Origin of the sequence: Variovorax sp. EL159, from assembly GCF_900100965.1 — a bacterium.
GTDB lineage: Bacteria > Pseudomonadota > Gammaproteobacteria > Burkholderiales > Burkholderiaceae_C > Variovorax.
The window spans coordinates 110,272-165,769 of record NZ_FMUJ01000001.1 but is presented as its reverse complement, the minus strand read 5'-3'; the positions used below and the strand labels follow the sequence as shown (position 1 = coordinate 165,769).

Here is a 55,498-nt window from a genome sequence, read left to right as displayed (position 1 = left end):
ATGGCAAAAAAGCTCATCCGTCGATGATAGCGAGAGCGCCTGAAGATTCAGGCCAAATTCAAGCCGGACTCAGGCGGCCAGGAAGCGATAGAGATTGCGCAGCATGCCGGCCGTCGCGCCCCAGACGAAACGCTCGTCAGGTCCGTCCTGGTAAGGCATCGAATACCACTCGCGCTTGCGGCCATCGACGGCGCTCACGGTATGCCGGCGGTGGTTGGCGGGGTCCATCAACCAGGCCAGCGGCACCTCGAAGGCTTGCGCCACTTCGTAAGGGTTGATGGTGAGTTCGAAGTCGGGCTGCACCAGTGCGACCACCGGCGTCACGATGAACGAAGTCACCGTCGTGTAGGTGGGAAGGCTCCCCAGCACTTCGATGAACTGGGCTGAGAGCCCCACCTCTTCCCAGGCCTCGCGCAATGCGGCGGCTGCGATGTTGGCGTCTTCGGGATCGACACGCCCCCCAGGGAACGCAACCTGCCCCGAATGGTTCGACAGGTGCGTGGTGCGCTCGGTCAGCAGCACGGTCGCGCCTTGCGGGCGCTGCACGATCGGCACCAGCACGGCGGCCTGCGCGGGTGCGCGGTCGACCATCCGCGGTTCGCGGCGCAACTCGGGCGTCCACGCGGGAGGGGCGCTGAAACGCGCCCGCAACGCCTGCGCCGTCAACTGCGCGGGCGACACCGCCGGCAAACCATCGCTGCCATCCACGAAGGGCGCCTCGCGCGGATCGAACTGCAGCAGCGTGGGCGGGACCACGGCATTGACGGGTTCGAGGGGCACGGGTTGCATGGGAACGGAAGTGGTGGTCAAGAGATGCGTTGGCCGGTAGCGGGGTAGGTGAAGTAGAGCGTAAAAAGGTGACGCTGTCTTTTTGTGCGGAGCACCAACGCAAAAAGCCGCCAGAGCGGCGGCTTTTTGCACGACAGGAAGCAGCTTACTTGGCAGCAGCCGTCGACTTGCTCGGCAGCTTTTCCTTGATGCGTGCCGAACGGCCGCTGCGATCGCGCAGGTAGTACAACTTGGCGCGGCGCACATCGCCGCGACGCTTGACTTCGATACCGGCGATCAGCGGGCTGTAGGTCTGGAACGTACGCTCCACGCCTTCGCCGCTGGAGATCTTGCGCACGGTGAAGCCGCTGTTGAGGCCACGGTTGCGCTTGGCGATCACGACGCCTTCGTAGGCCTGCACGCGCTTGCGGGTGCCTTCGACGACGTTCACGCTGACGATGACCGTGTCACCAGGCATGAAATCGGGGATGGTCTTGCCGAGACGGGCGATTTCTTCCTGCTCGAGGGTTTCAATGAGGTTCATGATTTCCTGATATTCGATCGTGTCGGGCTACACAAAAGGCGCCATTGGCTTCCATCAGATGACCGGTGAAAAGGCCTGGCGCGGCCGGGCAGAGGATCGGGGAGCCCGGGATTATAGCTTTTTTTTGAGCGCCGCCTCATCGGCCTTGCCCAGGCGGCCGGCAGCGCGGGCCGCATCGATCAGATCGGGGCGCCGCGCGGCCGTCATGGCCAGGCGCTGGTCACGCCGCCAACGTTCGATCTGCGCGTGATGCCCCGAGAGAAGCGGCGCCGGAACGCCCTGCCCGTTCCATTGCTCGGGCCGCGTGTAGTGCGGGCAATCGAGCAGGCCGTCGAGGGCGGGGTTGAAGCTGTCCTGCACATGGCTGGCCTCGTCGCCCAGCACGCCGGGCTGCAAGCGCGCGACGGCATCGAGCAATGCCATGGCCGCGATCTCGCCGCCTGAAAGAACGAAGTCGCCGAGGCTGATCTGATGGGTGACGCGCGCGTCGATGAAGCGCTGGTCGATGCCCTCGTAGCGGCCGCAGACCAGCACCGCGCCCTCGCTGGCCGACCAGCGTTCGACCGCTTCGTGCCGCAGCGCCTCGCCGATGGGCGAGAACAGCACGACCGGCGCCTCCGCCCCGCGTGCGGCCAGCGCCGCATCGAGGCTGGCGGCGAGCGGCTCGGCCATCATCACCATGCCAGGGCCGCCGCCAAAGGGACGATCGTCCACCCGCTTGTAGTTGCCTTGCGCGAAATCGCGCGGATTCCAGAACACGACCTCGACCTGCTTCGATTCGTAGGCACGGCGCGTCACGCCGCTGGCCATGAAAGGCGCGAACAGTTCGGGAAAGAGCGTGAGGACGTCGAAGCGCATGCGCGCGAGCCCTCGATCAGAAATCGGGTTGCCAGTCGACCGTGATGAGCCGGCCGGGCAGGTCGACCTTGTCGACGAAGACCGAGACGAAAGGCACCATGCGCTCAATGGCCTTGCCGTCTTCTTCGGCCGTCAGCACCAGCGTGGTCTGGGGGCCGGTGGCGAGCAGTTCACGCACCGTACCGAGCGTCACGCCTTCGCGGTTGACGACCGACAGGCCGATCAGGTCGACCCAGTAGTACTCATCGTCGCTTGCCGTCGGGAAACTCGAGCGCGGCACGAAGATGCGCGCGCCGCGCAGGGCCTCGGCCGCGTTGCGGTCGGGCACGTCCTCGGACGAGGCGACGATGCAGTCGGAATGTTCTTTAGCTTCGCGGATCGCGAGCCGGAAAGCGGTGTTTGCAGAGGCTCCGGGAGCCTGCAGAAACCAGCGCTTGGAAGAAAAAAGCGCCTCGGGCTGGGCGCTGTGGGGCAGGACCTTGAACCAGCCCTTGATACCCCATGCATCGGCAATGCGGCCCACCTCGATCGCATCCGCCGGCAATTCGGCGGCTTCGAGTGCAGGCAACATCACCGTGCCGGCGGCTTAGGCTGCCGCCTTGGGTGCTGCGGCTGCAGCTTGCTTGATCAGGCGCAGGACCGTGGGCGAGGCTTGGGCGCCAACGCTCTTCCAGTAGGTCAGGCGGTCCTGGGCAATGCGGATGCTTTCTTCGTTTTCCTTGGCGGTCGGGTTGTAGAAGCCCAGGCGCTCGATGAAACGGCCATCGCGGCGAACGCGCTTGTCCGACACGACGATGTTGAAGAACGGACGGCCTTTGGAGCCGCCGCGGGAGAGTCGAATGACGACCATGATTTATCCTTGGGTGGTCAGCGAGCCAGTTGGATGAGAAAGAGGCCCGCTCACAATGTTCTTCCAGCGTCGAGACACGCGACATGGCCACCCGGCCAGCGACACGCTGAAAAGCCTGCGATTATAGCCCGCTCCGCGTTTTCTCCGAATTTTCGGCTCCGCGCCGTCTCTTTTCCACCGCATGACCCTCACCATCCGCCCCAGCCGTGACGACGACGTCGCGGCCATCACGGCCATTTACGCCCACCATGTGCTGCACGGCACGGGCACCTTCGAGACCGAGCCGCCCTCCGCCGCCGACATGGCCGCGCGCCGTGCCGACGTGCTCGGCAAGAACCTGCCCTACCTGGTCGCGGAAGAAAATGGCGAAGTGCTGGGGTTTGCCTACTGCAACTGGTTCAAGCCGCGCCCGGCCTATCGTTTTTCGGCCGAAGACTCGATCTACATGTCGGAGTCAGCACGCGGCAAGGGTCTGGGTGCCAAGCTGCTGGCATCGCTCTCGCAGGCGGCCGAAGCCGTCGGCGTTCGCAAGCTGATCGCGGTGATCGGCGATTCCGCCAACGCCGGCTCCGTCGGCGTTCACCGCAGCCAGGGCTTCACCCATGTGGGCGTGCTCAAGGACTGCGGCTGGAAGTTCGGCGAATGGCGCGATGTGGTCCTGATGGAAAAGGTGCTCGGCGAAGGCAGCACGACAAAACCCGAATGAAAAGCAAAACTACCGCCGCGTGGCTCTCTTTCCTCGGCGGCCCGCTGGGGCTGCACCGCTTCTACCTGCGCGGCATGGGCGACTGGCTCGGCTGGCTGCTGCCCATTCCCACGGCGCTGGGCATCTACGGCATCGAGCGCGTGCACATGTACGGCGTGGACGACGGCCTGAGCTGGGCGCTGATCCCCATGCTGGGTTTCACCATCGCGGGCTGCGCGCTGATGGCCATCATCTATGGCCTCATGACGCCCGAGAAATGGAATGCCCGCTTCAACCCCAGCGCATCGACCGACGCCGAACCCGGCCGCACGAACTGGTTCACGATCGGCGCCGTGGTGCTTGCACTGTTCTTCGGCAGCACGATCCTGATGGCCAGCATCGTGTTCAGCTTCCAGCGCTACTTCGAGCACCAGATCGAAGAGGGTCGGAAAATTTCCCAGTAGTCCGAGGCCGGCCTACACAAGGCCGTGGTCGAGCAGGAACCGCCGGCGCCCCTGCACGAACAGCGGCCGCCCCCGGTTCACCATCTCGCGCACGATCTTCGAGCGCATCTCGCTTTCGACGTCCTGCAGGATCATTTCGCAATCGTGCTCGAAGTAGATGTCGCGCGCGATCAGGTCCTTCTTGACGATCGGGCAGCGCATCAGCGTGCGGAAGAGCCCGAATCCGAGGTGGATCTGGCTGCCCTGCGTCACCTCCATCATGATCCGGTCGACCAGCGCGCGACGCGCCAGCGCCTCCGCCACCTTGAACGCCTGGTCGTCGGCGGGAGCTGGAGGAGAAGGAGGAGGCGTCTGCGCCTGCTGGGCCAGTTGCGCCCGCCTCGCCCGATAGCTCGCCAGCGTCGGCGTGCCCGAGGCCGTGACGACGGGCGCGGCAGGCTCGGCCGATGCAGCAACCACGGCCGCCCTGGCCTGACTGGAAACCGACAAAGGCTCGACCAACCGCAGCGCAGCCATCGACTGCGCCATCAACCCGTCCAGCGGTTGCAGCCGGAACGCCGGCCGCATGACCTGGGTCACGGCAATCAGCCCCCGGAGATCGAGTGCATTCAGCTGGTGCACGAGCTTCTCGGCGCCGTATATGACATCGATGCTGTAGCCGCGCTGCTTGATGCAGGCGGACCAGCCCACCTCGCCGCGCAGGATCGCATGGGGACGCAGGTCGTAGGGCCGATACCGCTGCCAGAACCGCACGACATCGGGGTCCGAGAAGACCGCGCCCGACACCGCCAGCGCATAAGAGCCGACATGGTGGGACTTCTCATGGTTCTCGAAGGTGCCGGTCACGTCGAAACGCCTCTGGCACAGCGCGCTGACCATGTCGTCAAGTTCCTTGCCCTTGAGGAAGAAGAGGCTGTCGTTCAGGTAGAGCATCCGCCCCGGCTTCAGCCCCTGCTTGCCGAGGTACAAGGTGGCCGCCCTGTACGCCCCCATGTCCCGCCCCACATTCCTGCGGACCAGCACCCGGTGCGCGCTGCGCAGCAACAACGCGCGCGAGTCCGCGTCGAGCCGGCCGTTGCAAACCACGATGGCATTGACCGCGCCAGCCTCCAGTGACTGCAACAGATCGAGGAAATCAGGCGTCAGGCCGAACTTGGCGTACTTGACGACGATGGCATAGGCATCGCCCTGCGCCGGACGGTGCGATTCGTCCGAAATAAAGACCGGCCGACGCTCGCGGAGGACCAGGGGCCATTGCCGGATCTTGGCTGTCACGCAGTAGAGGTGATAGACGAGGCGGGTCGCCATCGCGCGGAGCATCCTGAGCAGTCCTCTCACAGAGCTCCCCCTTCGGTCATCGTCGGTTAACATTTGTTTCACATTTTATCGCCCTGTCGCCAGCGCGCCGGCCGCTGCCTCCCATCCGGCGCCCTCTTCCAGACCCGCCACCCCATGGATTTCCGCAGCCACATCCGTCAGACCACGTCCAAGACGGACAAGGGCATCGAGATCGGCGCCTCCTATTCGCCGATCCTTCCCAAATCGGAGGGCTACGACGTGTTCGTGATCGATCACGCCGACCAGGACCAGCTGCGCGCCAAGTACGAAGCCATCGGCGTCGACACCCGCAAGATCGAAGCTGTCGACGCCATCGACGACGGAGGGGAGTTCACGCAGCTGCTCGAGGAAGGCGATTCCTTCGACTTCATCCTCGCCAGCCACGTGTTCGAGCACTTGCCCGACCCGATCCACTTCCTGCAGCGCTGCGAACGCGCGCTTGGCGAGACAGGCAGGCTGGTCCTGCTGATTCCCGATCGACGGTTCACCTTCGACTACCTGCGCCCGGTCAGCACGACCGGGCAGCTGCTGCGCGCCTACCTGAGCGAACAGCGCCGCCACGACGCCGGGGCGCTGTACGACCACTACGCATCCAATGCAGCGCGCGACGGCGTGCAGGTCTGGGGCGACGACGGCGGCGGCCACATCGCCTTCGCCAGCACACCGCTCGATGGCTACGCGAACGCCGTGAAAAAGGACGCCGACTACATCGACTGCCACGCCTGGGTGTTCACGCCCGCGAGCATGCGATTGATCCTTGCCGACCTGCGCACCATGGGCTTGATCTCGATGGGCGAGGCCTTCTTCCACGAGAGCGTGGGCTGCGAATTCATGATCGCGCTGTCGCGCAGCGGCACCGGGCCGGTCCCCGAGCGGAGTGCGCTTGCGCGCGAAGCCCTCCTCGAAGCAGCGCGCGGCGGCGTGCATGCGGCAGTGCCCGCCGTCGCAGCTTCCACGCCCCTCGACGTGGGGCTCGGCTATGTTGAGGAGATGCCTCACCCGCAGCATGCCGTCGACCTGTTCAAGGGAAGATGGGTTTCGGCTTTTCCAGCCGATTCGAGGCTGCAGGCCGGCAGCGCGGTCTTGCACGACGACATCCGCCTGAAATGGCTGGTGGAGATGACGGCCGGCGTGGAGGGCCTCGACGTGCTCGAGCTCGGGCCGCTCGAGGCAGGCCATACCAGGTTCCTGCTCGACGCGGGCGCCCGATCGGTGCTGGCGATCGAGGCCAACAAGGAGGCCTACCTGCGCTGCCTGGTCGCCAAGGAAGTCATGGGGCTGCGCGACGCGCGCTTCCTGCTCGGCGATTTCTGCGCCTTTCTCGAGTCCGACGCGCGCCGGTGGCCGCTGATCGTGGCAAGCGGCGTGCTGTATCACATGGCCGATCCGTTGCGGCTGCTCGAACTGCTGGCCGCCCGAACCGACACGCTGTTCCTGTGGACACACGTCGTCGACGCCGAGGCCATGCCGGCAGACGACCCGCGCCGCGCCGCGATCACCGGCACGCTCGAGAAACACTGGCGCGACGAGACGGTGCGGCTGCACAGGCGCCCCTACGGCCCTGTCACGGACGTCCACTTCTGCGGTAGCGCCGCCGCCGAACCGCTGTGGATGGAGCGTGCAGACCTGCTTCTCGTGCTCGGCATGCTGGGCTTCGATCGCATCGACATCCAGCACGAGGAACCCGGCCACGCGGCGGGGCCTGCGCTGTCGATCCTGGCGCGTCGGACGGCGGTTCAGAAGGGGTAGACGTCCTCGGCGATGTCGTCCATCTCGACCAGCCAGTCGAGCCTGATCTCGTCGATCTTGCGAAAGGGCACGCAGGACATCAGCGCCACGCTCGCCACGTCGTCCTGGTCTCCCAGCGCATGGCCGGCGAGGTGCACGGCCTCATGGAAGAACGAATAGCGCTCCACACCACGCACGCGACACCGTCGCTGCCGCAAGGGCCGGCTCAGAACAGCTGCATGCTGATCCAGTAAGCAATCGCGGCCACGAAGGCCGAGGCGGGAATCGTGAAGATCCACGCCCAGACGATGTTGCCCGCCACGCCCCAACGCACTGCGCTGGCGCGCTGCACGGAACCCACGCCGACGATGGCGCCCGTGATGGTGTGCGTGGTCGACACCGGAATGCCCAGCGCCGTCGCCAGGAACAGCGTCAGCGCGCCGCCCGTTTCCGCGCAGAAGCCGCCCACGGGCTTCAGCTTGGTGATCTTCTGCCCCATCGTCTTCACGATGCGCCAGCCACCGAACATGGTGCCCAGTGCAATCGCGGTGTAGCAGCTCACGATCACCCAGTTCGGCGGCGTCGCATCGCTCGCAGACGCATAGCCCGTGGCGATCAGCAGCATCCAGATGATGCCGATGGTCTTCTGTGCGTCGTTGCCGCCGTGGCCCAGGCTGTAGGCGCCGGCCGAAACCAGCTGCAGCCGCCGGAACCACCGGTCGACGCGCGAAGGCGTGGCACGGCGGAAGCCCCAGGCCACCAGGACCATCATCATCGAGCCCAGCAGGAAGCCCAGCAGCGGCGACACGAAGATGAAGGCCACCGTCTTCCAGATGCCCGAGGCCACCAGGCCGCCGGTGCCAGTCTTGGCGATGACCGCCCCCACGATGCCGCCGATCAGCGCATGCGAAGAGCTGCTCGGAATGCCGTAGTACCAGGTCACGAGGTTCCAGCTGATCGCGCCGATGAGCGCGCCGAACACCACGTGCACATCGACCACACCGGGCTGAGCGATGCCCTTGCCCACCGTGGCGGCCACGCTCAGATGGAAGATGAAGATCGCGATCAGGTTGAAGAATGCCGCGAACACCACGGCCTGCCCGGGCTTGAGAACGCCGGTGGACACCACCGTCGCGATCGAATTGGCGGCGTCGTGGAACCCGTTCATGAAGTCGAACAGGATCGCGAGCACGACCAGCACTATCACCACCCAGAGGGCGACCTGAACCGTTGCCATCGGTTGCTACCCGCTCAGGAGTTCTCGAGGACGATGCCCTCGATCACATTGGCCACGTCTTCGCACTTGTCGGTGATCGTTTCGAGCAATTCGTAGATTGCCTTGAGCTTGATCACCTCGCGCACATCGGGCTCCTCGCGGAACAGCTTGCTCATGGCGCTTCGCATCACGCGGTCGGCATCCGATTCGAGGCGGTCGATTTCCTCGCAGGTCTTGAGGGTGGCTTCGGCCACCGCCGGGTCGGCGATCTTGCCCAGGAACTTGACGGCGTCCTTCAGGCGATCGCAGCACTTCACGCTCAGGGCCGTGAGGCGCACGATCTCGTCGGTCATGTGGCGCACGTCGTACAGCGCCATGGTCTCGGCCGAGTCCTGGATCAGGTCGGCCACGTCGTCCATCGTGTTGATGAGCTTGTGGATCTGCTCGCGGTCGATGGGCGTGATGAAGGTCTTGTGGATCAGCCGGTTGACGTCGTGCGTGACACGATCGGCCGCGCGCTCGGCGTTGTCGACGTCGCGGTTGTACTGCTCGCGCAGGTGCACGTCGCTGTAGTTGGCGACCAGTTGCTCGAACGCCCTGGCCGCCTCCACGATGCGCTCGGCGTGCTGGTTGAACATCTCGAAGAAATTGCCCTCGCGGGGCAGCAGCTTGCCGAACATGGAAACTCCTGGGGGTGCGCCAATCACAATTTCATGACGCCTTCATGAAAAAACCGGCGAAGTTTAACGGGCGCGCGGGCCCAACCCCGCCCGACCGGCTTTTCGGAACCACCAGAGCGCCCGAAATTCAGGCGGGCAAGCGCAACACCGGCAGATGCCAGCCAGCGCAAATCCCGCCCATGCGAAGCGTCACGATCAGCAGCACGACCGCATGAAGGTCCAGGATGTGCGGCACGCCGACGGCCGCCTGCAGCGCTAGACGATGCGCTTGACCACCTGGCCAGTGACGCGCGCCAACGCCGCGCGCGGCACCTTGTCGGGTGCGATTTCAGCGAGCGGCTTCAGCACGAAGGCGCGCTCGCGCATGCGGGGGTGCGGCAGGGTCAACGTGGGGGTGTCGATCACCGAATTGCCGTGCATCAGCAGGTCGAGGTCGAGCGTGCGCGGCGCATTGGGGAAAGGCCGCTCGCGGCCCGCCAGCGTTTCGAGGCGCTGCAATGCCACGAGAAACTGCTCGGCATCCAGGCCGGTGCGCACGGCCACCACGGCATTGATGAAATCGGGGCCTTCGGCATCCACCGGTTCGCTGCGATAGAGCGACGAACGGGCCGTCACCTGCGTGCGCTGCAGCGCGCCGATGGCTGCCATGGCGGCCTTCACGGACGCCTCGGCATCGCCCAGGTTGGCGCCAATGGCCACGAAGGCCTGCACGGTCGGGTAGTCCTCACGAGGGCCGCGCGGACGACGCACCGGGGCGCTGGCAGGCGCACGGCGCGCGGGGGGACCGCTTCTGGCACCGGCCGACGGTGGCTTGGCGCCGCTCGTGCGCGACGGTGCGGGCTTGGCCTTGCCGGCTCCGACGGTCTTGGCCGCAGGGCTCTTCTTGTTGCCGCTCTTCGGCTGGTCGGACGCGCTCATTCGCCCGCGGCGCTGCCGCCGCCCTCACCGCCACCACCTGCGGAACGCGGTTTGCGACGGCGACGGCGCTTGCGCGGCGCGGCAGCTTCGCCATCGGGCGGCACGGCAACGGCTTCGACTTCGTCGTCCGACTCGGCCTCTTCGTTGCGGCGCGCGGCCGGCTCACTGCTGCGGGGCTTCGGCGCCGGGGTCTCGCGCACCCGCACGCGCTGGCGCACCTTCTGCTCTTCGCGCACCTGCTCCAGCAGGTCCTGGCGGCGCAGGTCGTCGGCGGTGCTGAACTCCTGCCACCACTCGGCAATCGCCTCGCTGACCTCACCCACGTCTGCGCGCAGGCGCATGAAGTCGAAGGCCGCACGAAAACGCGCCTGTTCGACCAGGCTGTAGGGCGTGGAGCCGGTGCGCTTGTCGAAGCGCGGCTGCATCATCCAGATCTCGCGCATGTCGGCGGCGAGCTTGCCGCGGCCCGACACGTCGCCGATGCGGGCATTGAACACGTCGTCGATGGCGTCCTGCAGCGCCGGGAACGGCGCCTGCGGGCGCTGGCCGCGCTGGCCTTCCTGACGCTGGGCCCAGCCGTCGCGCACGTCGGCCCACAGCACGCAGGCCAACAGGAAGCTGGGCGCCACCGGCTTGCCTTCGCCGACGCGGCGGTCGGTGTCCTGCAGGGCGGCCTTCACGAAGGGCTGGTCGGCACGCTCGACCACCACGTCGAGCAGCGGGTAGATGCCCTTGGCCAGCCCGAGCTTGTTCAGTTGCTCGACCGTGGCAATCGCATGGCCGGTCTGCAGCAGCTTGAGCATTTCGTCGAACAGGCGGCTTTGCGGCACGTCGGCCAGCAGCTTGCTCGACTCGACCAGCGGCGCCGCCGTCTTGGCTTCCATCTTGAAGCCGAGGGCCGCGAGCTTGGCCGAGAAGCGGATGGCGCGAATGACGCGCACCGGGTCTTCGCGGTAGCGCGTGGCCGGGTCGCCGATCATGCGCAGGGTGAGTTTCTGCGCGTCCTTGATGCCGTTGTGATAGTCGACCACGACCTGGTTGGCCGGGTCGTAGTACATGGCGTTGACGGTGAAGTCGCGGCGCGCCGCGTCTTCTTCCTGCGGGCCCCAGACGTTGTCGCGCAGCACGCGGCCGCTGGCGTCCACGGCGTGCTTCATGCTGGCCAGCTCGCCCTTGCTGGTGCGCTCGTTGCCCGCCACCTGCTCGGCGGCGGCGTTGTCCATGTAGGCGCGGAAGGTCGAGACCTCGATCACCTCATGCTCGCGCCCCCGGCCGTACACCACGTGCACGATACGAAAACGGCGCCCGATGATGAAGGCGCGGCGAAACAGCGACTTGACCTGCTCGGGCGTGGCATTGGTGGCCACGTCGAAATCCTTGGGGCGCAACCCCAGCAGCAGGTCGCGCACCGCGCCGCCGACCACGTAGGCCTCGTAGCCCGCCTGCTGCAGCGTGGTCACCACGTTCTTCGCACGTTCGTCGACCAGGGCCGGATCGATCTTGTGAACCTCTGCCGGCACCTCCTGGCGCTTGCCGAAGCGGCTCTTGCCCTGTGCGCTGCCGGCGGTCTTGCCGAGCAGCTTGTCGATGAATTTCTTGATCATTGTTGGTTGAAAGCCTTGTTCGCTCTTTTTATTCGTTCTCGAGCATGGAGCGGATCAGCGGAATGGTGATCGCGCGTTGCGTCTGCAGGGCATAGCCGTCGAGCTGCGTGAGCAGCTCCATCAGGCTGCCCAGGTCGCGGCTGAAGCGGTGCAGCATGTAGTCGAGCACGTCGTCGGACAGCATCACGCCGCGCGCATCGGCGGCCTGGCGCAACACCGCGCGGCGTTCGCTTTCGCTCAGCACCTGCAGATGGAAGACGTGCCCCCAGCCGAGCCGGGTGCGCAGGTCTTCGCGCAGCGGCAGGTCGGCCGGCGGCAGCGCGCCCGCGCCGACCACGCCGCGCTGCAGCGTCTGGGCGTTGACGAACCAGTTGAAGGCCGCGTGCTGCTGCACGGCAGTGTAGAGGTGGACGTCGTCGAGCAGGACGGCGCCCCAGCGCTCGTCGAACTCGGGCGGCTCCAGCAGGCCGGCGTGGAGCCAGCCCACGCTGGCGCCCTGCTCGCGCAGTGCGACACGCACCGATTCGAGCAGATGGGTCTTGCCACTGCCGCTTTCGCCCCAAAGATAGGTTGGCACCGGCGAGTGCAGCACAGGGCTGCCGGCGCTGCCCGCCCACAGTTGCAGGTGGCTCAGCGCGGCCTCGTTGGGGCCGGCAAAAAAGGCGTCGAAGCTGGGGCCCGTCGCAATGCCGATATCGAGCGCGAGCTGTTTCATCCCGGGAAGGTTCATGGAGGGGGCCGCGAGGGCCCTTAAAATCGTGAGGAATTCTATCGGCCCGGCCGCCTCGGTTACCGGCGCCTCCCCTTCGCCCTCTGTTCGCCCCCTTCTCGACCTCGACCGCCCATGACTTCCTCCACGCCCACCCCGCTCAGCTACAAGGATGCAGGTGTCGACATCGATGCTGGCGACGCCCTGATCGACCGCATCAAGCCCCTTGCAAAGAAGACCCTGCGCGAAGGCGTGCTGGCCGGCATCGGCGGTTTCGGCGCCCTGTTCGAAGTGCCCAAGCGCTACAAGGAGCCGGTGCTGGTGAGCGGCACCGACGGCGTGGGCACCAAGCTCAAGCTGGCTTTCGAATGGAACATGCACGACACCGTCGGCATCGACCTGGTGGCCATGAGCGTCAACGACGTGCTGGTGCAAGGTGCCGAGCCCCTCTTCTTCCTCGACTACTTCGCCTGCGGCAAGCTGGACGTGGACACCGCCGCGGCGGTCATTGGCGGCATCGCCCGCGGCTGCGAGCTTTCGGGCTGCGCGCTGATCGGCGGTGAAACCGCTGAAATGCCCGGCATGTACCCGGCCGGCGAATACGACCTGGCGGGCTTTGCGGTCGGCGCGGTCGAAAAATCGAAGATCCTCACGGGCCAGAGCGTCAAGCCCGGCGACGTGGTGCTGGGCCTGGCCTCGGCCGGCGTGCATTCCAACGGCTTCAGCCTGGTGCGCAAGGTGATCGAGCGCGCAGGCGCCGACCTGCCCGCCACGCTCGACGGCAAGCCCTTCCGCGAAGCCGTGATGGAGCCCACCCACCTGTACGTCAAGCCCGTGCTCGAAGCGCTGGCCAAGCACCCGATCAAGGCACTGGCCCACATCACCGGCGGCGGCCTGCTCGAAAACATCCCGCGCGTGCTGCCCGAAGGCACCGCCGCCCACCTCAAGAAGGGCAGCTGGCCGCAGACCGAGCTGTTCGCCTGGCTGCAGAAGGTGGCTGGCATCGACGACGTCGAGATGAACCGCACCTTCAACAACGGCATCGGCATGGTCGTGGTCATTGACGCGGCCGAAGCCGCCGCCTGCGCCGCCACCCTGCGCGCCGCCGGTGAAACGGTGCACGAAATCGGCGTGATCGCCGCGCGCGGCGAAGGCGCCGCGGTGGTCGTCGGCTGACCGCCGGCTGCTCCGTCCATTTTCCTGAGCAGAGCACCCGCACCCCGGATGGCCAAGAAGCCGCAACAACCCTCCACGACGGCCGTTTCCGCGGCTTCCACGGCCCCCATCCCCCGCGTGACAGCCTCGCGCGGCGTGATGATCGCAAGCTACCTGCTGATGCTGGGGACGCTGCTGCTGGTGATGTGGGAACACCTGCTGCCGGGCCTGCTGTGCGTCTGCATCGGCTTCCTGGCCACCCGCTGGTTCGCGCGCGTGCTGACCAGCGGCCTCAAGCGCGTTCCGCCGCTCGCCAAGCACGCCGAGGGCTGGGCCGGCGTGCTGGCCGTCATCCTCGTGCTGCTCGGCCCGATCGCGCTGGTCACGCTGCTGCTGTCGCAGGCCCGCGAATACATCGTCGATGCGCCCGACCAGTACCGCGAACTGCTCGACTACACGGCCCGCACCATCCTCGAATTGCGCTCCAAGCTGCCGGGCGAGATCGCGGCGTACCTGCCCGAGGGCGCGGCCGAGATCCAGCGCGTGATCGCCAACTACCTGCGCGCGCAGGCCGGTTCGCTGGCCATGGCCGGGCGGGCCTGGCTGCACGGGCTGCTCTTTTCCTATGTGGGCCTGATCGTCGGCAGCCTTGCCGCCGTCGCGCAAGCCCCGCTGCGCCGCAAGCCGTTGGCCGAACAACTGCACCAGCGCGTGGAAACCTTCGGCGAGGCCTTCGGCCAGATCGTGGCAGCCCAGTTCTGGATCGCGGCCTTCAACACGCTGCTCACGGCCATCTTTCTGCTCTTCATCATGCCGATGTGGGGCGCGCACCTGCCGTACACGCCGGCGCTCATCACGCTGACCTTCCTGGCCGGGCTGGTGCCGATCGTGGGCAACCTGGTGTGTAACTCGGTCATCACGCTGGTGGGCCTGTCGGTGTCGCCGGTCACGGCGCTGGCCTGCCTGATCTTCCTGATCGTGATCCACAAGGCCGAGTACGTGATCAACGCCAAGGTGGTGGGCGCGCGCACGCAGATGAGCGTGTGGGAGCTGCTGGCCGTGATGTTCGTGGCCGAGGCGGTGTTCGGCCCGGCCGGGCTGGTGGCGGCGCCGCTGTACTACGCGTACCTGAAGAAAGAGCTGCAGGCGGCGGCGCTGGTCTGAAAGGGCCACGGCCGTCAGGGCTTCGTCCCGATGGCTTGATGGCCCGATGTCCTGATCTGATCGATTCTGGTCCGCTCCCGAACGGACCCTCGGGCTGGCAACGCACAAGAATAGGCGCCATCATCCATTCCGCCCTTGCGAGCCACCGCCATGAAAACCTGTCTGATTGTGATTGACGCCCAGGCGTCGTTTCGCCAGCGCCCCTATTGGGACGAACGCCAGGCCGCCCCCTACCTCGCCGCGCAGAACGCGCTCATCACAGGCTGCGTCGCCGCCGGCACGCCGATCGTGCGGATCTTCCATGTCGACGAACCAGCCGACGCGAGCAATCCCTTCGCGGTCGAATCGGGCCACATCCGGCCCATCGAGGGCCTGGCCGATTTCGAGGCCACGGCCACCTTCACCAAGCACCGGCACAGCGCGCTGGTCAACAGCGGGCTCGACATCTGGCTCACGCAGAACGGCATCGGCCGGCTGATCGTGAGCGGCATCCGCACCGAGCAGTGCTGTGAAACCACCACGCGCCATGCCTCGGACCTGGGTTGGGAGGTCGACTACGTGACCGACGCCACCCTCACCTTCGACATGACCCAGCCCGATGGCCAGCCGCTGGCCGCCGCCGACATCAAGGCGCGCACCGCCGCCGTGCTGCATGGCCGGTTCGCGACGGTCTGCAGCGTGGCGCAGGCGCTGGAACGCGCCGGCGCGAGGGCCAGCGCATGAGCCTGCGCGTGCTGATCCTGGCCTACGACGGCGTCGAGGCGCTCGACTTTGCCGGTCCCTTCGAGGTGTTCACCACCGCCAGCCGCGTCAGCCAGCGGATGCAACCCGGCACGGCCGCACCGTTCGAGGTGGCCTCGGTCGCACAGGCATCGCCCGTGCAGGCGCGCGCCGGCCTTCGCCTGCTGGCCGACCACACACTCGAAGACAGCCCGAAAGCCGACGTGCTGATCGTTCCCGGTGGCGTGGTCGACGTGCCGATGGCCTGCCCCGACACCTTGCGCTGGATCGCGAAGAGCGCAGCCGGCGCACAGCTCGTGGCATCGGTCTGCACCGGCGCCTTCCTGCTCGCGAAAAGCGGCGTGGTCACCCGCGAAGCGGTCACCACGCACTGGGAAGACATCGCCGACCTGCGCGCGCAGTTTCCACGGCTCGACGTGCGCGAAGGCGTGCGCTGGGTCGACAGCGGCCGCGTCGTCAGCTCGGCCGGCATCAGCGCGGGCATCGACATGAGCCTGCACCTGGTCGAACGCCTTGCCGGGCGCGAACTGGCCGAGCGCACCGCACGCCAGATGGACTACGCATGGACCCGCAACAACAACAGCAACAACAGCCCATCCGCGTAGTCTTCGCGCTCCTACCCGGCAGCCTGGTGCTCGACTGGGCCGGGCCAGCCGAGGCGCTGCGCATCGCCAACCAGCGGCTGCGCGCCGTGGGCCAGCCCGAGCGCTTCGCGATCGAGTTTGCGAGCCCCCGGCCCGATTCACTCAGCTCGGTCGGCGTCGCGCTCGCCGGGCTGGCGTCGCTGCCCACGCAGTGGGACGGCCCCGCCTGGGTGGTGCTGGTCGGCCTGCCCGGGAACAGCATCGCCATCGACAACCCCGAAGCACAAGACCTGTTGCACTGGCTGCGCGGCCTGCGCTTCGAACGCCATCGGCTGGAGCTGGTGACGATCTGCGCCGGTGCCGTGCTCGCGGCCCATGCCGGCGCGCTTGCGGGCCGGCGCGCCACCACGCACCACCATCACCTGGACGAACTGCGCACGGTGGAGCCGCGCTGCGACGTGGTGGCCAACCGCGTCTTCGTGATCGACCCGCCGCTCTACAGCAGCGCGGGCGTCACGACCGGCATCGACCTCGTGCTGCACCGCATCGGCGAGATTTGCGGCGAAGCCCTCGCGGCCCAGGTGGCGCAGACCATGGTGGTGGCGTTGCGGCGCGGCCCGCAAGACCCGGAGCTGTCGCCCTTTCTCGCCTACCGCAACCACTTGCATGCCGCGCTGCACCGGGTGCAGGACGCGGTCAGCGAACAGCCCCAGGCCGAGTGGAGCGTGCCGCGCATGGCGGAGGTGGCGCACACCTCGGCGCGGCATCTCACGCGCCTGTTCGTCGAGCATGCGGGCGTGGCGCCGCTGGCATACCTGCGTCGGCTGCGGCTGGCGGCCGCGCAACTGGCGCTGGCCTCGGGCGCGAACGTCACGCGGGCGGCGGAGCTGTCGGGCTTCGGCTCCGACACACAGTTGCGTCGCGCGTGGCACCAGTTCGGCTTGCCGGGGTCGCCGTCCGAGGCGAATTCGCCGCTGAAAACCTGACGGGTGTCAGGGACGCGCCCAGGGCGCTCAGTGCCAGACGCCCGCGGGCGCGGGACCGGGTACGCGCAGCAGCTTGTCGTCGCCGATCTCCAGCAGGCGGTTGGCCGCATAGCTGTTCTGCGAATCGGGCTCCAGCGCGGCGCTGATCAATGGGGACAGCGGCTGCGCCAGCGACACATAGAAACTGCCCGGCGGCATCACGGCCCGGCCCATTCTTGGCCGCACGCGGAAGGCGCGGATCGCCTCGCCATCCTCGATGGCGCCGCGCGCGTCCTGCCGCTGGCCGTCGCTCTGCGACAGGATCTCGTAGCGCTCGATCTGCCAAGGCGCGGCGCTGTCGATGCGCTCGACACGCACGCCCAGCAACTGCAGCCGCTGCACGGCCACCGTTTCACTGGCCGCCAACAGGTAGCCGCACGGGCGCGGGCGCGCATTGGCGATCTTCAGCGGCTCGGCAGCGCGCCACTCGACATCGACCGCCTTTTCTTCCCCGCTCTTCGCATCGAGGAAGTCCAGCCGCTGGCGCGTCGTCGTCTGCCAGGCCTCGACCACGAGGTCTCCGTGGCAGGCGTCGGCCTTGGCGCGCTGGCCGGCCTGCGCGGTGAGCTGCATCAGCGTCGGCCCCTGGCGCGCCGCCGTCTCGATGACGGTGGTGGCGGCCAGCACCTGCGTGTACACGCGACGGGCGAAATGCGCGCGGCCCAACCCCACGCCCCGCACCTCCAGCAGCAGGCTCACGGCCTGGTGCAGGCCGCTCACATTGCGGCCGGTGTCGGGCTGCACGCCGCCCATCGAGACAGTGCGGTCGGCGCTCTTGCCGCCCGACGTGGTGTGGTACTTGAAGCCCTGCAGCCCCGCCTGTGTGAAGGCGGCCTGGATGGCGTCGATGTAGTCGCGCTGCGCGCTCGCGGCAATGGCGGCATCGAGGTTGCCCACGGTGGCGGGCTGCAGCAGGCCGTCGTACTTCATGACCGCGCCGAACTTGTCGATCCAGCGGCCGCCGACGGTGAACTCGTGCAGGTCGAGCACCACCTGCGGCCGAAAGCGCAGCGTGGCCGCCGCGATCAGGCGGGCTTCGGGCGTGCGAAGCAGCAGGTGGTCGCGGTTCACATCGATGCCGTTGGCGGTGACGCGGGTGAAATGCTCCGCGCCGTCAGGGTTGCCGCGCGGCAGCAGCACGAGGTTCACCTTCTGCAGCAGCGCCGCGCCCGGCCCGCTGGCGAACTGCTGCGCCAGGGCCAGCACCGCTTCGCCGCCGGCCGGCTCGTTGCCGTGCTGCTGGCCGATCACCATGACAGTGGGCCGCGCGGGATCGATGCGGCCCTGGTCGGCAAGCAGCACCAGCGGCATCTCGCGCCCCTGCTGCGACACGCCCAGGCGCTCGACGCGCACGTTCGGCGACTGGCGCGCCAGCTCATCGAGAAAGGCCAGCACCTCGGCATGCGAAGCGAAATCGGTGCGGCCGGCGCGAAAGCCCGGCGTGGCGTAGCTCACGGGCGGATCGGGAAAGCGCGCCGCGATGGCCGGCGGCTCGACCCACACCTTGGCAGGGTCGAACTGGGCCGAAGCCGATGCGGCCGACAGCGAGGTCAGGCCAAGGATGCACAGGAAGCGGAAGGGAAGGATGCGGCGCATGGCGCGCATTTTCCTCTCGCCCAGGCTGCCGCGGCTTCAGCAGGCGTTCAGTTCGGGGTGCATGCCCGTGCGCGCGCCAGCAGCAGCGCCCGTTCGCGCGTGTTGCGGGTGAGCGAGGCGGCGCGGTCGAATTCCTTGCGCGCCTCGTCGAGGCGGCCGAGCTTGAAAAGCAGGTCGCCGCGCACGGTCGGCAGCAGGTGGTAGCCCTGCAGCGCGGTCTCGCCCATCAGCGCGTCCACCACCTCCAGCCCGGCGGCGGGCCCGAAGGCCATCGACAGCGCAACCGCGCGGTTGAGCTCGACGATGGGCGACGGCGACAGCTCGGCCAGCGCGTCGTAGAGCGCGGCGATGCGCGGCCAGTCGGTTTCGCCGGCGGTGCGTGCGCGACCGTGGCAGGCGGCAATGGCGGCCTGCAGCGCATAGGGACCGAAGGCGCCACCGAGCGATTCGGCGCGCGCGAGTGCGGCAAAGCCACGGCGGATCAGCATCTGGTCCCAGCGCGCCCGGTTCTGTTCGAGCAGCAGCACCGGCTCGCCCGAGGCGCCCACGCGCGCGGCCATGCGGGAGGCCTGGATTTCCATCAGCGCCACCAGTCCGTGCACCTCGGCCTCGCCGGGCACCAACTCGGCCACGATGCGCCCCAGGCGCAGGGCTTCGTCGCACAGCGCGGGGCGCATCCAGTCGTCGCCGGCGGTGGCGGCGTAGCCTTCGTTGAAGATCAGGTAGAGCACTTCGAGCACCGATGCGAGCCGCGCTTCGAGTTCATGCCGGCGCGGCACCTCGAAGGGCACGCGCGCTTCGGCCAGCGTGCGCTTGGCACGCACGATGCGCTGCGCCACCGTGGCTTCGGGCACGAGGAAGGCGCGGGCGATTTCGTCGGTGGTCAGGCCGCCCATCAGCCGCAGCGTGAGCGCCACGCGCGCCTCGGTCGACAGCACCGGGTGGCAGGCGGTGAAGACCAGCCGCAGCAGGTCGTCGCCGATGTCGTCGTCGAGCGCGGCATCGACCGCTTCGGCGAAGTCGGCTTGCGCCATCTCGTGCTGCGCGTCGAGTTCGCGGCCGATCTCGGGCGCCTTGCGCTCGGCCAGCTGGCCGCGGCGCAGGCGGTCGAGGGCGCGGTGCTTGGCCACTTGCGTGAGCCAGGCGGCGGGGTTGTCGGGCACGCCTTCTTCGGGCCATTGCTCGAGGGCCGAAACGAGCGCGTCTTGCGCAAGCTCTTCGGCCAGGCCGACGTCGCGCACCATGCGCGCGACCGTGGCGATGATCTTCGCGGACTCGATCCGCCAGACCGCCTCGATCGCGCGATGGATGGCGCCGGCGTCGCGGGTCGCCACGCTCAACCCTTCTTTTTCTGGTCCTCGGACACGGTCTGCATCGAAGGGAAGGTGCCGGCCACAGCCTGCAGGTCGGGCGAGAAGTCTTCGAGCTCCTGCACCTGGCGCACCTCGATGACTTCGTTCTCGCCACCGGGGCAGCGTGCGGCCCATTCGATGGCTTCGGCGCGGGAGGCCACGTCGATGATCCAGAAGCCGCCAAGCACTTCCTTGGCTTCGGCGAATGGCCCGTCGACGATCTTCGGCTTGCGGCCCTTGAAGCTCACGCGCGCGCCCATCGAAGGTGGGTGCAGGCCGTCGCAGCTGATCAGCACGCCCGCTTTCTGCAGGGATTCGTTGTAGGCCATCATCGCGGTCATTGCGTCGAGGTCTTCGGGCATGGTGCCGGGCGCGGCGGTTTCGTAGCCGTGGGGAATCATCAGCAGCATGAATCGCATGGCAATGTCTCCTTGTGCGGTGCGAGGCTCAGCGGCCGGCCTTGGCGGCGGACTCGGCGCGCAGGCGCTCTTCCTGCGCGAGCAGCTCGGGCGTCATCGAATCGCCGAAGTCCGTGGCCTCGAACACCTGGCGGATCTCGATCTCGCCTTCCTGGAAGGGGCTGCGCTTGATCCACTCGATGGCTTCTTCCTTCGACTTGACCTGCAGCAGCCAGAAGCCGGCGAGCAGCTCCTTGGTTTCGGCGAACGGACCGTCGATGACGGTGCGCTTCAAGCCTTCGCAGCGCACGCGGGCGCCCCTGGAACTCGGGTGCAGTCCTTCGCCCGCCAGCAGCACGCCGGCCTTGACCAGTTCTTCGTTGAACTTGCCCATCTCGGTGAGGATCTCGGTGCTGGGCATGACGCCCGCTTCGGAATCCTTGTTGGCCTTGACCAGAATCATGAATCGCATGGTGTTTCTCCTGAAGGTTGATGAGGGTCGGGAGACGCTGAAAATCGCGTGCTCCTGTTCACACGTCGCGCGAGCGCAAGGCGGATCGACACGATCACGCCGATCTATTTGTAATCTTATGTTTCAAAAACTTGGCCGCGCTCAGGGCAGGTAGCCGCAGAAGCGCAGCACGTGCCCGTCGGGCTCGCGGATCGCGAATTCGCGCAGCCCCCAGGGCTGGGAAACCGGTCGCTCGATCACGGTCACGCCGCGCTTCACGTAGGCGGCGTGCAGGCCGTCGATGTCCTTGCCCACGTGGATCACGATTTCGCCGCGCCAGGGCCGGGCTTCGCGGGTGTTGCATTGCCAAAGGCGCAGGTAGACCGGGTCGCCGTAGCTGCGGTCGCCCTTCTTCACGCGGGCGTAGCTGGGCGGTTCGCCGGCGATGAAATCGAGCTCGAAGCCCAGCACGTCACGAAACCAGCGCGCGGCGCGCGAGACGTCCGACACCGGCAGCACCGGCTGCACACCATGGAATTCATGCAGGGTGCCCAGGTCGGGTGCCGGAATGACGCCGGCCTTGGTGTCCATCAGCTGGCCATTCGGCGCAGGGTGGCGACGCGCTCGGCGATCGCGTCGATGTCGAGGGCGTCTTCGGCATTCGACAGGTAGGTTTCGAGGTCGCGCACCGCAAACACCGTGTTGCCCTGCTCCGCATGCGCCACGCCGCGGTCGCGGTACTCGCCCCAGGCGTTGGGCAGCAGCGCGATCAGGCGGTCTTGCACGGCAATGACGCGCGGCCAGTCTTCTTGCGCGTGGTGCACTTCCTTCAGGTTGCGCAGCATGCGGGCGATGATCTCGCGCGAACTGGCGGGCTGCAGGTACAGGCCCAGCGGCACGTCGAAATCGCCGACGAGGCCATTGCTGCGCTTGTAGGGTTCCAGCCGCTCGCCCAGTTCCTCGCGCGAGAGCGACTTGCCGGTGAAGGGGTCGATCACGACCTGCCCCTTGGGCAAGGTCACCTTGAGCATGAAGTGGCCCGGAAAACCGATGCCCCGCGCCTGCAGGCCCAGGCCCTGCGCCAGCTCCATCCACAGCACCGCCAGCGAGATCGGAATGCCGCGGCGGGTGCGCAGCACGGCGTTCAGGTAGCTGTTGTCGGGGTCGTAGTAGTCGTTGACGTTGCCGCCGAAGTTCAGGTCATTGAAGAAGAACTGGTTGAGCGCGCGCAGCCGGGCCAGCGGTGCGGCGTCGGCCGGCAGGCGGCGCTTGAGGCGGGCCAGCAACTGGTCGACATCGCCGAGCACCTGTTGCACGTCGAGCTCGGGGTACTCGTCCTGCGCGAGGCTGGCGGCGGCTTCGAGCAATGGAAACTGCTCGTCGCTGCGGACGAGCGACTCGAAATATTCCAGTGCGGTAGGAACCTGAAAGCTGAACGTCATGTGTCTTTGTAGAGGAGCCCGCCGGGAGCGTCAAGGCAGTGTTTTCCGGCTCGCGCGAAGCCTCAGCGACGCAGGAAACTGCGGGGGCGCACGCCAACGGCCGTGAGCACCGCGAAATAGAGCAACGCCGAGCCGGCGATCAGCGCGGCGAGCAGGCCGATGCGGTACAGCGGCTGGCCGCGCAGGCCGATCCAGTCGAAGTGGTGCGTGCCCCACGCCAGCAAGGCCGCCAGCGCCAGCGCACCCGCCAGCACCTGCAGCGCAAACTTGCCCCAGCCCGGCTCGGGCTTGTAGCTGCCGCGGCGGATCAGGCCGACCAGCAGCCACGTCGCGTTGACCAGCGCACCGATGGCGATGGTCAGGGTCAGCGCCGCGTGCTGCAGCACCGGCACGAGGAAGAAATTGAGGACCTGGGTGAAGACGAGCACGCCCACGGCGATCAGCATGGGTGTGCGCGTGTCCTGCTTGGCGTAGTAGCCGGGCGCCAGCACCTTCACGGCCACGAGGCCGATCAGCCCGACGCCGTAGCCCGTCAGCGCCAGCGCGGTGCGTCGCACGGCGTCGTCGGGGTAGGCGCCGTTGTGGAACAGCACGGCCACCAGCGGCTGCGCGAAAAGCAGCAGCGCAACGGCGCACGGCGCCGAGAGCAGCACCACGAGGCGCAGGCCCCAGTCGAGCAGCGACGAATAGCGCGCGTCGTCCTTGGCGGCGCGGGCACCGGCCAGTTGCGGCATCAGCACCACGCCCAGCGCCACGCCCAGCATGGCGGTCGGGAACTCCATCAGGCGGTCGGCGTTGGTCACCCAGGTCACGCTGCCCGTGGCAAGGTGCGACGCGATCTGCGTGTTGATGAGCAGCGATATCTGCGCCACGCTCACGCCCAGCAAGGCGGGCAGCATGAGCTTCATCACCTTGCGCGTGGTGGGATCTTTCCAGGCGGTGCCCAGCGCCTTGAAGCTGGTGCCGATGCGCGGCATCAGGCCCAGCGCGCGCAGCGCCGGAATCTGCAGGCCCAGCTGCAGCACGCCGCCGAGCATCACGCCCACGCATTGCGCATAGATCGGCTCGATGCCATACCTGCGGAACAGCGGCGCGCCAATCACGATCGACAGGATGAGCGCGATGTTCAGCAGCACCGGCGACGCCGCCGGCACCGCGAACTTGCGCCACGTATTGAGAATGCCGCCCGCCAGCGCCACCAGCGACATGAAGCCGATGTACGGAAACATCCAGCGCGTCATGACGACCGCCGAATCGAAGCCGGCCAGCCCGCTGGCCATGGCCCAGACCATCAGCGGCGCGGCCGCCACGCCCACCACGCAGACCACCACCAGCGTCCAGGTCAGCAGCGTGGCGACGTGGTCGATCAGCTGCCGGGCGCCCTCGTCGCCCGCTTCGGTCTTGCGCCCGGCCAGCACCGGCACGAAAGCCTGGCTGAAGGCGCCTTCGCCGAAGACCCGGCGGAACAGGTTCGGGATGCGGAATGCGACGTTGAAGGCATCGGTCAGCGCGCTGACGCCGAAAACCGAGGCAAACAGCACGTCGCGTACAAGGCCCGTGATCCGCGATGCGAGAGTCAGCAGGGAGACGGTGGAGGCGGATTTGAGCAGGGACACGGGGGCGAGTGTAGGGCCCGCAAAGGCCGCCAAATGGGGCAATTCGGAGGAATTGGCAACCCGGCCTATAATGGAGGGCTTTGCTGCATCATCCTCAGACACCTAAGGAACTAAATCATGGCATCCGCCAAGCCCAAGAAAAAGAACCCGCGCCTCGCCTCCGGCCGTAAGCGCGTCCGCCAGGACACCAAGCTCAACGCTGCGAACACCTCGCTGCGCTCCAAATACCGTACCGCTGTCAAGAACGTCGAAAAGGCTGTTCTGGCTGGCGACAAGACCAAGGCAAGCGAACTGTTCGCGAAGGCCCAGAGCATCGTCGACACCGTCGCCGACAAGGGCATCTTCCACAAGAACAAGGCAGCCCGCGACAAGAGCCGCCTGTCGGCCAAGGTCAAGGCCCTCGCCCTCGCGCCTGAAAAGGCCGCCGCCTGACACCTGTCAGGCAAGCCCGGACCGGAATCCTCCGGTCCGCCGTTTGATCGGGGTGCGCTGCAGCAAAGTGCAAAAAACCGCCTTCGGGCGGTTTTTTCATGCCCGTTCGATTCCTGCGCCGGATTCGGCCAAAGAAAAAGGCCTCAAAGAAAAAGGCCTGTCAGTCAGGCCTTTTTGGGTGGGAGCGCAGCGTTGGGTGGAGGCGGCGTGTCGGGCACGAGGCAGGCCTCGGCCACCTGGAGATCGTTGTCCCGGGCGAAGTTCACGCAGAAGTCCCAGGCCATGGGCTCGGCGTCGCGCAGGGCACGGTTCACCACCACGCACTTCACGTTGTTGATGGTGGTCGGCACGCACCAGGGCGAGTAGCTCAGGTAGCTGCCCGGAAAGGCACCACCGGGACGGAAGGAGCTCATGACACCGGCAAGCCGCTCGGCCCAGTCGCTGGGGCGGAAAGTCCGGCCATCGTGCGTGATGCCCTGGATGAAGATTTCTTTGGCAGTGGGGGAAATCATCGTTGAATGAGGCGCCCGAAGCAGGTGCTGCGGTGCAGCAAGCGATTCTATCCGCGCTACTTTTTGCATCCTGAACATGGGGCATTGCTGTAATGCGGAATCCTCAACGAAGCCGTCAAACCGCACGCCTAGAATCCGCGTTCCCTATCTGGAGAACCCGAATGAGCGCTACCGCCCAGCCCACCTCGCCCCACGTCATGAACACCTACGGTCGCCTGCCGATCGCACTGTCGCACGGCCAGGGCTGCCGAGTCTGGGACACCACGGGCAAGGCCTACATCGACGGTCTGGGCGGCATCGCCGTCAACACGCTGGGTCACAACCACCCCGAGCTGGTGCCCGCCCTGCAGGACCAGCTGACCAAGCTGATCCACAGCTCCAACTACTACCACGTGACCGGCCAGGAGCAGCTCGCCACCAAGCTGACCGAAATTTCGGGCCTGACCAACGCGTTTTTCTGCTGCACCGGCCTCGAAGCCAACGAAGCGGCCCTGAAGCTGGCCCGCAAGTTCGGCCATGACAAGGGCATCGAGCGCCCCGAGATCGTCGTCTACGAAGCCGCCTTCCACGGCCGCAGCATCGCGACCCTGTCGGCCACCGGCAACCCCAAGGTGCAGGCCGGCTTCGGCCCGCTGGTCGAGGGCTTCATCCGCGTGCCGCTGAACGACATCGAGGCGCTCAAGAAGGCGACCGAAGGCAACCCGAACGTGGTCGCCGTGTTCTTCGAGACCATCCAGGGCGAAGGCGGCATCAACCCGATGCGCGTCGATTACCTCAAGCAGGTGCGCCAGCTGTGCGACGAGCGCGACTGGCTCATGATGATCGACGAAGTGCAATGCGGCATGGGCCGCACCGGCAAGTGGTTCGCCCACCAGTGGGCGGGCATCAAGCCCGACGTGATGCCGCTGGCCAAGGGCCTGGGCTCGGGCGTGCCGATCGGCGCCGTGGTGGCCGGCCCCAAGGCCGCCAACATCTTCGGCCCGGGCAACCACGGCACCACCTTCGGCGGCAACCCGCTCGCGATGCGTGCCGGTGTCGAGACCATCCGCATCATGGAAGAGCACAAGCTGCTCGACAACGCCGCCACCGTGGGCGCGCACCTGAAGGCCGCGCTGGAGCGCGAGATCGGCAGCCTGCCCGGCGTGAAGGAAATCCGCGGCCAGGGCCTGATGATCGGCATCGAGCTCGACCGGCCCTGCGGCGTGATCCTGAACCGCGCCTGCGACGCCGGCCTGCTGCTGAGCGTGACGGCCGACAAGGTGATCCGCCTCGTGCCCCCGCTCATCCTGAGCATTGCCGAGGCCGACGAGATCGTCGCCATCCTCGCGCCCATCGTCAAAGCCTTCCTGTCGGAGCCCGCACCCCAATGACGACCGCCACCGCGAACACCATCCGGCACTACCTGCAGTTCGCCGACTTCACCGCCGACGAGTACGCCTACCTCTTCGATCGCATGGCGATCATCAAGAAGAAGTTCAAGACCTACGAAAAGCACCAGCCGCTGGTCGACCGCACGCTGGCCATGATCTTCGAGAAGGCCAGCACGCGCACCCGCGTGAGCTTCGAGGCCGGCATGTACCAACTCGGCGGCAGCGTGGTGCACCTGACCACCGGCGACAGCCAGTTGGGCCGCGCCGAGCCCATCGAGGACAGCGCCAAGGTCATCAGCCGCATGGTCGACATCGTGATGATCCGCACCTACGAGCAGACCAAGATCGATGCCTTCGCCGCGCACTCGCGCGTGCCCGTCATCAACGGCCTGACCAACGAGTTCCACCCCTGCCAGATCCTGGCGGACATCTTCACCTACATCGAGCACCGCGGCTCGATCCAGGGCAAGACGGTGGCCTGGGTGGGCGACGGCAACAACATGGCCAACACCTGGCTGCAGGCGGCCGAGATCCTGGGCTTCACGGTGCATGTGAGCACGCCCAGCGGCTACGAGGTCGACCAGTCGATCGCCGGCATCCGCTCGGGCGACAGCTACAAGGTCTTCAAGGACCCGATGGAAGCCTGCCGCGGCGCCGACCTCGTCACCACCGACGTGTGGACCAGCATGGGCTACGAAGCCGAGAACGAGGCCCGCCGCAAGGCCTTTGCCGACTGGTGCGTCGATGAAGACATGATGCGCATCGCCCAGCCCGGCGCCCTCTTCATGCACTGCCTGCCCGCCCACCGCGGCGAGGAAGTGCAGGCCGAGGTCATCGACGGGCCGCAGTCGGTGGTGTGGGACGAGGCCGAGAACCGCCTGCACGCGCAGAAGGCGCTGATGGAGTTCCTCCTGCTCGGCAGGCTCTGATCTTCCGGGCCAAGGGCGCAGCCGCATGTCCGATTGCCAGCAATGCGGCGCCTGCTGCGCCGCCTACCGTGTCGATTTCAGCGTGCACGAACTCGACGACAACGGCGGCAAGGTGCCTTCAGGCCTCGCCGTCGAGGTGAACGACGCCATCTGCCGCATGCGCGGCACCGACCACACGCCGATGCGCTGCGCCGCCCTCACCGGCAAGATCGGCCAGGCCGTGAGCTGCGGCATCTACGAATGGCGCCCCAACCCCTGCCACGAGCTGCAGTCCGGCAGCGACGCCTGCGAACGGGCCCGGGCACGGCACGGGCTGCCGGCGCTGTCGCCTCTGCACTGAGCCGGTTCATCTCGTGACGTTCGGTGTTGGAAATAACCGACACCACGACGCCTCGCCCGGCGCTACCTTCGCGCCATGGCTCCATCACATCAGCAACGCATCTGGGACATTTCGCCGCCCGTGCATGGAGGCGCGCCGGTGTTTCCCGGCGACACGCCCTACCAGCAGCGCTGGGCCGCGACCATTTCGCCAGGCTGCCCGGTGAACGTCAGCGAGATCAAGCTCTCGCCCCACGTCGGCGCGCACGCCGATGCACCGCTGCACTACGACCCCGACGGCCAGACCATCGGCCATGTCGACCTCACGCCCTTCCTCGGCCCCTGCCGCGTGATCCACGCGATCGACAAGGGCCCGCTGATCGAGTGGGAGCACATTGCCCACGCCGTCGACAGCGACCTGCCGCAGCGCGTGCTGGTGCGCACCTACACCGCCATGCCGGTGGACCGCTGGGACCCGCAACTCGCGGCCTACGCACCCGCCACCGTCGAGCGCCTCGCGGCCATGGGCGTGAAGCTCATCGGCATCGACACCGCCAGCATCGACCCGGCCGACAGCAAGACGCTGGAAAGCCACCAACGCATCCGCCGCCTCGACCTGCGCGTGCTCGAGAACCTTGTGCTCGACGACGTGCCCGAGGGCGACTACGAACTCATCGCGCTGCCGCTCAAGCTGGTCAGCGCCGATGCCTCCCCCGTTCGCGCCGTGCTGCGCGAACTTCCTCGCTGAAACCTCCACCATGACGACCCTTGCAGACTGCCGCGCGCTCGACGCGCAAGACCCGCTGCGCGCCTTGCGCGACCAATTCACCATCCCCGGGGACGTGCTGTACCTCGACGGCAACTCGCTCGGCGTGATGCCCAAGGCCGCGCCGGCGCGCATCGCCGAAGTGGTGACGAAGGAATGGGGCGAAGGCCTGATCCGCTCGTGGAACACCGCGAGCTGGTTCGACCTGCCGCAGCGCCTGGGCGACAAGGTGGCCCGCCTGATCGGTGCCGCGCCCGGCGAAGTGGTGTGCACCGACAGCACTTCGGTGAACCTCTACAAGGTGCTGTTCGCGGCGCTCTCGCAGCAAAAAGACAGCGGCCGCAAGCTGGTCATCAGCGAGCGCAGCAACTTCCCGACCGACCTCTACATCGCCGAGTCGCTGTGCCGCGAGCGCGGCTTCACGCTCAAGCTGATCGAAGCAAGCGAGTTGCCCGGTGTGCTCACCGACGAAGTGGCCGTGCTGATGCTCACGCACGTCAACTACCGCACCGGCGCCATGCACGACATGAAGGCCATCACCACCGCCGCCCACGCCGTGGGCGCCCTCGCGGTGTGGGATCTCGCGCACAGCGCGGGCGCCGTGCCGGTGGCCCTGAACGACAGCAACGCTGACTACGCGATCGGCTGCGGCTACAAGTACCTGAACGGCGGCCCGGGCGCCCCGGCCTTCGCATGGGTCAACGCGCGGCACGCCGGCCAGTTCGAGCAACCGCTTTCGGGCTGGTGGGGCCATGCGGCGCCCTTCGAGTTCACGCCGCACTACCGGCCCGCACCGGGCGTGGGCCGTTACCTCTGCGGCACGCAGCCGATCATTGCGCTGGCGGGGCTCGAATGCGGCCTCGATACGGTGCTCGCAGCCGAGGCCTTCAACGGCGGCAACGGTGCGATGTCCGCGCTGCGCGCCAAGTCGCTCGCGCTCACCGATCTGTTCATCCAGCTGGTCGAGGAGCGCTGCGCCGGCCAGGGCCTCTCGCTCGTCACGCCGCGTGACCACGCGCTGCGCGGCTCGCAGGTGTGCCTCAGCCGCGAAGAAGGCGCCTACGCCATCGTGCAGGCGCTGATCGCGCGCGGCGTGATCGGCGACTATCGCGCCGGCGATTCGCAGATGCCCGACATCCTGCGCTTCGGCTTCACGCCGCTGTACATCGGCTTCGAGGACGTGTGGAACTCGGTCGAGCATCTCGTGCAGGTGCTCGAAACCGGCGAGTGGCGACGCGCTGAATTCAACCGCAAGAACGCAGTGACATGACCGCCGACAAGAGCCCCGCGAAAAGCCTCGAGAACATCGTTCACGAAGAAAAGGCGCAGCTGGACTTCAGCAAGTCCATGAGCTACGGCGACTATCTGCACCTCGACGAGATCCTCAACGCCCAGCATCCGCTGTCGCCCGCGCACGACGAGATGCTCTTCATCGTGCAGCACCAGACCAGCGAGCTCTGGATGAAGCTGATGCTGCACGAGCTGCACGCCGCCACCGCCTGCATCGCCGAAGAGAAGCTGGCCGACGCCTTCAAGATGCTCGCCCGCGTGAGCCGCATCATGGAACAGCTGGTGAGCGCATGGACCGTGCTGTCGACCATGACGCCGCCCGAGTACACGGCGATGCGCCCCTACCTTGCCAACTCCAGCGGCTTCCAGAGCGCGCAGTACCGCTGCATCGAATTCGCGCTCGGCAACAAGAACGCCGCCATGCTCAAGCCGCACGCGCACCGTGCCGATCTGCTGGCGCAGGTCGATGCGGCCTACCGTGCGCCTTCGCTGTACGACGAGTCGCTGCGCCTGCTGGCACGCCACGGCCTGCCGGTGCCCATCGACCGGCTGAAACGCGACTGGACCCAGCCTTACGAAGTCAGCGATGGCGTCGAGGCCGCATGGCTCATCGTCTATCGAAACCCGCACGACCACTGGGACCTGTACCAGCTCGGCGAAAAACTCACCGACCTCGAAGACGCCTTCCGACTCTGGCGCTTCCGCCACGTGACGACCGTCGAGCGCGTGATCGGCTTCAAGCGCGGTACCGGCGGCACCGGCGGCGTGAGCTACCTGCGCAAGATGCTCGACGTGGTGCTGTTCCCCGAAATCTGGAAGCTGCGCACCGACCTGTAGCAACCTGAAGGCCGCGCGCACCGACGGCTCCTACAATCCGCGCGGCACCAGCACTTCAAGACTCGACAAGGCGATGCGATTCGTCGTTCTGCCTTGTGCTGCGGGGAAACCCCGCGGTGGATGGATGGCTACACGTTCCGGCGCGCAAGCCCGACTGCGCTGACGCGCAGCACGGCTGGCGCATCACCGGCTGGTTGAAGGGCTGGTTGCCGCCCACCTTCATCGATCGGCCTCATCACCTTCATGACGACGCGCGCGTTGAGCTACAGGGAATGGCTGGCCCGCAGCCTTGCGCGGGCCTTGCTGGCCGACGCCAGGCAGCCCGGCGGCACCGCGCCCGATGCGCTGCGTGCGCGGGCCGCCGCGACGCTGGGCGCCGACCCGCCGTGGCTCAAGCCCTTCGCCGAAGCGCTCGGCAATCGCTCGCAAGCCACATGGCGGCGCACCGATCTGCCCGCGCTGGCGAAGGCGATCCACGACATGCCCGAGCTGGACCTCGCCTTCGCGCAGGACGATCTGCCCCGCGTCCGGCGAATCATCCTGCGACCTGCGGAGATGCTGCCGCGGCCGATGGGCCTGGACCACTTCGCTTTGCCGCACGTTCCCACGCTGTCCGAACTCGCGCAGTGGCTTGAGCTTGATCCCGAGCGCCTGGCATGGCTCACATCGGCGGCACAAGGCTTTCGCGAGCCCGACGCGGCCGGTGCGCGCCCCGCCTCCCACTACCGCTACCAGTTGCAGCCCAAGCGCCTCGGCGGCCTTCGTCTGCTGGAGATCCCAAAGGCCGACCTGAAGCGCGTGCAGCGCCGCATCCTCGACGACCTGCTGCAGCACGTGCCCGTGCACGAAGCGGCGCACGGCTTCGTGCAGGGCCGCTCTGTCGCCAGCCACGCGGCCGCGCATGCCGGCAAGGAGGTGGTGATCGGCTTCGACCTGTGCGATTTCTTTGCTAGCGTTCGCGCCTCGCGCGTGCACGCGACGTGGCGCACGCTGGGCTACCCCGAGGGCGTGGCGCGCGCCCTCACCGCGCTGTGCACGCACCGCACCGACAGCGCGGTGGTGGAACGGCTGCGTGACGACGGTGGCCTCGACTGGCTGGGCGCCAGGCGCCTGGCTGCACCGCATCTGCCGCAAGGCTCGCCGTGTTCGCCCGCGCTCGCGAACCTCTGCGCCTTCCGGCTCGACCTGCGGCTCGAAGGGCTGGCGTGGGTCTTCGGTGCCACCTACACGCGCTATGCCGACGACCTCGTGTTCTCGGGACCCGCATCGCTGCGCAGCCAGTTCACGGCGTTGAGGGCCTGGGTCGGCGGCATCGCGGCCGATGAAGGCTTCACGCTCCATCCGCGCAAGGTGCGCTGCATGCCGCAACACCGCCAGCAACGCGTGACCGGCGTGGTCGTCAACCAGAAGGCGAATGCGCCGCGCGAAGACTTCGACCGGCTGAAAGCCGTGCTGCATCAATGCGTGCTACACGGCCCCACGGGCCAGAACCGCGCAAGGGTGAGTGACTTTCGCGGCCACCTGCTGGGCCACATCGCGTGGATCGGGCAGTTCAACCACGGCCGCAAGGTCCGGCTGATGCGCCTGTTCGACCGCATCGAATGGCCGCAGGTGACGACGCACATGACGACGCAGATAACGCCGCACACGACGCAACCACCCTCATGAAATAGAGGTGGCAAGGCTTGCTCCGTCTGCGTAAAGCGCTACATTTTTGGAAACAACGGAGATCACTGCCATGAACGACATCCGGTTTGCACCCGACGAGCTCTCCACCCTGCGCAAGCACGGCATCGTGCTGTTCGCAGACCGCGTGATCTTCGATGCGCAGCCGCCGATGCCGGCGCAGCAGATCGCGGCCGTGCAGGCGCTGTGCGCGGGGCCCCTGCCCGAGGCACTGGTCGCGCTGTGGCAGCAGACGTCGGGTGGCCGGCTCGACTACGACCTGACGCTCGAGATGAACGGCAACATCGAGGCCATCAGCTGGACGGAATTGTTCTGGGACGGCAGCGACGGCTACCACGACCTGCAGGGCTGGATCGAGCACGAGCAGGAGCTGGCCGAAGACGCCGCCGACGAAAGCGGCACGCCGTGGAGCGGCAAGCTCACGCACCTGCCGTTCGGCGGCTTCGAGTACACCGACCGCATCTACGCGGTGGTCGAGCCCGGCGCCGAACACGGCCACATCGTCGCGTGGAAGAAGGGCCTGCCGCCCGCCTGGACGCATGCCTTGCACGAAGACGGCGTGACCACCGTCGCGACCGACCTGCACGGCGCCTTCGCGGCACTGCACCTCGAAGAAGATCCGCTGGCCCCGGCGGGCGACTACTTCTCGGGGCAGACCTTGCTCGAATACCTCGACGACCGGCACCAGGACCACGGACTGGACCTCGACCTGATGGACAAGCTGGTCGCCTTCTATTCCCGCGCCGTGCTCGACTGGCGCACACCGCTGGCCGAGGCCACGCTGCGCCATCGACCAGCTCTTGCGCGCGTGGCGCTGCGCCATGCGATTGCCACTGACGACGCGGCGCTGATCGTGCAGCTCGCGGCCGCCGGCGTGAGTTTCGAGGGGCCGGTGCATGGCAGCGCGCTCGCAACCGACATCGCCGTCGGGCACGGCGCCTTTGCCACCGCCGCGGCGCTGGTGCGCGCGGGCGCGCCGGTGGCGGCGGATGCGCTGCGCAACATCGACGGACAAATCGCCCCCGAACTCACCAGCGCGCTGCTGGCCAACGGCGCCGAGCCCAATGTCGCGGCCATCGTGAAGTGCGCCGCCTGCGGCGCACCCGCGAGCGCGCACCTGATCGCGGACGCCTGCGCACAGGCGGGCATCGATGTGCCGCCGGCCTTCGTGGCGGACCGCGATGCCATGCTGCTCGAACTGGAAACCTCGCTCGCGAAGATGGCCGATGGCAAGCACGGCCACTACCTGGGGCAAGAAGGGCTCGCCGAGCGCATCGAGCACCTGCAGACCTTCAGGCTCTGAGGCGCGCCGACGGCGGCGCCTACATGCGCCGCCGTACTCAAGCGCCGTACCCTGCCGCCGTCTTCAGCCCCCGTACAGCCAGGGCTGGTCGAGCAGCTTCGGGCCGAGCATGCGCATCGCCATGTCGCGGCCCAGGCGCACGGCGCCCGTGGCGTGGAAGATTTCGCCGTTGCGGCGCGCCTTCGCCTGCACCCGCGCGTTGCGCGCCCATCGCACGTCGGCATAGCGCGAAAAGGCGGCCGGCACTTCGGCCGCGCTGCCGTGGCCGAGTGCGTCGGCCAGCGCCAACGCGTCTTCGATCGCCATGCCGGCGCCTTGCGCCAGGTAAGGAACCATCGGATGCGCCGCATCGCCCACCAGCGCGACGCGCTCGTGCGCCATGTCGGCAGCACTGGCAACGGGGGCGCGGTCGCTGAGCGTCCAGGCACGCCAGCCGGGCATGGCGTCGAGCAAGGTCTGCAGGCCGGCGCAGCTGCGGCCCATGGCCTGCTTCAGGGCGGCGATGCTGCTGGTCTGGTCCCAGTCGCGCGCATCGCCGGCTGGTGCGGATTCGGCGATGACCACCACGTTGAGCCAGTCGCCGCCGCGCACCGGGTACGCCACCGCATGCAGGCGCGGACCGAGCCACACGTCGACCTGCGTGCGGCGCAATGCCGCGGGCAATTTCGATTGCTCGACCAGCGCCCGCCAAGCCGTGTGGCCGGTCATGCGTGGCGACTCGGCGGCCGAGGCCGCATCGAGCTGCCGCCGCGCAATGCTCCAGAGGCCATCGGCGCCAACGAGCGCCTCGCCCTCCCAAGCGCGCGCGTCGGTGCTGGACACGCACACGAGGTCGTCGCTGGTTTCGATCTGCCCGATGTGCGCGCCGATGACCAGCGTGCCGCCGCCGCACGCGCGCACCGCATCAAGCAGCAGCCCATGAAGGTCGGCACGGTGAACACAGAAGTAAGGCGCGCCGTAGCGCTGCTGCATGGCATCGCCGAGCGGCAGGCGGGCCAGCTGCGCACCGTTACTGGCGCTGTGGACCACGAGCGCGTCGGGGCGCGCGGCGATGGCGGCCAGGCCCGGGCCCAGGTCGAGTTGCTGGAGGCGCCGCGTGGCGTTGGGGCCGAGCTGCACGCCGGCACCGATTTCGCCGAAGGCGGCGGCCTGTTCGAACACGTCGGCCCGGTGCCGGTTCCGGGAAAGCGCCAGCGCCGTGGCCAGCCCCCCGATGCCGCCCCCGGCGACGAGGATGTGCGCGGGCATCGGTCTCAGAGGCTGTTCGTGGACGACAGCGTGCTGTGCGGGCTGGTGGCCTTGTCGGCTTCCGGTTTGAAGGGTGTCTTGGGGGCGCAGCTTCCGCAGGTGTCGCAGGAGCCGCAGCCCGAGGTCTTGGCGAGCGAAGCCGCCAGTTGGTCGGCACGTTGCTGGTCGACCAGCCCGGCGCGGTGCGTGCCGGCCGCGAGCTTGTGCGCCGCGCTGCGCCGCCAGCCTGCGGGCATCCAGCGCCAGACCGCGTAGAACGCGGCCGCCGCGACGATCAATCCAACGATCAGTTGCTGTGCCATTTCTTCTTCAAACCTTTCGTTGCGGGTTTTAACCTGCTCCGAGTGCCAGTGCAACGCGGTAGGTGATGAAGCACGCCGCGTAGGCCAGCGCGAACAGGTAGCCCGCCATGATCCACACGTACTTCCACGACCCGGTTTCGCGCTTGACGGCCGCCAGCGTCGAGATGCACTGCGGCGCGAACACGTACCAGACCAGCAACGACAGCGCGGTGGCCAGCGACCAGCTCCCGGCGATCAGTGGCTCGAGCGCGCCCGCCACGTCCTCGCCGGTGGCCGAGAGCGCGTACACCGTGCCCAGCGCACCGACTGCCACTTCGCGTGCAGCCATGCCGGGCACCAGCGCGATCGAGATCTGCCAGTTGAAGCCGATGGGCGCGAAGATGTGTTCGAGGCCCCGGCCGATCATGCCGGCCAGGCTGTACTGGATGGCCGCGCCGGTCGCGCCCTCGGGTGGCGACGGGAAGGTCGACAGGAACCACAGCAGGATCGTGAGCGTGAGGATGATCGTGCCCACACGCTGGATGAAGATCCACGCCCGCTCGTACAGCCCCAGCGCAAGGTTGCGTGGGTTGGGCCAGCGGTAGGCCGGCAGTTCCATCATCAGCGGCGAATGCTGCGCGTTGTCGCGAAAGCGCTTCATCACCCAGGCCACGGCCATCGCCGAGACGATGCCGAACACGTACAGCGCGAACAGCACCACGCCCTGCAGGTTGAACACGCCGCCCACGGTGCGCGCCGGAATGAAGGCGGCGATGAGCAGCGCATACACCGGCAGCCGCGCCGAACAGGTCATGAGCGGCGCGATCATGATGGTCGTGATGCGGTCGCGCCAGTTGCTGATGGTGCGCGTGGCCATCACGCCCGGAATGGCGCAGGCAAAGCTCGACAGCAGCGGAATGAAGGAGCGGCCCGACAGACCCACGGTGCCCATCACGCGGTCGAGCAGGAAGGCGGCGCGCGGCAGGTAGCCGGAGTCTTCGAGCGCGAGGATGAAGAGGAAAAGAATCAGGATCTGCGGCAGGAAGACGATCACGCCGCCCACGCCCGCGATCACGCCGTCGACCAGCAGGCTCTGCAGCATGCCTTCGGCCATGTGCGCCTTGAGCACACCGCCAAGCGCCTCGGTGCCGGCCTTGATGGCGTCCATCGGCACGGTGGCCCAGCTGAACACGGCCTGGAACATGAGGAACATGGTGACGGCCAGCACCAGCATGCCCCACAGCGGGTGCATCACGACACGGTCGATGCGGTCGCTGGTGGCCAGGCTGCCGACCGGCTCGGTCACCGCCAGGCCGAGGATGCGGCGCACCTCGCGCTGCGTGGCGAGCACGTCGTCGAGCCCGGGCGCCTGCCAGGGCTGCGGCGAAGCGGCGGCCACGGGCTTGTCGAGTGCGACGAGCAGGCTCTGCGCGCCACCGGTGTGCACGCCGACGGTCTCGACCACCGGCAGGCCCAGTTCGCGCGACAGCACGGCGGTGTCGACCACGATGCCCTGCTTGCGGGCCATGTCGGTCATGTTGAGCGCCACCACCATCGGCAGGCCGAGCTTCTTCGCTTCGAGCACCAGCCGCAGGTTCAGGCGCAGGTTGGTGGCGTCGGTCACGCACACCAGCAGGTCGGGCAAGGCTTCCTGGCTCTGGCCGGTGACGATGTCGCGGGTGACGGCCTCGTCGGCGCTGAGCGCGTTCAGGCTGTAGGCGCCCGGCAGGTCGAGCACGAAGACGCGGCGACCGGAGGGCGTGCGCAGCGTGCCTTCCTTGCGCTCGACGGTCACGCCGGCGTAGTTGGCGACCTTCTGGCGGCTGCCGGTGAGCAGGTTGAAGAGCGCGGTCTTTCCGCAGTTGGGGTTGCCCAGCAGCGCAATGCGGCCCGGCTGCGCGGTGGCGGCAAAACCGCCGGGGCCCTGGATGACGGCCTCAACCATGGTTTGCGGCCCCCGGCGTCACGTGGATGAGCGCGGCCTCGTGGCGGCGCAGCGCGAAGGTGGTGTGGCCCAGGCGAACCGCCAGCGGCTCGCGTCCGGGAATGCCGCTGGCCACGATACGCACCGCTTCGCCCGGCACGAAGCCGATTTCGGTCAGGCGCAGCACGAGTTCGCGGTCGTCGGCGCTCTCGGGGCGAGCGACGTCGAGCACGGTGGCCCACTGGTTGTCGGGAAGCTGGTCGAGGTGCAGGACGGCGGATGCCGGCGCTGCGCCGTTGTCATTGGTGTGCACGGTGAGAGTGCGCCCTGTATATCGGCGCGCCAAGTAAGCAATACCCGAATGCTAGCAATTCTCACTCGCGAAAACCTGACCACGGCTCAAAAAGGGCTCTGCAAGGTCGGAAACACTGCGGAACCAGCCTGGCCGGGCCGCAGGTGTTGCCCCGGCGCGAAGCGACACGCGGTGCGCGCAGGCTGGGGGCGGGCCTAGTTCAAGCCGAGCATGCCGCGCAGTTTGGACAGGTCTTCGGCCAGCGTGTTCACCCGGCCGGCCAGCATCTTGCGGTCGCGCTCGGTGAGCTTCGAGTACGTCTCGAAGCCGCCGTCGGCCGTCTTGTACTTGGCCAGGGTGTCGAACACGACCTTGAAGTTGGCGTCGGTCTTGTCCGAAAAGGCCTTGTTTTCTTTCACGACCAGCGGGCGCAGCAACTCGACGATCTTGTAGGCGCCCTCGAAGTTCGACTGGAAGTCCCACAGGTCGGTGTGGCTGTAGCGGTTCTCTTCGCCCGAAATCTTGGTGGCCGCCACCTCTTCCATCAGCACGGCGGCGCCGCCCACCACCTTCTCGGGCGGGAAGGTCAGCGCGACCAGGCGCTTTTGCAGTTCGAGCACCTCGGCCAGCAGCTTGTCGGCCACAGGGTTCAGCTCCTTGGTGCTCTTTTGCACCCACAGGCCGTACTCGATGCGGTGGAAACCGCCGAAGGCCGGGTCTTTCTCGGCCTTCTCGTGGTCGTCGGCTCGCGAGTCGATCGACTTGTCGAGGTCGTTGAACAGTTCGGCCACCGGCTCGATGCGTTCGTAGCTGGTGCGCGTCGGCGCGTACAGCTTTTTCGCCTTCTCGATGTCGCCGGCCTTCACCGCAGCGGTGAAGGCGCGCGTGTCCGTCGCCAGTTTGCGCACGTTCTCGGCCACGTAGATCTTGTAGTCGGAGATCGGTCCGACCAGTTCGAGCGGCGACACGGCGGCCTGCGCGCCCATGGCATAGAGCCCGGCGAAGCCTGCAACGAAAGTGGCGAGGAAGTGGCGGCGGAACTGCACGGTCATGGATCTCCTGGTTCTAGCGGTGGTGAAAAAACTTGTGTCTCTGAAGGCGCGGCTTCAGGCCGCCATCAGGCTGCGCCCCAGCCAGTCGCGCTCGTCCTGCACGCCCGGCAGCGTGAAGAAGAAGCCGCCACCGATGGGCTTGATGTATTCCTCGAGCGGCTCGCCATCCAGGCGCGTCTGCACCGCGATGAAGCCCTTTTCAAGGTCGGCCTGGTAGCAGATGAAAAGCAGCCCCATTTCGAGCTGGCCCGACTTGGTAACGCCATTCGAGTAGTTGAAGGGCCGGCGCAAGATCAGGTTCGCGTCCGATGCCTTCGTGCGCGGATTCGCCAGGCGGATGTGCGCGTCCATCGGCGTGGCCTTGCCCTCGGGGTCCTTGGTGTAGTCGGGCACGTCGTGCTCCGTCTTGCCGCTGTCCATCGGCGCGCCGGTGGGCTTCAGGCGGCCCATGATGGCCTCCTGCTCCTGCAGCGGCGTGCGGTCCCAGCGCTCGACGAAGTTGCGGATGATCCGCACCGCCTGGTAGCTGCCGCCCACGGCCCAGGCCGGCTCGTCGCCGCCCGGCTGCACCCACACGATGTGGTCCATGAGCTTGTTGTCGGCCGAATCGGGGTTGGCCGAACCGTCGCGAAAACCCAGGAAGTTGCGCGCGCTCTCGGCCGGCTTGCCGGGCACCGCCGGAATCGGCGGCACGGTGCCCTCTTGCTTCCAGTGCAGCACCAGCAGGTCGGGCGTGTTCTTGATGATGTCGCGCAGCGCGTGGATGTTGGCGTCGGGCGTGTTGGCGCAGAACTGGATCGACAGGTCGCCGTGGCACAACGCCGCATCGAGCGCGTCGTTGGGGTGGCGCTGCATCTGGTTGAGCCGCACGGGCTTCTTCTTCGCGAGGCCGAAGCGTTCGTCGAACAGCGAAGGGCCGACCGACACCGTCACCGTCAGCCCATCGGGCTGCACCACCGGGCCGAGGATGCCGGAGCCGGCGGGCGGCAGCTTGGGGTCCGGGTCGGTCTGCGGGCCACCCTGCGTCAGAAAGGCGATGCGGTCGGTGAGCGTACGGAACAGCCGCTCCAGGTCGGCGCGGTTCTCGGCCAGCACATAGAACGACGCGACCATGCCGGCCGTCGGGCGCGGCGTGACGATGCCCGCCTGGTGCTTGCCACGGAAGGGCACGCGGTCTTGCGTGTGGCTGCTCTGCGGCGCGTCGGTGACTTGCGCACCGGCATCGGGGGCATTGGGCGAGCCCGCAGGTGCGACGGCCGCATGGGCCGAGGCCGCGAGGCCGGCAAAGGCGACACCTGCTGCGCCAAGCATGCGGCGGCGGTGCGGCGAAGCGGGTTGCCCGGATGCGGGCGCGGATTCGTGGATCGGCTTTTCCATGGGAGCTCTCTTCTTCAACTCATTCGAGGCCGAGCGCGGCATTGACCTTGCCGAGCTCGTCGGCCAGCGCGCGCACCGCGTCTGCAATGGCCTTTCTCTGTGCTTCGTCGAGCGGCGTGGCCTTGAAGCCCTCGCCTTCGCGGTACGGCGCCAGCGCGGCGTCGAAGGCCGCGAAGCGCTCGTCCACGCTCTTTTGCAGCGCGGGCGCGGCCTTGACCAGCAGCGGCTGCAGCAACTCCGAAATCTTCCTGGTGCCTTCGAGCGTGCCCTGCAGGTTCACCAGTTCGGCATGGCCGTAGTGGTCTTCATCGCCGGCCGGCAGGTTGTCTGCCACGCGGCGCAGCAGCTTGGACGCGGAACCCGCCAGGCGTTCGGGCGGCATGTTGAGCCCGCGCAGGCGTTCCTTGAGCACGCCGATGTCGGCCACCAGCCGATCGGCCACGGGCGCCAGGCCCTTGACGTCGTTCTGGCTGTAGAGCGCGTACTCGATGCGATGGAAGCCGGTGAAGCCGGGGTCGGCCTCGCGCTTCTCGAAATAATCGGCGCGCGCGTTGATGCGCGTGTCGAGATCGGCGAACAACTCGGCCATCGGCTCGATGCGCTTGTAGGACTGATGGGCCGGCGCATAGAGCGCGCGGGCCTGTTGCAGGTCACCGGCCTTGACGGCGTCGGCCAGGCCGCGCACCGCGTCTTCCAGCGTGCCGGCTTCGAGGCGCAGGAACACCTGGTACTCGGCCAGCGCACCCACATAGTTGACCAGCGAGGGCCGCGCCTCTTCGGCCTTCGAGGCCGCCGACGGCGTCACGTGCAGCTTGCCGCGCGGATTGCTCAACAGCCCGCAGGTGATGGCGAAATCGCCCGGCGACAGCTTGACCGTCATGGTCTGCGAGAAGCCCGGCGCGATGTTCTCGCGCTCTTCCACCACCATCACGCCGTCGAGAATTTCCCACTCGAGCGCGCGGTTCGACTTGTTGACGATGGTGAAGGTGGTGCGCCCCGCCGGCACGGTGATCTCGTTGGGTTCGCAGGCGTTGCCCTGGATCGTGACGGTGACGGCGTTGTCGGCCGTCTTGGCCGGCGCCTTCTTGGCCTCGTTCGAGGCGTACCAGAAGGCCGCGAGCCCGGCGACGACCAGCAGCGCCGAAACGGCCACCGCCACACGCATGAGGCTGGAAGAAGAAGACGACGTTTTCGGTTCGGGAGATGAAGAAGAGGACATTGCAGGTTTCAGCGCGCAGGCGCCGCGCGAGGCGTCATCGCCGGAGGCGAGCGCAGGAAGAAGAACAGGGCGACAGCCAGGAAGGCCAGGTAGACGATGACCTCGCCCACCACCGGCGCGGCCTGGTAGCCCAGCAGGCCCGAGAGCACGGCGCCCACGGGGCTGTCCATCGGCAGCGTGTCGCTCATGTCGAACACCACCGTCTGCAGGTGGTTCCACACGCCGCCTTCGTGCAGCTTGCGCAGCACACCGGCCAGCAGGCCCGCGGCCACCAGAAGAATGAACAGGCCCGTGTAGCGGAAGAAGCGCCGCAGATCGAGCCGCACACCCCCCGAATAAAGGCCCCAGCCGAGCGCCACCGACACCGCGATGCCGGCGAGCGCGCCCACGGGCGCTTCCCAGCCACTGCTCTGCTGGAACACGGCCAGCAGGAAGAACACCGACTCCAGCCCTTCGCGCGCCACGGCCAGGAAGACCATGCCGATCAGCGCCCAGCCCTGCCCGTCCGCGCCCTTGGTGAGCGCCTTGTCGATGGAGGCCTGCAGTTCGCCCTTGATGGAGCGTGCGGCCTTGCGCATCCAGAACACCATCGAGGTCAGCATGACCACCGCGATCAGCCCGACCACACCCTCGAACAGCTCCTGCTGCTTCTGCGGAAACTCGGCCGCCAGCAGTTGCAGGCCCGCGCCCGCGAACAGCGACAGCGCGGCGGCCAGCAGCACGCCGACCCACACCGCGGGCATCAGCGCGCCGCGTCCGCTTTGCTTGAGGTAGCTGGCAACGATGCCGACGATCAGCGCGGCTTCGATGCCTTCGCGCAGCATGATGAGAAAGGGGATGAGCATCGGCTTCGGAATTCAGGGCAGAAAAAGCCCCCGGAGCCGGCAGGTCAGCAACGCTCGACGCTGGCTCCACGGAGGAGCGATCGAGCATAACCCATCAAATAAGATCCATTCTCATTTGTGGGCTTTTATGGCCAAATGGTAATGATTGCTCGGCCTCAGGCGCCGAGTTCGACGATGCGCGCACTGACGGCGTCGCCGTCGATCAACAGCTCGGCCACCGCGATGGGCAGCTTGAACCGGCGCGGGCCCGCGCTGCCCGGATTGACGTACAGAACGCCATCGCGCTCCTCGATCTTCGGCTTGTGCGAATGGCCCGAGACCACCACGCGGACACCGGCTGCCTGCGGGTCGATGTCGAGTTGAGCCAGGTCATGAATGGCGTAGAGCTGCACGCCGCCGAAGGTGACAAGCTCGGTCTCGGCAATGCCCTCGGCCCAAGGTTCGCGGTCGTTGTTGCCACGCACGACGGTCAGCGGCGCGATGGCCGCGAGCGCTTGCAGGATGCCGACGTTGCCGATGTCGCCACCATGGACGATGAAGTCGCTGCCTTGCAGGAACGCGAGCGCCTCGGGCCGCAAGAGGCCATGCGTGTCGGAGATGAGGCAGATGCGAAGCATGAGGCGAAAGTGATTCTCGCAAACCCCAAGGCAGCCGATTCAACCGTCCGGGCATGCCAAAGGCCAAGGCATGATCGGCGCCATGCCCGAGGACACCACCCCACAGATGCCCGCCGTCGAGACACCCAAAGAGATGCCGACCCTGCCACCTCCGCCCGCCGCCGTGCCACGCGCAAGCCTGTGGCGCTGGATCGCCGGCGGCCTGCGCACCGCCCTGCTGCGCACACCCGGTATCGATGCCACGCCCGCCCCCTGGCAACTGCTGTTGCTCGTGCTGCTGCCCGAGCTTCTGTGGGCCGGCATCAGTCGCCTCCAGGTGGAAGGCCCCGCGCAACTCAATGCACTCGCGGCCCTCAATCCGCTCTGGACGCTGGGGCTGCTGGCATGGCTCGGCTGGTGCGCGCTCTCCGGCAGGGCCGCAAGCGGTGGACTGGCGCGCTGGTTCGCGCTCGCCACCTGGGCCATGCTCCCGGGCAATCTGCTGCTCACCTTGCTGTATGTGGGTTATTCGCGCGGCTGGCTGCCCTCGATGCTCGCCAGCACCACGGGCTACTGGATCATCTTCGGCACCGCCTGCGCGTGGATCGTGATCGCGCTGGCGCGATTCACGGCGCGCGAAGTCGGCTCACGCTGGCGGGTCACCCTCTTCGTGCCAGCGTTCGTGGCGATGCTGGCCTTGGGCTTCTGGCAACTGATCAACAGCGAAGAGCGCGTGTGGTCGCCCGACGCCAGTGCGGCATCCGCTGAGCCCGAACGGCCGCGCCTGAAGCTGACCCAGGAGGTCTTCGAGCAGCAACAGGCGCTGTGGGACCGCACGGTGAACGGCATTGCCGGCCGCCGCGCGGGCCAGCCCAATGTCTACGCGCTGGTGTTCGCTCCTTATGCATCCGAAGACGTGTTCCTGCGCGAGAGCCGCATGGTCACCCAACTGCTCGAAGACCGCTTCGACGCCAAGGGCCATGTGCTGCACCTGATGAACCACGCCACCACGACCGACACGCTGCCCTGGGCCACGCCACTCAACCTGGAGCGGGCGGTAGCAGCGCTGGCCCAGCGCATGGACCGCGACAACGACCTGCTGGTGGTCTACCTCACCTCGCACGGTGCGCGCGACCACAAGCTGGCCGCCGCGCACTGGCCCCTGTCGGTGCCCTGGCTCACGCCCGAGGAACTGCGCACGGCCCTCGACGGCGCGGGCATCCGCAACCGCGTCGTGGCGGTGTCGGCCTGCTATTCGGGTGGATGGATCGAGCCGATGGCGGACGACCACACGCTGGTGATGACAGCCGCCGACGCCACCCACACCTCGTACGGCTGCGGGCGCCTGTCGGAGCTGACCTTCTTCGGCCGCGCGATGTTCAACGAGGAACTGCGCAAGACCCATTCCTTCGAGACCGCCTTTGCAGCGGCCGTGCCGCTGATCCGCGAACGCGAGATCGAGGCCGGCAAGGACGATGGATTTTCCAATCCGCAGATCAGCGTCGGCGAGAAGATCCGACCGCTGCTCGATCGACTTGCACAGCGGCTCGATGCCGCCGGCAAGTAAGGATCGACCGACTGGCGCTCAGGCCGTCAGCAGCTGGCGCAGCACGAACGGCAGGATGCCGCCGTGCTTGTAGTAGTCGACCTCGATCGGCGTGTCGATGCGCAGGCGCACCGTCACCTCCTGGTGCGAGCCATCGGGACGGTGCACGACCAGCTTGACGTCCATCTGCGGCTTGAGTTCGCTGCCGATCACCACGTCGATCTGCTCTTCACCCGTCAGGCCCAGCGTCTGCCATGAATCAGCGCCGCGGAACTGCAGCGGCAGCACGCCCATGCCGACCAGGTTGGCGCGGTGGATGCGCTCGAAGCTGCGCGCCACCACGGCCTTGATGCCCAGCAGCTGCGTGCCCTTGGCGGCCCAGTCGCGCGAGGAGCCCGTGCCGTACTCTTCGCCGCCGAACACCACCGTGGGGGTGCCCGCTTCCATGTACTTCATGGCGGCGTCGTAGATGAACATTTTCTGGTTGCCCGGCTGGAACAGCGTGACGCCGCCCTCTTCCTGCGTGCCGTTGGCGTCCGGCGGAATCATCAGGTTCTTGATGCGCACGTTGGCAAAGGTGCCGCGCATCATCACGTCGTGGTTGCCGCGCCGCGAGCCGTAGCTGTTGAAGTCGGCCTTGGCCACGCCGTGCGCCTTGAGCCAGATGCCCGCGGGCGAGCTTTCCTTGATCGAGCCGGCCGGCGAGATGTGGTCGGTGGTGATCGAGTCACCGAACAGCGCCATGATGCGCGCGCCCTTGACGCCCGCGTCCGACGCATGCGGCTTCATCTTGAAGCCCTCGAAGAACGGCGGCTCGGCGATGTAGGTCGAGGTCGGCCAGTCGTAGACCTGGCCGTTCGTGCCCTTGATGCTCGTCCAGAACTTGCCCGGATCGGTCTTGACCTTGTCGTAGTTCGCGCGGAACGACTTGGCGTTCATCGCAAAGCGCAGGTTGTCGTCGATCTCCTTCGGCGTCGGCCAGATGTCGCCCAGGTACACGTCCTTGCCGTTCTTGCCCTTGCCCACGGGCTCGGTCATGAGGTCGGTCATGACATTGCCCGCGATCGCGAAGGCCACCACCAGCGGCGGCGAGGCCAGGAAGTTGGCCTTCAGGTTCGGGTGGATGCGCGCCTCGAAGTTGCGGTTGCCCGAGAGCACGGCCGCGCCGATCAGGTCGTTCTTGGTGATCGCTTCGTTGATCTCGGGCGTCAGGTCGCCGGCATTGCCGATGCAGGTGGTGCAGCCGTAGCCGGCCAGGTAGAAGCCGAGCTTTTCGAGGTACGGCAGCAGGCCGGCCTTCTCGAGGTATTCGGTCACGATGCGCGAACCCGGGGCCAGCGAGGTCTTCACGTGCGGCTTGACCGTCAGGCCCGCCTCGACGGCCTTCTTGGCCAGCAGGCCGGCGGCCAGCATCACGCTCGGGTTCGAGGTGTTGGTGCACGAGGTGATGGCGGCGATCAGCACGTCGCCATTGCCGATGCTCACCTCGCCCTTGGGGGCCGAAGGCGCGGTGGCGCTCACGTGCGCTGCGGCCTTGGTCGAGCGGTTGGCCACCATCTCGACCACGTCGAGCGGTGCGCCCGCGGGCGGCGGCGCGGCCTCTTCGTCGTCGCCCTTGCCGGCCGTGACCAGCGGGTAGCGCAGCTTGAGCTTGTCGGCCGGCTGGTTGAAGCCGTTGGCGTCGTTGGGCTTGCTGTAGAGCTCGGAGAACTTGGTGGAAAGATCGCCGAGATTGATGCGGTCCTGCGGCCGCTTCGGGCCCGCGAGGCTGGGCGACACGGTGCCCAGGTCGAGCTTGACGATCTTGGTGTAGTCGATCTCGCCCGGGGCGGGCATGCCGAACAGGCCCTGCGCCTTGTAGTAGGCCTCGAAGCGCTCGACCTCTTCCTTGGTGCGGCCGGTGCCTTCGAAGTAGGCCACGGTCATTTCGTCGACCGGGAAGAAGCCCATGGTCGCGCCGTATTCGGGCGCCATGTTGCCAATGGTCGCGCGGTCGGGCACGGCGATCGATGCGGCGCCGGGGCCAAAGAATTCGACGAACTTGCCCACCACCTTCTCGGCCCGCAGGATGGACGTGACGTACAGCACCAGGTCGGTGGCCGTCACGCCTTCGCGCAGCTTGCCGGTGAGCTCGAAGCCCACCACGTCGGGCGTGAGCATGTAGACCGGCTGGCCCAGCATGGCGGCCTCGGCTTCGATGCCGCCCACGCCCCAGCCGACCACGCCGATGCCGTTGATCATGGTGGTGTGGCTGTCGGTGCCGACCAGCGAGTCGGGGTAGTAGGTCGGCTTGTCAGCCTTGTCGTTCGGGCTCTTGTAGACGCCGCGCGCAAAGTATTCGAGGTTGACCTGGTGCACGATGCCGAAGCCCGGCGGCACGACACGGAAGGTGTCGAAGGCCTGCATGCCCCACTTCATGAACTGGTAGCGCTCGTTGTTGCGCTGGAACTCCAGCTTCATGTTCAGGTCGAGCGCCTTGGGCGTGCCGTAGTAGTCGACCATCACCGAGTGGTCGACCACCAGATCGACGGGCACCAGCGGCTCGATGGTCTTGGGCGACTTGCCCAGCTTGGCGGCCACGCTGCGCATGGCGGCCAGGTCGGCCAGCAGCGGAACGCCGGTGAAATCCTGCAGCACCACGCGGGTGACGACGAAGGGAATTTCGTCGGTGCGCTCGGCGTTGGGCGCCCAGTGGGCCAGCTCTTCGACGTGCTTGGCCGAGACCTTCTGCCCATCGCAATTGCGCAGCACCGATTCGAGCACGATGCGGATCGAGACAGGCAGGCGCTCGATGGTGGGGTATTGCTTGGCCAGTTCCTTCAGCGACCAGTATTTGCCGGACTTGCCCGATGCGGTCTTGAAGGTCTTGAGGGTGGTCGCAAAGGCGTGCGCCGGTGCTTTGGCCATAGAGGAACTCCTGTTTGTTCGTGGAAGCGCCTCAAGGATAGCGGGGATCAATGACCGTGGCTTGCCCCCAGTCTTCGCGTACTGCGTGTCGCGCGGGCCTTTTCTTCCCTCTGCCGAGGACGGCACCGGGGGCCCGGCCAGGCCGGTTCCCCGGTGTTACCTGAACGGAGCGCAAGGTCTTTCACGCCATTGCCATGTTCGCGTTGTGGCGGGTGCGGCGCAGGCCGGTCCATTGCAATTCCGCCAGCACCACCACGCAGATCACCTGCGCCAGCGCCCAGGCCACGCCCAGCGCCGTGATCGTGAACATGCCGCTGACCAGCAGCGCGATGCAGGCGACGGCCCAACCGAAGTTGCCCGCGACCACGAGGCCGATCAGCATGCGCGGCGGGGTGCGGCGGCTGGCCATGAAGGCGGCAGCGGCCGCATACGCCAGCAGGAACACACCCGTGCCCATCAGCAGCGCAGCCGGCAACCCGGTCAGTGCGGCCAGGGCGTCGGTGAACGCCACCTGCAACGCACCGGTCGCGGCGCACGACGCAGCGTCGGCCCACATGACGTTGGGCAGAAAACGGGGGGAGGCAAAGACGGACATGTGAATCTCCTTGGGGGTACGCGGCAAGCCAGTCCTGCTGCGTTGGAGCCAATGATTCCGTCGGGTGGGCATCGCGTCGATGACCTGGGAGGTCATGGCGCCGCGGCGCCGCCGCGCCAGAATGCGGGCCATGAACACCACCCGCACCCACTCGTCCAAGGCCACCCAGCCCGGCGCGCGCGATCCGTTCGGCGCACACCTGCGGCACTGGCGCACCCACCGTCGCCTGAGCCAGCTCGATCTGGCGCAGGAGGCCGAAGTCTCGACGCGCCACCTGAGCTACGTGGAAACCGGCCGCGCCGCGCCCAGCCGGGAAATGGTGTTGCGGCTGGCCGAGCGCCTGGAGGTGCCGCTGCGCGAACGCAATGCGCTGCTGGTGGCGGCCGGCTTTGCGCCGATGTACCGGCAGCGTTCGCTCGACGACCCCGCGATGGCCGCGGCGCGGCGCGCGGTGGACCTGGTGCTGAAAGGCCACGAGCTTTTTCCCGCGCTGGCGGTCGACCGCCACTGGAACCTGGTGGCGCACAACGCGCTGGTGCCCTTGCTGATGGAAGGCGCTGCGCCCGAGTTGCTGCAAGCGCCCATCAACGTACTGCGCCTGAGCCTGCACCCCGACGGCGTGGCACCGCGCATCGCCAATCTCGCGCAATGGCGCAGCCATCTGCTCGAACGGCTGCAGCAACAGATCGCCGCCACCGGCGACGCGGTGCTGCAGTCGCTGCACGACGAACTGGCGGCTTACCCCGCGCCCGCCGTGAGCCACGACGCACCCGCCATCGACACCGCACTGTCGGCCGTGGCCGTGCCCTTCCAGGTGGTCATGCCGAGCGGCGTGCTGAGCTTCATCAGCACCATCACGATCTTCGGCACGCCGGTCGACGTCACCTTGCAGGAACTGGCGGTGGAGTCGTTCTTTCCGGCCGATGAGCAGACGGCGGCGGCGTTGACTGCGCTGGCGGCGGCGGCGCAGCAGGCCGGCTGAAGTTCGCGCCGCTATCCGTCGGCCAGCGTGACTGGCTTCGCCTAACGCCGCTTCGGTGGCTGCCCCGCAGGCGCGGCCGGTGCTGCAGCTGCCGGCACCGCGGCGGGGTCTCTCCAGCCGTACTCGACATACCGGCGAATGATCAGGCAGCCCGGCGGCGAATCGATCAGCGAGACCGACGAGGTCGGCTCCTTGTCGTCGGTGTAGACGGCGTAGATCGGCAGCAGCCGCGTCATCCTGTAGTTCTTCAATTCCTGCTCGGCAACGCTCGCGCAGGTGAACGGCGCGACCGAGATGCGCTCGGCCGATACGGTACAGGCCCCGGTGTCATCAGGAATGGCGGTGATCGACGCAGCCACGCCGGCATTCGGAAACTCCATGCCGATCAGCGAGAACATCGGTCCGGCATCGGGGCGCTTGCGGTCCCAGTCGAGCAGCACGTCGTGGCTGCGGCTTCCCTGCACGGTGAGCGTCGCCAGCCGCGTGATGGCAGGCAGGCAGCGCTTGACGCCTACGCTGGTGGCCGCGCGCGTGAGCGTGTCCTGCGGCACGGCGGGGGGTGCCTGCGGCACGAGTACGCCTTGTGCGAATGCCGCGCCGGTGGCGGCAAGGGTCGCCGCAACGAGCCACAGTCTTCCGAGTCGTTGTGTCGTTGTCTTCATCGTGGATCTCGAGCGCAGAGGTTTTCGAAAGCGGCGGTGTAGATGCGCACGTTCTCGTCGCTTTCCGGGTCGAGCGTGGCAATGAAGCGGCGCGCACGTTCGCGGTAGGAGGCAAGGTTTTCGTCGTGCGTCGCAAAGGCCTGTTGCAGCGCGCGCCCGCCCTCTTCGCAATCGAAGTCGTGATAGCGGTAGCCGCAATCGCCGATCAGGTGAGAGTTGTGGATCAGTGGGTAGCCGCCGTAGAGGGCCTCGTAATAGAGGTAGTTCTGGCCGTTCTCCCAGTGGTGGCTGACCACCGCGTCGACGTTGAACGCCATCACCTGCCAGGTGGGGAAGCGCCCCTCGAAGGTGCTCAGCCCGTGGCGAACGATGTCCAGGCTGTTGGCAAATCCGTTGAAGACCGGGTGGTCCTTCATGTGGAAGGTGTTGTACGCGTAGACGTGTTCGAGCAGGTCGGGGTTGGCGCGGTGCGCAACCTCGCAGCACAGCAGCGGAATGTGGCTGGTCTTCACCATGCAGATGTTGGGCTCGAACATCGCGACGCGCCAGCGCCTGCGGCCAGGCTGGTAGTCGAAACGATGGCCTTCGGGCAGCCCGGCGGCGGCGCGGTCCAGCACCAGCGGGCTCCACAGGTGCGGCACCATGCGCACCGGCGCCCGGAAGCCGCTCGCGAAATAAGGCACGCAGGTGGCCTCGTATTCGGGAATCGTCCAGATCTCGTCGTAGGGTGCGCCAGTCAGCAAGAGGCCGTGCGGCTTGTCGAACACCATGCGCTCGATGTCGATCACGTAGTCGTTCCCCACGCGCATCGACACGATCTTGCCGCCGCGCTCGCGGAACGCCACCATCCAGTCGCGGCCCAGTTGCGCGCTCATCTCGACCATCACGTCGAGCTCTTGCGCCGCTTGCGTCATGTCGATCAGGGGCACTGGCGAATCGGCCAGGAAGTTCGCGTCTTCAGGCGAGCCGTCGCCACCGCCCGTCACCAGGAACGCCTGGCTCACGAGCGGCGAGCGCAGCAGCAGCATGACGAAGAACAGGCAGTTCTGATAGATGCCGTTTTCCCAGAGCGATTGCTCGCCCTTGCGCACGAGGATGGAAACGCCAACTTTCAATTGCTTCATGCCGTCACGCCCGTCGGGTTTTTCGCCTGCAGATCGAGCAGGAGCCGTGCATAGGCCTCGGTGTTCGCGGCGTTGAAAGGATCGACGGCGTCGAACACCTGCCGCGACCGTTGCCGGTAGTCGGCCAGCCGCGCGTCATGTTCGCTGGCCGCAAGTCGAAGCTGCCTGCCACCTTCGGCTGCTTCGAAGCCGGGGTAGTAATAGCCTGCGCCAAAGCCATGCAGCCAGGGCGAGTTGTGCACCAGCGGGTAGTCGCCGTAGAGCGCATCGAGGTAGCTGTAGTTCTGGTCGTTGGTCCACTGGTGCGACACCACCGCGTCGGCGCTCTGGACCATGAAGCCCACGATGTCGTGCCTGCCCAGGAACAGTGCCTTGTGCTGCTTCACCAGGTCCAGCTGGTTCGCGAAGTACAGCATCGTCGGATGGTCCTTCATGTGCAGCGTGTTGAGCACGTTCATCATCGCGACGCTGCCCGGTTCGGCGCGGTAGGCCTCGTCGCAGGCCAGCATCGAGATGCTCGACGTCTTGGCCACCGACACGTTGGGCTCGAAGATCGCCACGCGCAGGCCGGCACGCTCCACGCCCGCCTGCCAGCCGAAGCGATAGCCCAGCTGCGTGACCTCGGCAATGCGCTGCTCGAGGAACTGCGGATGCCACAGATACGGCACGACGCGCACCGGGCAGCGATGCAGCACGCGCTGGAAGCTCGCGAAGGTCTGGTACTCGGGCAGCAGCCAGATTTCGTCGCAGCGATCGGGGCGGGAGAAAAGACCGGGCTTGTCGAACACGGCCGGCTCGATCAGGGCCGCATACGGCTGCCCGGCGCAGTAGTACACGACCTTCTTGCCGCGCGCGCGCTGCAGGGACAGCCATTGCGGATCGAGGGCACCGGCCATCTCGATGATCACGTCGACTTCGTCGGTGGCTTCGTGCGCGCGCATCAGCCGCATTCCGAGGGCGTTCAGGTCGACCTGCGCGGGCATGACCTGCTGGTCGCCCACATCGATCAACACCACCGATTGCACGAAGGGCAGTTGCTGGAACAGGCGCGCGAGAAACACGACGTTCTGCCCGAGGCCGTTCTCCCAGATGCTCTGTCCCGCGCGGGTGATGACGGAAATGCCTATGCGCATATGAAATGTAGGTCTTGAAAAGCAAACTGGCCCCCGCGTCCGAGGGCGCGGGAGCCAGCAGGTTACCCGATCCGGTGACCGGATCAGTGGCGGCAAATGCCGATTACTTCCACTTCCAGCCGATACCGGCGTTGATGCCCCACTCCTTGCCCGTGGTCGACAGACCCGCGCCCCAGGACATCTTGCCGTCGTCGGACAGCGCCTTGAAGGTCAGCGCCACGGCGCTGTAGCCCTTGTACGAGCCCAGGCCCACGCCCACCGTCTTCTCGCCCGGGTACAGCGTCGGCAGGTAGGTGCCCGACATCGCAAAGGCCATGGCCGAGCCCGAGTAGGCAATGCGTGCCACCTCGTTCACCTGGCCTTGCACCTGGTTCAACTGCCCGACGTTGACCGCGTCACCCGGCAAGATGCCCGGCGCCACGTTGCTGATGCGCGTGCCGCCCGCGGCCTGGCCTGCACCCAGCGTGATCTGGTTGTAGTTGACCGACCCATCCGGGTTGGTCGCGTACTGCACGCTGCTGGCCTTCGAGGCCGCAGACGCCGCCTTCAACTGCGCCACGTTGGTCGCGTCGCTGTCGGCCGAGCCCGCTGCCACGCCGGTGATCTGGCGGAACTGGTTGGTGTTGGCATCGCCCACCGACACCGCGGCCTGCGTGCTGGTGGTCGCTGCGATGGCTGCCTGCTGCTCCGCCGTCGCATTGCCCGGCACGTAGCCGGCCACGCCCGCAGCCCTGGAAGCCACCGAGCCCGCGCCCAGTGCCACGCCACCACTTTGCTGCACCACCGCACCGAAGCCGATGGCCGTGCCCTTGGAGATGTTCTGCGCCTGGCTCAGCACTGTGCCGCCCGCATCGGCGTTGTCGCCCAGCGCCACGCCACCGCCACCCGCACGCGAGTTGACACCGATGGCCTGCGAGCCGGTCGCAAGTGCGCCCGAACCGATCGCGATGGCATTGGCCCCCGTCGCCTGGGCGCCGAAGCCGATCGCCACCGCGCCGTCGGCCGTGGCCTTCGCGCCGTTGCCTGCGGCGAAGGAGTTGGCACCGCTGGCCACCGACTGCGGTCCGATCGCCACCGAATCCTGCCCAGTGGCGCTGGAGTCCGGAGCCGTCGAGTTGGCGTGGAAGTACTTCGCACCCTTGGTGTTGATGTCGTTGACCGCCGTGCTCAGGCTGCTGACGTTGCTGGTGGCCGTGCTCAGGCCGGTGGACAGGCTGCCGATGCTGCTGGTCGCGGTGCTCAGGCCGGACGAAGTCGACGTCGACAGGCTGTTGATGCTGCTCGTTGCAGTGCTCAGGCCGGTCGAAGTCGAGGTCGACAAGCTGCTGATGCTGCTCGTCGCCGTGCTCAGACCCGTCGAGGTCGACGTCGACAGGCTGCTGATCCCCGTGGAAGTCGAGGTCGACAGGCTGCTGATGCTGCTGGTCGCCGTGCTCAGGCCCGTCGAGGTCGAGGTCGACAGGCTGGCGATGCCGCTCGTCGTCGTGCTCAGCGCGGTGGACAGGCTGCCGATGCTGCTCGTTGCCGTGCTCAGGCCGGTGGATGTCGACGTTGAGAGGCTGTCGATGCTGCTGGTTGCGGTGCTCAGGCCGGTCGAGGTCGAAGTCGACAGGCTGCTGATGCTGCTGGTCGCAGTGCTCAGACCCGTCGAAGTCGAGGTCGACAGGCTGCCGATGCTGCTCGTCGCCGTGCTCAAACCGGTCGACGTCGAAGTCGACAGGCTGCTGATGCCGGTCGAGGTCGAGGTCGACAAGCTGCTGATGCTGCTCGTCGCCGTGCTCAGGCCGGTAGACGTCGAGGTCGACAGGCTGTCGATGCTGCTCGTCGCGGTACTCAGACCGGTGGAGGTCGACGTCGACAGGCTGCTGATGCTGCTGGTCGCCGTGCTCAGGCCGGTAGACGTCGATGTCGACAAGCTGCTGATGCTGCTCGTCGCAGTGCTCAAGCCGGTAGACGTCGAGGTCGACAGGCTGTCGATGCTGCTCGTCGCCGTGCTCAGGCCCGTCGATGTCGAGGTCGACAAGCTGCTGATGCTGCTGGTCGCCGTGCTCAGACCCGTCGAGGTCGAGGTCGACAGGCTGCTGATCCCGGTGGAGGTCGAAGTCGACAGGCTGCTGATGCTGCTGGTCGCCGTGCTCAAGCCGGTGGAGGTCGAGGTCGACAGGCTGTCGATGCTGCTGGTCGCGGTGCTCAGGCCGGTAGACGTCGAAGTCGACAGGCTGCTGATACTGCTGGTCGCCGTGCTCAAGCCGGTAGACGTCGACGTCGACAGGCTACCGATGCTGCTCGTCGCCGTGCTCAAGCCGGTCGAGGTTGAAGTCGACAGGCTGCTGATCCCGGTCGATGTCGAGGTCGACAAGCTGCTGATGCTGCTCGTCGCCGTGCTCAGGCCCGTCGAGGTCGAGGTCGACAGGCTGCTGATACTGCTCGTCGCCGTGCTCAAGCCCGTAGAGGTCGATGTCGACAGGCTGCTGATGCTGCTGGTCGCCGTGCTCAGACCGGTCGAGGCCGACGTCGACAGGCTGTCGATGCTGCTCGTCGTCGTGCTCAGGGCCGTGGACAGGCTGCCGATGCTGCTGGTCGCCGTGCTCAGGCCCGTCGAAGTCGAGGTCGACAGGCTGTTGATGCTGCTCGTTGCCGTGCTCAGACCCGTCGAGGTCGACGTCGACAGGCTGCTGATTCCGGTCGACGTCGAGGTCGACAAGCTGCTGATGCTGCTCGTTGCCGTGCTCAGGCCGGTGGATGTCGATGTCGACAGGCTGCTGATGCTGCTCGTCGCCGTGCTCAGGCCAGTGGACGTCGAGGTCGACAGGCTGTCGATGCTGCTGGTCGCGGTGCTCAGGCCCGTCGAGGTCGAGGTCGACAGGCTGCTGATGCTGCTGGTCGCCGTGCTCAGACCTGTAGACGTCGAAGTCGACAGGCTGCTGATGCCGGTCGACGTCGAGGTCGACAAGCTGCTGATGCTGCTGGTCGCCGTGCTCAGGCCCGTGGAGGTCGAGGTCGACAGGCTGCCGATGCTGCTCGTCGCGGTACTCAGACCCGTGGAGGTCGAAGTCGACAGGCTGCTGATCCCGGTGGACGTCGAGGTCGACAAGCTGCTGATACTGCTCGTCGCCGTGCTCAGGCCGGTCGAAGTCGACGTCGACAGGCTGCTGATCCCCGTAGAAGTCGAGGTCGACAGGCTGCTGATGCTGCTCGTCGCTGTGCTCAGACCCGTCGAGGTGGAGGTCGACAGGCTGCCGATGCTGCTCGTCGCGGTGCTCAGGCCCGTAGAGGTCGAAGTCGACAAGCTGCTGATGCTGCTGGTCGCCGTGCTCAAACCCGTCGAGGTCGAGGTCGACAGACTGCTGATCCCGGTGGAGGTCGATGTCGACAGGCTGCTGATGCTGCTGGTCGCCGTGCTCAGACCCGTCGAGGTCGAGGTCGACAGGCTGCTGATCCCGGTCGACGTCGAGGTCGACAAACTACTGATGCTGCTCGTTGCCGTGCTCAGACCGGTGGACGTCGAGGTCGACAGGCTGCCGATGCTGCTGGTCGCCGTGCTCAAGCCGGTCGAGGTCGAAGTCGACAGGCTGCTGATGCCGGTCGACGTCGAGGTCGACAAGCTGCTGATGCTGCTCGTTGCCGTGCTCAGGCCAGTAGACGTCGAAGTCGACAGGCTGCTGATTCCGGTGGAGGTCGAAGTCGACAAGCTGCCGATGCTGCTCGTCGCCGTGCTCAGGCCCGTAGAGGTCGAGGTCGACAGGCTGTCGATGCTGCTGGTCGCGGTGCTCAGGCCCGTAGACGTCGAAGTCGACAGGCTGCTGATCCCGGTGGAAGTCGAGGTCGACAAGCTGCTGATGCTGCTCGTCGCCGTGCTCAGGCCCGTCGAACTCGACGTCGACAGGCTGGCAACGCTGCTGTTGGTGGTGCTCAGGCCGGTGGACAGGCTCGTGATGCCATTGGAGAACGTCGTCGACAGCGAGGTCAACTGGCTGTAGTTCACCGCATCGGTGGGGTTCACGCCTGGCGCGACATTCGTGAGGACCACCGGCGTGGTCGCCCCGACGCCGCCCAGGGTCACCTTCGAATGGGTTGCGTCGTCGTACTGCACCGAGTTGGCCAGTCCGGTCGACAGGCTGCCGATGTTGCTGTTGGCAGTGCTCAGGCCCGTGGACAGGCTGTTGATGCCGCTCGTCGCGGTGCTCAGGCCGGTGGAGGTCGAGGTCGACAGGCTGCTGATGCCGGTGGAAGTCGCAGTCGACAGGCTGCTGATGCTGCTGGTTGCCGTGCTCAGGCCGGTCGAGGTGGACGTAGACAGGCTACCGATGTTGCTCGTCGCCGTGCTCAGGCCGGTGGACGTCGAAGTCGAGAGACTGCTGATCCCGGTGGAGGTCGAGGTCGACA

Annotated in this window: 54 protein-coding genes and 2 pseudogenes (1 of these 56 cut by a window edge); 19 read left to right on the top strand and 37 right to left on the bottom strand. The window is 67.2% G+C overall.

What is annotated here, in order from left to right:
• The 6 genes from BLQ28_RS00775 to rpsP all read right to left on the bottom strand — a co-directional run.
• Positions 1–17: the 5' portion of a CobD/CbiB family protein gene (locus BLQ28_RS00775; protein ID WP_093236665.1), read on the bottom strand. The gene continues 985 nt to the left of window position 1, outside the view; only the first 17 of its 1,002 coding nucleotides appear in the window; the start codon lies at positions 15–17; its stop codon lies beyond the left edge, outside the window.
• 52 nt (positions 18–69) lie between these two features.
• On the bottom strand, positions 70–789 hold the full coding sequence (locus BLQ28_RS00770; protein WP_093236664.1) for a CoA pyrophosphatase: 720 nt from the start codon (positions 787–789) through the stop codon (positions 70–72).
• 145 nt (positions 790–934) lie between these two features.
• Positions 935–1,312: a 50S ribosomal protein L19 gene (gene rplS, locus BLQ28_RS00765; RefSeq protein ID WP_093236663.1), complete on the bottom strand. Its 378-nt coding sequence runs from the start codon at positions 1,310–1,312 to the stop codon at positions 935–937.
• Between the two features lie 111 nt (positions 1,313–1,423).
• Positions 1,424–2,170, bottom strand: a complete 747-nt coding sequence (trmD, locus tag BLQ28_RS00760) for a tRNA (guanosine(37)-N1)-methyltransferase TrmD (protein WP_093236662.1) — start codon at positions 2,168–2,170, stop codon at positions 1,424–1,426.
• A gap of 16 nt (positions 2,171–2,186) precedes the next feature.
• Positions 2,187–2,741, bottom strand: a complete 555-nt coding sequence (gene rimM, locus BLQ28_RS00755; protein ID WP_093236661.1) for a ribosome maturation factor RimM — start codon at positions 2,739–2,741, stop codon at positions 2,187–2,189.
• A gap of 15 nt (positions 2,742–2,756) precedes the next feature.
• Entirely contained in the window at positions 2,757–3,020 is a 264-nt protein-coding gene (gene rpsP, locus BLQ28_RS00750; RefSeq protein WP_013540078.1) for a 30S ribosomal protein S16, read from the bottom strand.
• Positions 3,021–3,201: 181 nt separating this feature from the next.
• Between rpsP and BLQ28_RS00745 the strand changes: the two genes are divergently transcribed.
• Both BLQ28_RS00745 and BLQ28_RS00740 read left to right on the top strand, forming a co-directional pair.
• A complete protein-coding gene (locus BLQ28_RS00745; protein WP_093236660.1) occupies positions 3,202–3,726 on the top strand; it encodes a GNAT family N-acetyltransferase in 525 nt (174 codons plus the stop codon).
• Positions 3,723–4,169, top strand: coding sequence for an NINE protein (locus BLQ28_RS00740; RefSeq protein ID WP_093236659.1), 447 nt, complete (start codon positions 3,723–3,725; stop codon positions 4,167–4,169). Before BLQ28_RS00745 ends, BLQ28_RS00740 begins: the two co-directional genes overlap by 4 nt.
• 12 nt (positions 4,170–4,181) lie before the next feature.
• On the opposite strand, the gene BLQ28_RS00735 is transcribed toward BLQ28_RS00740, so the two are convergent.
• Positions 4,182–5,477, bottom strand: a complete 1,296-nt coding sequence (locus BLQ28_RS00735; RefSeq protein WP_176800974.1) for a rhamnan synthesis F family protein — start codon at positions 5,475–5,477, stop codon at positions 4,182–4,184.
• 144 nt (positions 5,478–5,621) lie between these two features.
• Here BLQ28_RS00735 and BLQ28_RS00730 point away from each other — a divergent pair, with 144 nt between their 5' ends.
• Positions 5,622–7,256: a methyltransferase domain-containing protein gene (locus BLQ28_RS00730; RefSeq protein WP_093236657.1), complete on the top strand. Its 1,635-nt coding sequence runs from the start codon at positions 5,622–5,624 to the stop codon at positions 7,254–7,256.
• On the opposite strand, the gene BLQ28_RS00725 is transcribed toward BLQ28_RS00730, so the two are convergent.
• The 6 genes from BLQ28_RS00725 to hda form a co-directional block, all read right to left on the bottom strand.
• Positions 7,244–7,432 (bottom strand): hypothetical protein, encoded by a 189-nt coding sequence (locus BLQ28_RS00725; protein ID WP_143012394.1) that lies wholly within the window; start codon positions 7,430–7,432, stop codon positions 7,244–7,246. The genes BLQ28_RS00730 and BLQ28_RS00725 overlap by 13 nt on opposite strands.
• Before the next feature lie 29 nt (positions 7,433–7,461).
• The gene (locus tag BLQ28_RS00720) at positions 7,462–8,472 is read right to left on the bottom strand and encodes an inorganic phosphate transporter (protein ID WP_093236655.1); all 1,011 of its coding nucleotides are present in this window, start codon (positions 8,470–8,472) and stop codon (positions 7,462–7,464) included.
• A 14-nt stretch (positions 8,473–8,486) separates the two neighbouring features.
• Complete coding sequence (locus BLQ28_RS00715; protein ID WP_012746613.1) at positions 8,487–9,131, bottom strand: DUF47 domain-containing protein; 645 nt, start codon at positions 9,129–9,131, stop codon at positions 8,487–8,489.
• 255 nt (positions 9,132–9,386) lie between these two features.
• Positions 9,387–10,049, bottom strand: coding sequence for a 2-amino-4-hydroxy-6-hydroxymethyldihydropteridine diphosphokinase (gene folK, locus BLQ28_RS00710; protein WP_093236654.1), 663 nt, complete (start codon positions 10,047–10,049; stop codon positions 9,387–9,389).
• Entirely contained in the window at positions 10,046–11,653 is a 1,608-nt protein-coding gene (pcnB, locus tag BLQ28_RS00705; protein WP_093236653.1) for a polynucleotide adenylyltransferase PcnB, read from the bottom strand. The genes folK and pcnB overlap by 4 nt, the downstream gene beginning before the upstream one ends.
• A gap of 28 nt (positions 11,654–11,681) precedes the next feature.
• On the bottom strand, positions 11,682–12,368 hold the full coding sequence (gene hda / locus BLQ28_RS00700) for a DnaA regulatory inactivator Hda (protein ID WP_256327128.1): 687 nt from the start codon (positions 12,366–12,368) through the stop codon (positions 11,682–11,684).
• 129 nt (positions 12,369–12,497) lie between these two features.
• On the opposite strand from hda, the gene purM reads away from it, so the two are divergent.
• The 5 genes from purM (at position 12,498) to BLQ28_RS00675 (ending at position 16,992) form a co-directional block, all read left to right on the top strand.
• Complete coding sequence (purM, locus tag BLQ28_RS00695) at positions 12,498–13,538, top strand: phosphoribosylformylglycinamidine cyclo-ligase (protein ID WP_093236651.1); 1,041 nt, start codon at positions 12,498–12,500, stop codon at positions 13,536–13,538.
• 48 nt (positions 13,539–13,586) lie between these two features.
• The gene (locus tag BLQ28_RS00690) at positions 13,587–14,681 is read left to right on the top strand and encodes an AI-2E family transporter (protein WP_093236650.1); all 1,095 of its coding nucleotides are present in this window, start codon (positions 13,587–13,589) and stop codon (positions 14,679–14,681) included.
• A 150-nt stretch (positions 14,682–14,831) separates the two neighbouring features.
• Entirely contained in the window at positions 14,832–15,404 is a 573-nt protein-coding gene (locus BLQ28_RS00685; RefSeq protein WP_093236649.1) for a cysteine hydrolase family protein, read from the top strand.
• Complete coding sequence (locus tag BLQ28_RS00680) at positions 15,401–16,027, top strand: DJ-1/PfpI family protein (protein ID WP_093236648.1); 627 nt, start codon at positions 15,401–15,403, stop codon at positions 16,025–16,027. The genes BLQ28_RS00685 and BLQ28_RS00680 overlap by 4 nt, the downstream gene beginning before the upstream one ends.
• Positions 15,985–16,992, top strand: coding sequence for a GlxA family transcriptional regulator (locus BLQ28_RS00675; protein ID WP_093236647.1), 1,008 nt, complete (start codon positions 15,985–15,987; stop codon positions 16,990–16,992). The genes BLQ28_RS00680 and BLQ28_RS00675 overlap by 43 nt, the downstream gene beginning before the upstream one ends.
• A 27-nt stretch (positions 16,993–17,019) precedes the next feature.
• Here BLQ28_RS00675 and BLQ28_RS00670 read toward each other — a convergent pair whose 3' ends face one another.
• The 7 genes from BLQ28_RS00670 to murJ form a co-directional block, all read right to left on the bottom strand.
• Complete coding sequence (locus BLQ28_RS00670) at positions 17,020–18,627, bottom strand: M14 family metallopeptidase (protein ID WP_176800973.1); 1,608 nt, start codon at positions 18,625–18,627, stop codon at positions 17,020–17,022.
• A gap of 47 nt (positions 18,628–18,674) precedes the next feature.
• A complete protein-coding gene (locus tag BLQ28_RS00665) occupies positions 18,675–19,961 on the bottom strand; it encodes an RNA polymerase sigma factor (RefSeq protein ID WP_176800972.1) in 1,287 nt (428 codons plus the stop codon).
• A gap of 2 nt (positions 19,962–19,963) precedes the next feature.
• Positions 19,964–20,398 carry a YciI family protein gene (locus BLQ28_RS00660; protein WP_093236644.1) on the bottom strand — a complete coding sequence of 145 codons (435 nt, stop codon included), beginning with the start codon at positions 20,396–20,398 and terminating at the stop codon, positions 19,964–19,966.
• 28 nt (positions 20,399–20,426) lie between these two features.
• The gene (locus BLQ28_RS00655) at positions 20,427–20,849 is read right to left on the bottom strand and encodes a YciI family protein (RefSeq protein ID WP_093236643.1); all 423 of its coding nucleotides are present in this window, start codon (positions 20,847–20,849) and stop codon (positions 20,427–20,429) included.
• A 141-nt stretch (positions 20,850–20,990) separates the two neighbouring features.
• Positions 20,991–21,419 carry a bleomycin resistance protein gene (locus BLQ28_RS00650; protein WP_093236642.1) on the bottom strand — a complete coding sequence of 143 codons (429 nt, stop codon included), beginning with the start codon at positions 21,417–21,419 and terminating at the stop codon, positions 20,991–20,993.
• Positions 21,419–22,270, bottom strand: a complete 852-nt coding sequence (locus BLQ28_RS00645; protein ID WP_093236641.1) for a SirB1 family protein — start codon at positions 22,268–22,270, stop codon at positions 21,419–21,421. The genes BLQ28_RS00650 and BLQ28_RS00645 overlap by 1 nt, the downstream gene beginning before the upstream one ends.
• 62 nt (positions 22,271–22,332) lie before the next feature.
• Complete coding sequence (gene murJ, locus BLQ28_RS00640) at positions 22,333–23,886, bottom strand: murein biosynthesis integral membrane protein MurJ (RefSeq protein ID WP_093236640.1); 1,554 nt, start codon at positions 23,884–23,886, stop codon at positions 22,333–22,335.
• A gap of 117 nt (positions 23,887–24,003) precedes the next feature.
• On the opposite strand from murJ, the gene rpsT reads away from it, so the two are divergent.
• Positions 24,004–24,318, top strand: a complete 315-nt coding sequence (rpsT, locus tag BLQ28_RS00635; RefSeq protein ID WP_007831346.1) for a 30S ribosomal protein S20 — start codon at positions 24,004–24,006, stop codon at positions 24,316–24,318.
• Between the two features lie 164 nt (positions 24,319–24,482).
• On the opposite strand, the gene BLQ28_RS00630 is transcribed toward rpsT, so the two are convergent.
• On the bottom strand, positions 24,483–24,830 hold the full coding sequence (locus tag BLQ28_RS00630) for a DUF3579 domain-containing protein (protein ID WP_093236639.1): 348 nt from the start codon (positions 24,828–24,830) through the stop codon (positions 24,483–24,485).
• A gap of 161 nt (positions 24,831–24,991) precedes the next feature.
• On the opposite strand from BLQ28_RS00630, the gene BLQ28_RS00625 reads away from it, so the two are divergent.
• The 8 genes from BLQ28_RS00625 (at position 24,992) to BLQ28_RS00590 (ending at position 33,329) form a co-directional block, all read left to right on the top strand.
• Entirely contained in the window at positions 24,992–26,200 is a 1,209-nt protein-coding gene (locus BLQ28_RS00625) for an aspartate aminotransferase family protein (protein ID WP_093236638.1), read from the top strand.
• On the top strand, positions 26,197–27,129 hold the full coding sequence (gene argF / locus BLQ28_RS00620) for an ornithine carbamoyltransferase (protein WP_093236637.1): 933 nt from the start codon (positions 26,197–26,199) through the stop codon (positions 27,127–27,129). Before BLQ28_RS00625 ends, argF begins: the two co-directional genes overlap by 4 nt.
• Positions 27,130–27,154: 25 nt before the next feature.
• On the top strand, positions 27,155–27,469 hold the full coding sequence (locus tag BLQ28_RS00615; protein WP_093236636.1) for a YkgJ family cysteine cluster protein: 315 nt from the start codon (positions 27,155–27,157) through the stop codon (positions 27,467–27,469).
• Between the two features lie 75 nt (positions 27,470–27,544).
• Complete coding sequence (kynB, locus tag BLQ28_RS00610; protein WP_093236635.1) at positions 27,545–28,195, top strand: arylformamidase; 651 nt, start codon at positions 27,545–27,547, stop codon at positions 28,193–28,195.
• Between the two features lie 10 nt (positions 28,196–28,205).
• Positions 28,206–29,483, top strand: coding sequence for a kynureninase (gene kynU / locus BLQ28_RS00605; protein WP_093236634.1), 1,278 nt, complete (start codon positions 28,206–28,208; stop codon positions 29,481–29,483).
• Positions 29,480–30,340 carry a tryptophan 2,3-dioxygenase gene (gene kynA, locus BLQ28_RS00600; protein ID WP_093236633.1) on the top strand — a complete coding sequence of 287 codons (861 nt, stop codon included), beginning with the start codon at positions 29,480–29,482 and terminating at the stop codon, positions 30,338–30,340. The genes kynU and kynA overlap by 4 nt, the downstream gene beginning before the upstream one ends.
• A 243-nt stretch (positions 30,341–30,583) precedes the next feature.
• The gene (locus tag BLQ28_RS00595; RefSeq protein ID WP_093236632.1) at positions 30,584–32,008 is read left to right on the top strand and encodes a reverse transcriptase family protein; all 1,425 of its coding nucleotides are present in this window, start codon (positions 30,584–30,586) and stop codon (positions 32,006–32,008) included.
• 70 nt (positions 32,009–32,078) lie between these two features.
• Entirely contained in the window at positions 32,079–33,329 is a 1,251-nt protein-coding gene (locus tag BLQ28_RS00590; protein WP_093236631.1) for a periplasmic substrate-binding domain-containing protein, read from the top strand.
• Between the two features lie 63 nt (positions 33,330–33,392).
• Here BLQ28_RS00590 and BLQ28_RS00585 read toward each other — a convergent pair whose 3' ends face one another.
• The 9 genes from BLQ28_RS00585 to BLQ28_RS00545 all read right to left on the bottom strand — a co-directional run bounded on the left by BLQ28_RS00585 (position 33,393) and on the right by BLQ28_RS00545 (position 42,184).
• Positions 33,393–34,577 carry an FAD-dependent monooxygenase gene (locus tag BLQ28_RS00585; RefSeq protein WP_093236630.1) on the bottom strand — a complete coding sequence of 395 codons (1,185 nt, stop codon included), beginning with the start codon at positions 34,575–34,577 and terminating at the stop codon, positions 33,393–33,395.
• Positions 34,578–34,582: 5 nt separating this feature from the next.
• Positions 34,583–34,879 (bottom strand): DUF6587 family protein, encoded by a 297-nt coding sequence (locus BLQ28_RS00580; protein WP_093236629.1) that lies wholly within the window; start codon positions 34,877–34,879, stop codon positions 34,583–34,585.
• A 28-nt stretch (positions 34,880–34,907) separates the two neighbouring features.
• Positions 34,908–36,803 (bottom strand): ferrous iron transporter B, encoded by a 1,896-nt coding sequence (locus tag BLQ28_RS00575; protein WP_093236628.1) that lies wholly within the window; start codon positions 36,801–36,803, stop codon positions 34,908–34,910.
• Positions 36,796–37,095 (bottom strand): FeoA family protein, encoded by a 300-nt coding sequence (locus BLQ28_RS00570; RefSeq protein WP_093236627.1) that lies wholly within the window; start codon positions 37,093–37,095, stop codon positions 36,796–36,798. The genes BLQ28_RS00575 and BLQ28_RS00570 overlap by 8 nt, the downstream gene beginning before the upstream one ends.
• A gap of 194 nt (positions 37,096–37,289) precedes the next feature.
• The gene (efeO, locus tag BLQ28_RS00565; protein WP_093236626.1) at positions 37,290–38,126 is read right to left on the bottom strand and encodes an iron uptake system protein EfeO; all 837 of its coding nucleotides are present in this window, start codon (positions 38,124–38,126) and stop codon (positions 37,290–37,292) included.
• 54 nt (positions 38,127–38,180) lie between these two features.
• Positions 38,181–39,503: an iron uptake transporter deferrochelatase/peroxidase subunit gene (gene efeB / locus BLQ28_RS00560; protein WP_093236625.1), complete on the bottom strand. Its 1,323-nt coding sequence runs from the start codon at positions 39,501–39,503 to the stop codon at positions 38,181–38,183.
• A 19-nt stretch (positions 39,504–39,522) separates the two neighbouring features.
• The gene (gene efeO / locus BLQ28_RS00555) at positions 39,523–40,722 is read right to left on the bottom strand and encodes an iron uptake system protein EfeO (RefSeq protein ID WP_093236624.1); all 1,200 of its coding nucleotides are present in this window, start codon (positions 40,720–40,722) and stop codon (positions 39,523–39,525) included.
• Between the two features lie 8 nt (positions 40,723–40,730).
• Positions 40,731–41,567: an iron uptake transporter permease EfeU gene (gene efeU / locus BLQ28_RS00550; RefSeq protein WP_093236623.1), complete on the bottom strand. Its 837-nt coding sequence runs from the start codon at positions 41,565–41,567 to the stop codon at positions 40,731–40,733.
• 155 nt (positions 41,568–41,722) lie between these two features.
• A complete protein-coding gene (locus tag BLQ28_RS00545; protein ID WP_093236622.1) occupies positions 41,723–42,184 on the bottom strand; it encodes a metallophosphoesterase family protein in 462 nt (153 codons plus the stop codon).
• An 82-nt stretch (positions 42,185–42,266) separates the two neighbouring features.
• Here BLQ28_RS00545 and BLQ28_RS00540 point away from each other — a divergent pair, with 82 nt between their 5' ends.
• Positions 42,267–43,730, top strand: coding sequence for a C13 family peptidase (locus BLQ28_RS00540; RefSeq protein ID WP_256327127.1), 1,464 nt, complete (start codon positions 42,267–42,269; stop codon positions 43,728–43,730).
• An 18-nt stretch (positions 43,731–43,748) separates the two neighbouring features.
• On the opposite strand, the gene BLQ28_RS00535 is transcribed toward BLQ28_RS00540, so the two are convergent.
• Positions 43,749–46,616, bottom strand: coding sequence for an aconitate hydratase (locus tag BLQ28_RS00535; RefSeq protein ID WP_093236621.1), 2,868 nt, complete (start codon positions 46,614–46,616; stop codon positions 43,749–43,751).
• A 181-nt stretch (positions 46,617–46,797) separates the two neighbouring features.
• The gene (locus BLQ28_RS00530; protein WP_093236620.1) at positions 46,798–47,211 is read right to left on the bottom strand and encodes a hypothetical protein; all 414 of its coding nucleotides are present in this window, start codon (positions 47,209–47,211) and stop codon (positions 46,798–46,800) included.
• 130 nt (positions 47,212–47,341) lie between these two features.
• Between BLQ28_RS00530 and BLQ28_RS00525 the strand changes: the two genes are divergently transcribed.
• Positions 47,342–48,193 (top strand): helix-turn-helix domain-containing protein, encoded by an 852-nt coding sequence (locus BLQ28_RS00525; protein ID WP_093237631.1) that lies wholly within the window; start codon positions 47,342–47,344, stop codon positions 48,191–48,193.
• Between the two features lie 41 nt (positions 48,194–48,234).
• Here the strand turns inward: BLQ28_RS00525 and BLQ28_RS00520 are convergent, their stop codons facing one another.
• The 5 genes and pseudogenes from BLQ28_RS00520 to BLQ28_RS00505 all read right to left on the bottom strand — a co-directional run.
• Positions 48,235–48,855 carry a hypothetical protein gene (locus BLQ28_RS00520; protein WP_093236619.1) on the bottom strand — a complete coding sequence of 207 codons (621 nt, stop codon included), beginning with the start codon at positions 48,853–48,855 and terminating at the stop codon, positions 48,235–48,237.
• Complete coding sequence (locus BLQ28_RS00515; RefSeq protein WP_093236618.1) at positions 48,852–49,979, bottom strand: DUF2827 domain-containing protein; 1,128 nt, start codon at positions 49,977–49,979, stop codon at positions 48,852–48,854. Before BLQ28_RS00515 ends, BLQ28_RS00520 begins: the two co-directional genes overlap by 4 nt.
• On the bottom strand, positions 49,976–51,112 hold the full coding sequence (locus BLQ28_RS00510; RefSeq protein ID WP_093236617.1) for a DUF2827 domain-containing protein: 1,137 nt from the start codon (positions 51,110–51,112) through the stop codon (positions 49,976–49,978). Before BLQ28_RS00510 ends, BLQ28_RS00515 begins: the two co-directional genes overlap by 4 nt.
• 103 nt (positions 51,113–51,215) lie before the next feature.
• Positions 51,216–51,533 (bottom strand): annotated as a pseudogene (locus BLQ28_RS33480) (YadA-like family protein); the annotation flags it as partial.
• Positions 51,534–55,498 (bottom strand): annotated as a pseudogene (locus BLQ28_RS00505) (hemagglutinin); the annotation flags it as partial.

Bases quoted from the DNA above. Each gene is read 5' to 3' on its own strand.
- kynA (WP_093236633.1), top strand. From the start codon at position 29,480: ATGACCGCCGACAAGAGCCCCGCGAAAAGCCTCGAGAACATCGTTCAC.
- BLQ28_RS00720 (WP_093236655.1), bottom strand. From the start codon at position 8,472: ATGGCAACGGTTCAGGTCGCCCTCTGGGTGGTGATAGTGCTGGTCGTG.
- BLQ28_RS00685 (WP_093236649.1), top strand. From the start codon at position 14,832: ATGAAAACCTGTCTGATTGTGATTGACGCCCAGGCGTCGTTTCGCCAG.
- BLQ28_RS00660 (WP_093236644.1), bottom strand. From the start codon at position 20,398: ATGCGATTCATGCTGCTGATGATTCCCCACGGCTACGAAACCGCCGCG.
- BLQ28_RS00515 (WP_093236618.1), bottom strand. From the start codon at position 49,979: ATGAAGCAATTGAAAGTTGGCGTTTCCATCCTCGTGCGCAAGGGCGAG.
- BLQ28_RS00630 (WP_093236639.1), bottom strand. From the start codon at position 24,830: ATGATTTCCCCCACTGCCAAAGAAATCTTCATCCAGGGCATCACGCAC.
- BLQ28_RS00595 (WP_093236632.1), top strand. From the start codon at position 30,584: ATGACGACGCGCGCGTTGAGCTACAGGGAATGGCTGGCCCGCAGCCTT.
- BLQ28_RS00530 (WP_093236620.1), bottom strand. From the start codon at position 47,211: ATGTCCGTCTTTGCCTCCCCCCGTTTTCTGCCCAACGTCATGTGGGCC.
- efeO (WP_093236626.1), bottom strand. From the start codon at position 38,126: ATGACCGTGCAGTTCCGCCGCCACTTCCTCGCCACTTTCGTTGCAGGC.
- BLQ28_RS00740 (WP_093236659.1), top strand. From the start codon at position 3,723: ATGAAAAGCAAAACTACCGCCGCGTGGCTCTCTTTCCTCGGCGGCCCG.
- BLQ28_RS00545 (WP_093236622.1), bottom strand. From the start codon at position 42,184: ATGCTTCGCATCTGCCTCATCTCCGACACGCATGGCCTCTTGCGGCCC.
- folK (WP_093236654.1), bottom strand. From the start codon at position 10,049: ATGAGCGCGTCCGACCAGCCGAAGAGCGGCAACAAGAAGAGCCCTGCG.
- kynU (WP_093236634.1), top strand. From the start codon at position 28,206: ATGACGACCCTTGCAGACTGCCGCGCGCTCGACGCGCAAGACCCGCTG.
- purM (WP_093236651.1), top strand. From the start codon at position 12,498: ATGACTTCCTCCACGCCCACCCCGCTCAGCTACAAGGATGCAGGTGTC.
- BLQ28_RS00625 (WP_093236638.1), top strand. From the start codon at position 24,992: ATGAGCGCTACCGCCCAGCCCACCTCGCCCCACGTCATGAACACCTAC.
- BLQ28_RS00525 (WP_093237631.1), top strand. From the start codon at position 47,342: ATGAACACCACCCGCACCCACTCGTCCAAGGCCACCCAGCCCGGCGCG.
- BLQ28_RS00690 (WP_093236650.1), top strand. From the start codon at position 13,587: ATGGCCAAGAAGCCGCAACAACCCTCCACGACGGCCGTTTCCGCGGCT.
- BLQ28_RS00590 (WP_093236631.1), top strand. From the start codon at position 32,079: ATGAACGACATCCGGTTTGCACCCGACGAGCTCTCCACCCTGCGCAAG.
- pcnB (WP_093236653.1), bottom strand. From the start codon at position 11,653: ATGATCAAGAAATTCATCGACAAGCTGCTCGGCAAGACCGCCGGCAGC.
- BLQ28_RS00585 (WP_093236630.1), bottom strand. From the start codon at position 34,577: ATGCCCGCGCACATCCTCGTCGCCGGGGGCGGCATCGGGGGGCTGGCC.
- BLQ28_RS00735 (WP_176800974.1), bottom strand. From the start codon at position 5,477: ATGGCGACCCGCCTCGTCTATCACCTCTACTGCGTGACAGCCAAGATC.
- rimM (WP_093236661.1), bottom strand. From the start codon at position 2,741: ATGTTGCCTGCACTCGAAGCCGCCGAATTGCCGGCGGATGCGATCGAG.
- BLQ28_RS00730 (WP_093236657.1), top strand. From the start codon at position 5,622: ATGGATTTCCGCAGCCACATCCGTCAGACCACGTCCAAGACGGACAAG.
- BLQ28_RS00650 (WP_093236642.1), bottom strand. From the start codon at position 21,419: ATGGACACCAAGGCCGGCGTCATTCCGGCACCCGACCTGGGCACCCTG.
- BLQ28_RS00655 (WP_093236643.1), bottom strand. From the start codon at position 20,849: ATGCGATTCATGATTCTGGTCAAGGCCAACAAGGATTCCGAAGCGGGC.
- BLQ28_RS00645 (WP_093236641.1), bottom strand. From the start codon at position 22,270: ATGACGTTCAGCTTTCAGGTTCCTACCGCACTGGAATATTTCGAGTCG.
- BLQ28_RS00680 (WP_093236648.1), top strand. From the start codon at position 15,401: ATGAGCCTGCGCGTGCTGATCCTGGCCTACGACGGCGTCGAGGCGCTC.
- BLQ28_RS00670 (WP_176800973.1), bottom strand. From the start codon at position 18,627: ATGCGCCGCATCCTTCCCTTCCGCTTCCTGTGCATCCTTGGCCTGACC.
- kynB (WP_093236635.1), top strand. From the start codon at position 27,545: ATGGCTCCATCACATCAGCAACGCATCTGGGACATTTCGCCGCCCGTG.
- BLQ28_RS00770 (WP_093236664.1), bottom strand. From the start codon at position 789: ATGCAACCCGTGCCCCTCGAACCCGTCAATGCCGTGGTCCCGCCCACG.
- argF (WP_093236637.1), top strand. From the start codon at position 26,197: ATGACGACCGCCACCGCGAACACCATCCGGCACTACCTGCAGTTCGCC.
- BLQ28_RS00715 (WP_012746613.1), bottom strand. From the start codon at position 9,131: ATGTTCGGCAAGCTGCTGCCCCGCGAGGGCAATTTCTTCGAGATGTTC.
- BLQ28_RS00540 (WP_256327127.1), top strand. From the start codon at position 42,267: ATGCCCGAGGACACCACCCCACAGATGCCCGCCGTCGAGACACCCAAA.
- BLQ28_RS00535 (WP_093236621.1), bottom strand. From the start codon at position 46,616: ATGGCCAAAGCACCGGCGCACGCCTTTGCGACCACCCTCAAGACCTTC.
- BLQ28_RS00745 (WP_093236660.1), top strand. From the start codon at position 3,202: ATGACCCTCACCATCCGCCCCAGCCGTGACGACGACGTCGCGGCCATC.
- rpsP (WP_013540078.1), bottom strand. From the start codon at position 3,020: ATGGTCGTCATTCGACTCTCCCGCGGCGGCTCCAAAGGCCGTCCGTTC.
- rplS (WP_093236663.1), bottom strand. From the start codon at position 1,312: ATGAACCTCATTGAAACCCTCGAGCAGGAAGAAATCGCCCGTCTCGGC.
- hda (WP_256327128.1), bottom strand. From the start codon at position 12,368: ATGAAACAGCTCGCGCTCGATATCGGCATTGCGACGGGCCCCAGCTTC.
- efeB (WP_093236625.1), bottom strand. From the start codon at position 39,503: ATGGAAAAGCCGATCCACGAATCCGCGCCCGCATCCGGGCAACCCGCT.
- BLQ28_RS00615 (WP_093236636.1), top strand. From the start codon at position 27,155: ATGTCCGATTGCCAGCAATGCGGCGCCTGCTGCGCCGCCTACCGTGTC.
- efeO (WP_093236624.1), bottom strand. From the start codon at position 40,722: ATGTCCTCTTCTTCATCTCCCGAACCGAAAACGTCGTCTTCTTCTTCC.
- BLQ28_RS00520 (WP_093236619.1), bottom strand. From the start codon at position 48,855: ATGAAGACAACGACACAACGACTCGGAAGACTGTGGCTCGTTGCGGCG.
- BLQ28_RS00510 (WP_093236617.1), bottom strand. From the start codon at position 51,112: ATGCGCATAGGCATTTCCGTCATCACCCGCGCGGGACAGAGCATCTGG.
- rpsT (WP_007831346.1), top strand. From the start codon at position 24,004: ATGGCATCCGCCAAGCCCAAGAAAAAGAACCCGCGCCTCGCCTCCGGC.
- efeU (WP_093236623.1), bottom strand. From the start codon at position 41,567: ATGCTCATCCCCTTTCTCATCATGCTGCGCGAAGGCATCGAAGCCGCG.
- trmD (WP_093236662.1), bottom strand. From the start codon at position 2,170: ATGCGCTTCGACGTCCTCACGCTCTTTCCCGAACTGTTCGCGCCTTTC.
- BLQ28_RS00575 (WP_093236628.1), bottom strand. From the start codon at position 36,803: ATGGTTGAGGCCGTCATCCAGGGCCCCGGCGGTTTTGCCGCCACCGCG.
- BLQ28_RS00580 (WP_093236629.1), bottom strand. From the start codon at position 34,879: ATGGCACAGCAACTGATCGTTGGATTGATCGTCGCGGCGGCCGCGTTC.
- BLQ28_RS00675 (WP_093236647.1), top strand. From the start codon at position 15,985: ATGGACCCGCAACAACAACAGCAACAACAGCCCATCCGCGTAGTCTTC.